General features: G+C 29.7%; 54 protein-coding genes and 4 tRNA genes (1 of these 58 running past the window's edge). 18 read left to right on the forward strand and 40 right to left on the reverse strand.

Features of this window, described 5'->3' with window-relative positions:
- Positions 1 to 252: 252 nt before the first annotated feature.
- The 3 genes from K324_RS0111930 (at position 253) to K324_RS0111940 (ending at position 1,258) form a co-directional block, all read left to right on the forward strand.
- Positions 253 to 576, forward strand: a complete 324-nt coding sequence (locus K324_RS0111930; RefSeq protein WP_026749332.1) for a hypothetical protein — start codon at positions 253 to 255, stop codon at positions 574 to 576.
- Between the two features lie 78 nt (positions 577 to 654).
- On the forward strand, positions 655 to 936 hold the full coding sequence (locus tag K324_RS0111935; RefSeq protein ID WP_169720586.1) for a hypothetical protein: 282 nt from the start codon (positions 655 to 657) through the stop codon (positions 934 to 936).
- Positions 905 to 1,258 (forward strand): hypothetical protein, encoded by a 354-nt coding sequence (locus K324_RS0111940; protein ID WP_026749334.1) that lies wholly within the window; start codon positions 905 to 907, stop codon positions 1,256 to 1,258. The genes K324_RS0111935 and K324_RS0111940 overlap by 32 nt, the downstream gene beginning before the upstream one ends.
- A 185-nt stretch (positions 1,259 to 1,443) precedes the next feature.
- Here the strand turns inward: K324_RS0111940 and K324_RS0111950 are convergent.
- The 4 genes from K324_RS0111950 to K324_RS0111965 form a co-directional block, all read right to left on the reverse strand.
- Positions 1,444 to 1,520: transfer RNA gene (locus K324_RS0111950), tRNA-Arg, on the reverse strand.
- Positions 1,521 to 1,557: 37 nt separating this feature from the next.
- Positions 1,558 to 1,651, reverse strand: a tRNA-Ser gene (locus tag K324_RS0111955).
- Positions 1,652 to 1,669: 18 nt separating this feature from the next.
- Positions 1,670 to 1,756: transfer RNA gene (locus K324_RS0111960), tRNA-Ser, on the reverse strand.
- A 114-nt stretch (positions 1,757 to 1,870) separates the two neighbouring features.
- The gene (locus tag K324_RS0111965) at positions 1,871 to 2,281 is read right to left on the reverse strand and encodes a magnetosome magnetite crystal formation protein family (protein WP_026749335.1); all 411 of its coding nucleotides are present in this window, start codon (positions 2,279 to 2,281) and stop codon (positions 1,871 to 1,873) included.
- A 182-nt stretch (positions 2,282 to 2,463) separates the two neighbouring features.
- On the opposite strand from K324_RS0111965, the gene tpiA reads away from it, so the two are divergent.
- From tpiA to K324_RS0112015, 10 genes are all read left to right on the forward strand, one after another.
- Positions 2,464 to 3,231 carry a triose-phosphate isomerase gene (gene tpiA, locus K324_RS0111970; protein ID WP_026749336.1) on the forward strand — a complete coding sequence of 256 codons (768 nt, stop codon included), beginning with the start codon at positions 2,464 to 2,466 and terminating at the stop codon, positions 3,229 to 3,231.
- Positions 3,232 to 3,286: 55 nt separating this feature from the next.
- Positions 3,287 to 3,493 (forward strand): preprotein translocase subunit SecG, encoded by a 207-nt coding sequence (gene secG / locus K324_RS0111975; RefSeq protein ID WP_026749337.1) that lies wholly within the window; start codon positions 3,287 to 3,289, stop codon positions 3,491 to 3,493.
- Positions 3,494 to 3,614: 121 nt separating this feature from the next.
- Positions 3,615 to 6,725 carry a PD-(D/E)XK nuclease family protein gene (locus tag K324_RS0111980; RefSeq protein ID WP_026749338.1) on the forward strand — a complete coding sequence of 1,037 codons (3,111 nt, stop codon included), beginning with the start codon at positions 3,615 to 3,617 and terminating at the stop codon, positions 6,723 to 6,725.
- On the forward strand, positions 6,712 to 9,990 hold the full coding sequence (locus K324_RS0111985; protein ID WP_026749339.1) for a UvrD-helicase domain-containing protein: 3,279 nt from the start codon (positions 6,712 to 6,714) through the stop codon (positions 9,988 to 9,990). Before K324_RS0111980 ends, K324_RS0111985 begins: the two co-directional genes overlap by 14 nt.
- Before the next feature lie 93 nt (positions 9,991 to 10,083).
- Positions 10,084 to 11,004, forward strand: a complete 921-nt coding sequence (locus K324_RS0111990; protein WP_026749340.1) for a manganese-dependent inorganic pyrophosphatase — start codon at positions 10,084 to 10,086, stop codon at positions 11,002 to 11,004.
- A gap of 28 nt (positions 11,005 to 11,032) precedes the next feature.
- Entirely contained in the window at positions 11,033 to 11,392 is a 360-nt protein-coding gene (locus K324_RS0111995) for a hypothetical protein (RefSeq protein ID WP_026749341.1), read from the forward strand.
- 78 nt (positions 11,393 to 11,470) lie between these two features.
- Positions 11,471 to 12,106: a peptidylprolyl isomerase gene (locus K324_RS0112000; protein ID WP_026749342.1), complete on the forward strand. Its 636-nt coding sequence runs from the start codon at positions 11,471 to 11,473 to the stop codon at positions 12,104 to 12,106.
- Positions 12,107 to 12,246: 140 nt separating this feature from the next.
- A complete protein-coding gene (locus K324_RS0112005) occupies positions 12,247 to 12,987 on the forward strand; it encodes a class I SAM-dependent methyltransferase (protein WP_026749343.1) in 741 nt (246 codons plus the stop codon).
- Positions 12,988 to 13,092: 105 nt separating this feature from the next.
- A complete protein-coding gene (locus K324_RS0112010) occupies positions 13,093 to 13,461 on the forward strand; it encodes an AtpZ/AtpI family protein (RefSeq protein ID WP_026749344.1) in 369 nt (122 codons plus the stop codon).
- A 23-nt stretch (positions 13,462 to 13,484) separates the two neighbouring features.
- Positions 13,485 to 13,883, forward strand: a complete 399-nt coding sequence (locus K324_RS0112015) for a hypothetical protein (protein ID WP_026749345.1) — start codon at positions 13,485 to 13,487, stop codon at positions 13,881 to 13,883.
- 5 nt (positions 13,884 to 13,888) lie between these two features.
- Here the strand turns inward: K324_RS0112015 and cbiB are convergent, their stop codons facing one another.
- From cbiB to K324_RS0112115, 20 genes are all read right to left on the reverse strand, one after another.
- On the reverse strand, positions 13,889 to 14,893 hold the full coding sequence (cbiB, locus tag K324_RS0112020) for an adenosylcobinamide-phosphate synthase CbiB (RefSeq protein WP_026749346.1): 1,005 nt from the start codon (positions 14,891 to 14,893) through the stop codon (positions 13,889 to 13,891).
- A gap of 34 nt (positions 14,894 to 14,927) precedes the next feature.
- Positions 14,928 to 15,488 carry a hypothetical protein gene (locus K324_RS0112025; RefSeq protein ID WP_026749347.1) on the reverse strand — a complete coding sequence of 187 codons (561 nt, stop codon included), beginning with the start codon at positions 15,486 to 15,488 and terminating at the stop codon, positions 14,928 to 14,930.
- A gap of 31 nt (positions 15,489 to 15,519) precedes the next feature.
- Positions 15,520 to 16,299 (reverse strand): purine nucleoside phosphorylase YfiH/LACC1 family protein, encoded by a 780-nt coding sequence (locus K324_RS0112030; protein ID WP_026749348.1) that lies wholly within the window; start codon positions 16,297 to 16,299, stop codon positions 15,520 to 15,522.
- Positions 16,300 to 16,322: 23 nt separating this feature from the next.
- A complete protein-coding gene (locus K324_RS0112035; RefSeq protein WP_026749349.1) occupies positions 16,323 to 17,033 on the reverse strand; it encodes a hypothetical protein in 711 nt (236 codons plus the stop codon).
- A gap of 59 nt (positions 17,034 to 17,092) precedes the next feature.
- On the reverse strand, positions 17,093 to 18,025 hold the full coding sequence (locus K324_RS14920) for a YeiH family protein (protein ID WP_036095760.1): 933 nt from the start codon (positions 18,023 to 18,025) through the stop codon (positions 17,093 to 17,095).
- Positions 18,026 to 18,067: 42 nt separating this feature from the next.
- Entirely contained in the window at positions 18,068 to 18,958 is an 891-nt protein-coding gene (locus K324_RS0112045; protein ID WP_026749350.1) for a polyprenyl synthetase family protein, read from the reverse strand.
- A 109-nt stretch (positions 18,959 to 19,067) separates the two neighbouring features.
- Positions 19,068 to 19,289, reverse strand: coding sequence for an exodeoxyribonuclease VII small subunit (gene xseB / locus K324_RS0112050; protein ID WP_018451160.1), 222 nt, complete (start codon positions 19,287 to 19,289; stop codon positions 19,068 to 19,070).
- A gap of 27 nt (positions 19,290 to 19,316) precedes the next feature.
- Positions 19,317 to 19,871 (reverse strand): 16S rRNA (guanine(966)-N(2))-methyltransferase RsmD, encoded by a 555-nt coding sequence (rsmD, locus tag K324_RS0112055; protein ID WP_026749351.1) that lies wholly within the window; start codon positions 19,869 to 19,871, stop codon positions 19,317 to 19,319.
- A gap of 93 nt (positions 19,872 to 19,964) precedes the next feature.
- The gene (locus K324_RS0112060) at positions 19,965 to 20,735 is read right to left on the reverse strand and encodes a hypothetical protein (protein ID WP_026749352.1); all 771 of its coding nucleotides are present in this window, start codon (positions 20,733 to 20,735) and stop codon (positions 19,965 to 19,967) included.
- A gap of 24 nt (positions 20,736 to 20,759) precedes the next feature.
- Positions 20,760 to 24,317: a DNA polymerase III subunit alpha gene (gene dnaE, locus K324_RS0112065; RefSeq protein WP_026749353.1), complete on the reverse strand. Its 3,558-nt coding sequence runs from the start codon at positions 24,315 to 24,317 to the stop codon at positions 20,760 to 20,762.
- 34 nt (positions 24,318 to 24,351) lie between these two features.
- Positions 24,352 to 25,143 (reverse strand): Cof-type HAD-IIB family hydrolase, encoded by a 792-nt coding sequence (locus K324_RS0112070; protein ID WP_026749354.1) that lies wholly within the window; start codon positions 25,141 to 25,143, stop codon positions 24,352 to 24,354.
- Between the two features lie 27 nt (positions 25,144 to 25,170).
- On the reverse strand, positions 25,171 to 26,952 hold the full coding sequence (locus K324_RS0112075) for a DUF4032 domain-containing protein (RefSeq protein ID WP_026749355.1): 1,782 nt from the start codon (positions 26,950 to 26,952) through the stop codon (positions 25,171 to 25,173).
- 70 nt (positions 26,953 to 27,022) lie between these two features.
- Positions 27,023 to 27,634 carry a metallophosphoesterase family protein gene (locus tag K324_RS0112080; RefSeq protein WP_026749356.1) on the reverse strand — a complete coding sequence of 204 codons (612 nt, stop codon included), beginning with the start codon at positions 27,632 to 27,634 and terminating at the stop codon, positions 27,023 to 27,025.
- Positions 27,635 to 27,723: 89 nt separating this feature from the next.
- Positions 27,724 to 28,863 (reverse strand): cysteine desulfurase family protein, encoded by a 1,140-nt coding sequence (locus K324_RS0112085; protein ID WP_026749357.1) that lies wholly within the window; start codon positions 28,861 to 28,863, stop codon positions 27,724 to 27,726.
- Between the two features lie 104 nt (positions 28,864 to 28,967).
- The gene (locus tag K324_RS0112090) at positions 28,968 to 30,011 is read right to left on the reverse strand and encodes a DUF2207 family protein (RefSeq protein WP_026749358.1); all 1,044 of its coding nucleotides are present in this window, start codon (positions 30,009 to 30,011) and stop codon (positions 28,968 to 28,970) included.
- Positions 30,012 to 30,081: 70 nt separating this feature from the next.
- On the reverse strand, positions 30,082 to 31,143 hold the full coding sequence (locus tag K324_RS0112095; protein WP_026749359.1) for a DUF2207 family protein: 1,062 nt from the start codon (positions 31,141 to 31,143) through the stop codon (positions 30,082 to 30,084).
- 16 nt (positions 31,144 to 31,159) lie between these two features.
- A complete protein-coding gene (locus K324_RS0112100) occupies positions 31,160 to 32,803 on the reverse strand; it encodes an AAA family ATPase (protein WP_026749360.1) in 1,644 nt (547 codons plus the stop codon).
- A gap of 21 nt (positions 32,804 to 32,824) precedes the next feature.
- On the reverse strand, positions 32,825 to 33,565 hold the full coding sequence (locus K324_RS0112105; RefSeq protein WP_026749361.1) for a DUF6339 family protein: 741 nt from the start codon (positions 33,563 to 33,565) through the stop codon (positions 32,825 to 32,827).
- A complete protein-coding gene (locus K324_RS0112110; RefSeq protein ID WP_026749362.1) occupies positions 33,562 to 34,440 on the reverse strand; it encodes a hypothetical protein in 879 nt (292 codons plus the stop codon). Before K324_RS0112110 ends, K324_RS0112105 begins: the two co-directional genes overlap by 4 nt.
- Positions 34,424 to 36,463, reverse strand: coding sequence for a hypothetical protein (locus K324_RS0112115; protein ID WP_026749363.1), 2,040 nt, complete (start codon positions 36,461 to 36,463; stop codon positions 34,424 to 34,426). The genes K324_RS0112110 and K324_RS0112115 overlap by 17 nt, the downstream gene beginning before the upstream one ends.
- A 132-nt stretch (positions 36,464 to 36,595) precedes the next feature.
- Here K324_RS0112115 and K324_RS0112120 point away from each other — a divergent pair.
- Positions 36,596 to 36,671 (forward strand) — tRNA-Thr (locus K324_RS0112120).
- 227 nt (positions 36,672 to 36,898) lie between these two features.
- Here K324_RS0112120 and K324_RS0112125 read toward each other — a convergent pair.
- The 3 genes from K324_RS0112125 to K324_RS0112135 all read right to left on the reverse strand — a co-directional run bounded on the left by K324_RS0112125 (position 36,899) and on the right by K324_RS0112135 (position 38,749).
- On the reverse strand, positions 36,899 to 37,066 hold the full coding sequence (locus K324_RS0112125; protein ID WP_156907001.1) for a hypothetical protein: 168 nt from the start codon (positions 37,064 to 37,066) through the stop codon (positions 36,899 to 36,901).
- A gap of 115 nt (positions 37,067 to 37,181) precedes the next feature.
- Complete coding sequence (locus tag K324_RS0112130) at positions 37,182 to 37,634, reverse strand: OmpA family protein (protein WP_026749365.1); 453 nt, start codon at positions 37,632 to 37,634, stop codon at positions 37,182 to 37,184.
- 104 nt (positions 37,635 to 37,738) lie between these two features.
- Positions 37,739 to 38,749, reverse strand: a complete 1,011-nt coding sequence (locus K324_RS0112135) for a YiiG family protein (RefSeq protein ID WP_026749366.1) — start codon at positions 38,747 to 38,749, stop codon at positions 37,739 to 37,741.
- Between the two features lie 333 nt (positions 38,750 to 39,082).
- On the opposite strand from K324_RS0112135, the gene K324_RS0112140 reads away from it, so the two are divergent.
- On the forward strand, positions 39,083 to 39,583 hold the full coding sequence (locus K324_RS0112140) for a TlpA family protein disulfide reductase (protein WP_026749367.1): 501 nt from the start codon (positions 39,083 to 39,085) through the stop codon (positions 39,581 to 39,583).
- A 172-nt stretch (positions 39,584 to 39,755) separates the two neighbouring features.
- Here the strand turns inward: K324_RS0112140 and K324_RS0112145 are convergent, their stop codons facing one another.
- The 4 genes from K324_RS0112145 to K324_RS0112160 all read right to left on the reverse strand — a co-directional run bounded on the left by K324_RS0112145 (position 39,756) and on the right by K324_RS0112160 (position 43,391).
- Positions 39,756 to 40,220 carry a hypothetical protein gene (locus K324_RS0112145; protein WP_026749368.1) on the reverse strand — a complete coding sequence of 155 codons (465 nt, stop codon included), beginning with the start codon at positions 40,218 to 40,220 and terminating at the stop codon, positions 39,756 to 39,758.
- Positions 40,221 to 40,604: 384 nt separating this feature from the next.
- On the reverse strand, positions 40,605 to 41,600 hold the full coding sequence (locus K324_RS0112150) for an SPFH domain-containing protein (protein WP_026749369.1): 996 nt from the start codon (positions 41,598 to 41,600) through the stop codon (positions 40,605 to 40,607).
- 20 nt (positions 41,601 to 41,620) lie between these two features.
- Complete coding sequence (locus K324_RS0112155; protein WP_026749370.1) at positions 41,621 to 42,307, reverse strand: PspA/IM30 family protein; 687 nt, start codon at positions 42,305 to 42,307, stop codon at positions 41,621 to 41,623.
- A 31-nt stretch (positions 42,308 to 42,338) separates the two neighbouring features.
- A complete protein-coding gene (locus K324_RS0112160) occupies positions 42,339 to 43,391 on the reverse strand; it encodes a TFIIB-type zinc ribbon-containing protein (RefSeq protein WP_026749371.1) in 1,053 nt (350 codons plus the stop codon).
- Between the two features lie 262 nt (positions 43,392 to 43,653).
- On the opposite strand from K324_RS0112160, the gene K324_RS0112165 reads away from it, so the two are divergent.
- Complete coding sequence (locus tag K324_RS0112165) at positions 43,654 to 44,019, forward strand: hypothetical protein (RefSeq protein ID WP_026749372.1); 366 nt, start codon at positions 43,654 to 43,656, stop codon at positions 44,017 to 44,019.
- Between the two features lie 176 nt (positions 44,020 to 44,195).
- On the opposite strand, the gene queA is transcribed toward K324_RS0112165, so the two are convergent.
- The 9 genes from queA to K324_RS0112210 all read right to left on the reverse strand — a co-directional run bounded on the left by queA (position 44,196) and on the right by K324_RS0112210 (position 55,607).
- A complete protein-coding gene (queA, locus tag K324_RS0112170) occupies positions 44,196 to 45,218 on the reverse strand; it encodes a tRNA preQ1(34) S-adenosylmethionine ribosyltransferase-isomerase QueA (protein WP_026749373.1) in 1,023 nt (340 codons plus the stop codon).
- A gap of 99 nt (positions 45,219 to 45,317) precedes the next feature.
- Positions 45,318 to 46,400, reverse strand: a complete 1,083-nt coding sequence (locus K324_RS0112175; protein WP_026749374.1) for a hypothetical protein — start codon at positions 46,398 to 46,400, stop codon at positions 45,318 to 45,320.
- A gap of 42 nt (positions 46,401 to 46,442) precedes the next feature.
- Complete coding sequence (prmC, locus tag K324_RS0112180) at positions 46,443 to 47,609, reverse strand: peptide chain release factor N(5)-glutamine methyltransferase (protein WP_026749375.1); 1,167 nt, start codon at positions 47,607 to 47,609, stop codon at positions 46,443 to 46,445.
- Positions 47,602 to 48,684, reverse strand: a complete 1,083-nt coding sequence (gene prfA, locus K324_RS0112185) for a peptide chain release factor 1 (RefSeq protein ID WP_026749376.1) — start codon at positions 48,682 to 48,684, stop codon at positions 47,602 to 47,604. The genes prmC and prfA overlap by 8 nt, the downstream gene beginning before the upstream one ends.
- A 194-nt stretch (positions 48,685 to 48,878) precedes the next feature.
- Positions 48,879 to 49,715, reverse strand: coding sequence for a diacylglycerol kinase (locus tag K324_RS0112190; protein ID WP_026749377.1), 837 nt, complete (start codon positions 49,713 to 49,715; stop codon positions 48,879 to 48,881).
- Positions 49,716 to 49,754: 39 nt separating this feature from the next.
- A complete protein-coding gene (ybeY, locus tag K324_RS0112195; protein WP_084533652.1) occupies positions 49,755 to 50,216 on the reverse strand; it encodes an rRNA maturation RNase YbeY in 462 nt (153 codons plus the stop codon).
- Positions 50,217 to 50,237: 21 nt separating this feature from the next.
- Positions 50,238 to 52,292: an HD family phosphohydrolase gene (locus tag K324_RS0112200; protein ID WP_026749379.1), complete on the reverse strand. Its 2,055-nt coding sequence runs from the start codon at positions 52,290 to 52,292 to the stop codon at positions 50,238 to 50,240.
- Positions 52,293 to 52,356: 64 nt separating this feature from the next.
- Positions 52,357 to 54,825, reverse strand: coding sequence for a helicase C-terminal domain-containing protein (locus K324_RS0112205; RefSeq protein WP_026749380.1), 2,469 nt, complete (start codon positions 54,823 to 54,825; stop codon positions 52,357 to 52,359).
- A gap of 158 nt (positions 54,826 to 54,983) precedes the next feature.
- Entirely contained in the window at positions 54,984 to 55,607 is a 624-nt protein-coding gene (locus K324_RS0112210; RefSeq protein WP_026749381.1) for an MliC family protein, read from the reverse strand.
- Positions 55,608 to 56,060: 453 nt separating this feature from the next.
- On the opposite strand from K324_RS0112210, the gene K324_RS0112215 reads away from it, so the two are divergent.
- Both K324_RS0112215 and K324_RS0112220 read left to right on the forward strand, forming a co-directional pair.
- The gene (locus K324_RS0112215; RefSeq protein WP_026749382.1) at positions 56,061 to 56,918 is read left to right on the forward strand and encodes a YitT family protein; all 858 of its coding nucleotides are present in this window, start codon (positions 56,061 to 56,063) and stop codon (positions 56,916 to 56,918) included.
- 363 nt (positions 56,919 to 57,281) lie between these two features.
- Positions 57,282 to 57,671: the 5' portion of a transposase family protein gene (locus K324_RS0112220; protein ID WP_036095767.1), read on the forward strand. Its footprint extends 51 nt past the window's final position; 390 of the gene's 441 nt are visible here — the first part of the coding sequence; its start codon is at positions 57,282 to 57,284; its stop codon lies off the right edge, out of view.

Here is a 57,671-nt window from a genome sequence, read left to right on the forward strand (position 1 = left end):
GTTGAAAGTGGATTTATAACAAATAAAAATGATATGGAAGTATTAGAAGCAACAAAAAAGGAACTGGCAAAATATTATGTAGCGGCGGTAAAAAAATACTGGAATAATAACTAAAAATGGCTTCAATAGAAGCTATATTTGAACGCTAAAAATAATTTTGGTATTAAAGGCTAGCAAGGTAAAATTGATTGAACGGCTTGTTAGCCACGTTAGAAACAATATTAATAAAAATAAGGAAAAGGGAGAGATAAAATGAATACAATAACAAAAATTTATATTCTAAATAAGGCAAAAGAATTAATTTTAAAAGGAATTTATAAAATAGAAATTACAGAAAAAGCAAAAAAGGGAATTGAAAAATTAGATGCTGTGGCAGATGGATTTTGGGATAAATTAAGAGAGTATGTGAGAAAAGAAAAAGAAATTGATAGAAAATTTATTCCCAATTTTGCTGAAGAAATTGGAGAGGAAATTTTGGAACAGGGGATTGAGATTCTGGCACGAGAATTTGATATAAAAACATTAATTCAAAAAGCTTTTGATGTTGAGAAAAAGGAAAATCCAAAAATATTTTAAAAAGGAGCAATAATGGGAGAATACATTAAGGATATTATATTTATAGGGTATGGTTTACTTTTAGGAACATTAGGGAATTTGCTATACAGAGCCAATAACCACTTAGATATTAGTCCTGTTGTGGTTAGGATTTTATACGGTGCTATGGCACTGGCACTCTATGTGCTTACATATCTGTCTGTATATAAAAAAGTACCTTCACTACATCTGGTTATTATGGTAATAATTATAGTTGTAGGATATTTTGTTGAACTTCTTATAGAAGTTCTGGAAGATAAATTACCTAAAATAATAGACCGTTTCATAGATAGAATGGTAGGTGGGAGCAATGGCGACGACTCAGACAAGAAAAACAATTAGAGATTTGATATTTAAAGATAAAAGGCACAAAGATTTTCAAGAGAGTCAAAAAATAAATTTTGCCAACAAAGGCATACTAAAACTTACATCATTTTATACAATAAGCTCAATTTTGATGATAGCTTACAGAGATTGGCAATATAGAAGAAATTTAGACAAATTATTATCAGAAAATAATTGGGAAAAAATACCTTTGGTTCAACAATTGAGAGAGAAAACAATGTTTGAAAATCTTACGATAGTTATGTTAAGTATCATAGTATCATTCATTATATTGTATTATTATAATAAAAAGATGAACGATATAAATGAAAATAAATAAGTTTTATTGGGATAGTCAGAAATGGCTATCTTTTTTAATTGAAAATCAAAAAAACTCGTACTTGAAGTACGAGAAATTTAATTATAAATATTTAATAGTAATCTCAAATAAATGTCACCAATTTGTCGCCAAACTTTTTTATAAATAGACGCAAATACTTTAAAATCAATATTTTTACTTAAAAATGGCGCACCTGACAGGAGTTGAACCCATAACCTTCTGATCCGTAGTCAGACGCTCTATCCAATTGAGCTACAGATGCACTTTTTTGATTATTAAATTTAATTATTAAAAAAAAATGGCGGAGAAGGAGGGATTTGAACCCTCGATCCAAGTTTTAGCCCGGATACTCCCTTAGCAGGGGAGCGCATTCGGCCTCTCTGCCACTTCTCCAAAAATATAAATTTTAAATGGCGGGTGAACTGGGATTCGAACCCAGACATCTTGCGATTTCGCCGGTTTTCAAGACCGGTCCCTTAGCCGTTCGGACATCCACCCATACGTTACTCAATTAGTATATCATATATTTTTATAATTTGTCAATAATTTTTTCATAAATTTTATTAAAATTTGTGTACAGGGGCATAAAATAACCTACACCCCTTATTTCTATTAGTCTACAAATAGTAAATCTGTAATTTTTTCTATAAAAGGAATTTTAAATTCTTTTTTCAAAGCTGATGATACCGTTGCAATAATTTGGAATACAGATAGTATTACAAAAATTACAAAAAATAAAATATTTCCAGCAACTATAATAATATTTAAAAATGTTGAAATCAATAACAATACTGTTACTGCCAATGTCTGTTTTGAATATGCCCGTACAAATCCATTTTCCTGCTCCAGAATTAATGCAACTATTGGTATTAGTAGGCTAAATCCCATTGAAAAACTTAGATTTATAGGGAAAATGGCAGCATTTATGCTAAATCCTGCAAAAAAGCTTAAATTTATAAGAAAAGCGACAGCAAAGGCTTTTAATCCTGCGATTGACTTTTGTTCACTTACATTATTGTCCATAAACTCCTCCTAATTCTAATATATTTTTAGATTTTATTTCCTTTAATTACTCAAAAGAATTTTAACATAAAAGATATAAAAAATCAAATTGAAAAATTCGTGTATTAGCATTGATAAAAAAAGCAATATGTGATAGAATAAAAGAAAATGTAAAATATTAAATAAATAATGGAGGAGAAACTATGAGAAAAGTAATAGTAGCTGGAAACTGGAAAATGAACAAGACTGCAAAAGAGGCTGCCCAATTCTTCAATGAATTAAAACCTTTAGTAGCAGACGTAAAAAATGCAGGAATCGTAATTGGAGCACCTTTTACTGCATTAGAAACAGCAACTAGAGAAACTGCAGGAAGCAACATTAAAATTGCTGCTGAAAATATGAACGCTAAAGAAAGCGGAGCATATACTGGAGAAGTTTCACCATTGATGTTAAAAGATTTAGGTGTAGAATATGTAATTTTAGGACATTCTGAAAGAAGAGAATATTACCACGAAACTGATGAAATCATCAATGAAAAAGTAAAATCAGCATTGGCTCACGATTTAAAACCAATCTTATGTTTTGGAGAAACTTTGGAAGAAAGAGAAGCTGGAACTACTAATAATGTTGTTAAAACTCAAATTACTGGTGGATTAAAAGACGTAACAGCCGCTGAAATGGCAAACGTTGTACTTGCTTACGAACCAGTATGGGCAATTGGAACAGGAAAAACTGCCACTCCAGAACAAGCTCAAGAAGTTCACGCATTCATTAGAGGATTATTAACTGACTTGTACGGAAAAGAAGTTGCAGAAAACGTAACAGTTCAATATGGTGGATCAATGAACGATGGAAATGCAGCTGACTTAATCGCTCAGACAGACATTGACGGTGGATTAGTAGGAGGAGCAAGTTTAATTCCTGAAAAATTCGCTGTAATAATAAAAGCCGGAGATGCAGCAGCTAAGTAATTAAAATAAAAATTAATTAGCTATTCTCTTGTTTTGTAAATTATAGGAGGAACACGTGTTAGAAAATTTATTAATTATAGCTCTAGTAATTTTATCAATCATTATGATAAGCGTAATTTTACTACAGCCAGACAGAAGCCAAGGTTTAGCAAAAAGTTCTGCTAATATCTTGGACGAAGAAAAAGAAGGAATTGAAAAATTTACAGAAGTAGTTGCAACATTATTTCTAGTAGTTGCAATCTTATTCCAAATTGTAAGATAATTTTAAAAAGTAAATTTTTTTGATTTTTTATAAAAATATTAAAATCACAGTTAAAACAATGGCTGTGATTTTTTCTAATTTTAATTTTAGTTTTTTTGATATTAAGGAAGGAAAATATATTATGAAAATTAGTTATAAAGGAATTGGATCTGATTTAAAAAATATATTGTTTAAAGAGTTTGAAAAGAATGAAAATACGCTTTTTGTATTTGAAAATTCGGCTTCGTTTTTTGAGATAAAGAGGGAATTTTTACAGAATGAGGAAATGCAGCAGAAATTGGGAATTTTTCAGAATTTTAAGATGATGAATAGTTATGATTTTTATGAGAATGTGTTTGTGACGGATAAGATTGTGGTAAAAGAGGAAAAGCAGGTTGTGCTGTTTTACAATGCTTTGACTGAAAAGTTAAAAAAGGATATGAAGGTAAATAACTATTATGATATTATTGATGTTGCCTACAATTATTATAATTTATTTGCAGAATTGCAGGAATATAAGATTGATTTGGAGAAGGTGGAGCTGGAGAAATGGCAAGTTGAAACTTTTGGAACTTTGATTGAGATTGATAATGAGATGAAAAAAGTTGTGCAGCAAAAAGGGCTTATCTTACCATATATGCTTAGAAATGTGGAAAATATATCAGATAATTTTTTGAAGAAGTTTTCTAAAATTTGCTTTGTGAATAAAGTTAAAATTACTCCATTTGAAAAAGAGTTAATTGAAAATATTGAAAATAGAGGAATTTATGTAGAAAATATTTTGCAGCTTTCGGAAAATAATTTTAATGAGGAAAAGTTGAAAATAAAGGACAGTTTTTCATTGCCTGATAGAAATGAGTTTTGGGAAAATTTTGGGACAAATATTGAGATTTTTGAGTATGAAAATAAATTTTCACAGCTTTTGGGGCTTGTAAAAAAGCTGGATGAAATTGAAGTTTTGAATAATAAAACAAAAAATGAAATTAAAGAAAACTATGATAATAAAAAAGAAATAAAATTAAAAAATGATAAGTATTTTCAGAATGAAAAAATAACTGCGGATACAAAAATTATTCAAAATATGAAAAATATTAATAGAAAAAAAATTGAAGATTTAAAAAAGGATGAAAATCACGTAAATTATAAGATTTATGATTTGCAGGATAATGGAGAAGATGGGAAAAAGGATTATCAGCTTTTAAGGCAGGAAAAAATTTCTTCCAATTTGGAACTTACGATGCAGAAAACGAAGATTTATAAGATATTGGAATTGATTTGTAATATTTTGGAAAATGTTAAAATTATTGGGAAAAAATTGGAAAATGATGATTTTGATTCTGAAATTGAAAAAAATAATAATAATGTTGAACATATTCAAAATGAAGATTTAAAACTTTCTGATAGTAAAATAGAAGAAAATTTTGAAAATGTGAAATTTATGAAAAATTATGGACAATCTTTAAAAATCAGGATGAAAGATTTGTATGCTGCTTTTAAATCTAATGATTTTTTGAAAATTTTTGGCTTAAAAAAGTCGTATGATTTTTTTATGGAAATTGTAGGGCAGGATTATAAGTATATTTCAAGAGATGAAATTTTTAAGATTGCAGAAAAATTGAATAGCAGGATTGCTGGAACGGCGGATTCTGAAATTGCGGAACTGATTAATTTTATTAATGAAATTGAAATGATTTTTGACTATCAGACGCTTGAGGAATATGGGAATTATCTTGAAATGATTTTTGATAGAAGTGGAGAAATTGATAAGGATGTCAGAGATAAATATTTTGAGGCATTGTCGGAAATGGTAGTGCTGGAAGACTTTTCATTTGATAATCTCTGGAAAGATTTTTTTAATGAAAATGGGATTTCAGCAAGTTTACTGAAATTATTTTTGAAATATCTTGATAAAAAGGCGATTAGTCTAAATCTTGAAGAAAGCGATAAACAGGACAGTGAAAATATTTCAAGATATTCAATTAATTCATTTTCAGCAATTTCAGAAACACAAAAGGAAAATCTGATATTTCTTAATGTTCAGGATACTTTCCCAAAAATAAATGTAAATAACTATTTATTCACAAAAATTCAGCGTGCAAAAATGGGGCTTCCTGTAAGCGATGATGAAAAGCAAATTGAGATTTTTAGATTTTATCAAAATATTTTAGGAGCAAAAAATGTATATTTGTCCTATGTAAAAAATCTGGATGAAAACATAGATTCCGCTGGAGTTGTTGAGGAAATTAAGCTGAAATATGGAATAGAGGCACAAAAAAATAAAATAGATGAAAATGATGAACTGGATTTTATTAAGAAATATTTTTTGGAAAAAATGGAAAATTCTTGGGAATCACGAAAAATTGGGAAATTTATTCCAACGAAACTGAAAAAGGATTTGGATAAGATTAAGGCTGAAAAAGTGAGTTTGGGGTATTATTCCTTTGAGGAAATGCAGAATTTTGAGTATGGATATTATTTGAAAAAGATGATTGGAAATACAGAAGTTGAAAAAATTGAGGATAAAGTTGATAATCTGATGTTTGGAAACATTATTCATGGGCTTTATGAAAGAATCGTAATGGAGAACAAAGAACTGCTTGAACAGAAAAAATTTGTTATAAATAAAGAGGAAATTAAGGAAACGTTGAAAAATATCTTAAATTCACTTGAATACAAAATTCCGAAGGAATATCTGGAATTTTATAAAAAAGTTTCGTTTGAGGAAATTGTAAAATCTGTTGAAAAAATATTACAAAAATTGATGAAAACACTGGAAAATGAAGAAGAAATTGAGATTTATTCAGAAGAGAGAATAAAGCTGAAATCTGAAAAGGAAATTTATGAAAATATTTTTATAAATGGAATGATTGACTTGCATATAAAATTGAAAAACAAGGAGATTTTGTATGACTATAAATCTGGTATTTTGAAAAATAAAAAAGGGGAAGAAAAGAAGGAAAAAGTCGTAAATGCCTTTAAACAGCTGGATTATTATTCTGTTATGCTGCCTGAAAAAAGTGGGCAGGAAATAGAGAGATTTGTGGTAGATGTTTGGGATGGCGATATAATTGGCGATACAAGGGAAAAGGACGAAGATTTTCTAAATGAGGAGGATATTCGGGAAGTTGTGAAAAAATATTATGAAACCGATTATTATGATATTGGTGACGTAAGAGATGTACAAAATTACACTTATCAAACTTTTAAGGATGTATGCAGAAGGGAGGATGAATTAAATAGTGAAAATAAATAACATAAATGATAACAACCAAAATAAGATTATTTTGAAGGCAAGTGCAGGAACTGGAAAAACTTATAGGCTATCGTTGGAATACATTGCAAACTTAATAAGAGGCGTAAATTATAAAAATATCGTTGTAATGACTTTTACGAAAAAGGCTACTGCGGAAATTAAGGAGCGGATTTACGACTTTCTATATCAGATTGCGTTTGAAAAATATGACTGGATAGGATTGGAAGAAAGTCTAAAAGAACTTTATGGGTTTTCTGACAGCGAAATCTTGAAGGAAAATTTGCAAAATGTATATTTTGAAATGATAAAAAATAAGGATGAAATCAGGATTTACACAATTGACGGATTTACAAACAGAATTTTTAAAAATACTATTGCTCCATATTTTGGTATTTACAATTATGAAACAATTGATAAGGAAGAAGATGAGTTTTACAATGATATTTTGATAAAAATAATTGGAAACAGCTATTATTTTGAAAAATTTAAGTTTATATTTGATGAAGAAAAAGACAGAAAAAATATTTCAACTTATGTGAAAATTGTAAAGTCGCTGCTGGATATGCAAGAGAAATTTTTGCTGGCTGGCGATAGTTACAAGGAAGCAAATTTAATTTTAAAAAATAATAAATCAAGTAGAAGTTTTGTAGAGAATTTTGAAAATATTTTTGAAAACGTGAAAAAAATTGCTGAGATAAAAGGAAAAAAAGTTACTGAAATATTGAATGGAAAATTTACTGATATTTTTAAAAAGTTTGAAGAATTGAATCAAAATAATTTTGATATTTCTGCTATGCAAGATAAAAAAATAAAATTAATATTGGAAAAATCAGACGATATTTTTGGCACGGGAAATATTTGGGATGGTGGAAAAACTCGTGGGAAAGATGTTAAGGAGCTGCTGGATGAAATGAAGGAAGAGCAGGATATTTTGCGAGAAACAGTTTCAAATTATATTTTTAATGAGGAAGTATTGCCGACTGACAGGAAAATAAAGGAATTGGCAAAAATTATATTTGATATTGCAGAGCAGACGAAATTAAATACAAAAAGATTTACTCACACGGATATTTCCACCTACACATATAAGTTTATTTTTGACAAGGAACTGGGATTTGTAAAGACTGATAATAACAATAGCAACGCAGTTACTGAGGATTTTCTGGAACTTATCGGTGGGCAGATTGATACGATTATGATTGATGAATTTCAGGATACGAGTATTTTGCAGTGGAAAATTTTAGAATTACTGCTTTCAAGTGCCAAAAATATTATTTGTGTTGGCGATGAAAAACAGAGTATCTATAATTGGCGTGGTGGAGAAAAGGAACTTTTTGAAAATTTGGAAAATTTAATCGGCGGAAATGTTCAGAATCTAGAAAAATCCTATCGAAGCTACAAGCAGATTATTGAAAATGTGAATAAAATTTTTACTAACTATAATGAAAACTGGAAATATACAAATTCGTTGTATCGTGATGACGAGGACTATCAGAGAGGATATTTTGGATATTATTTTCAGGAAAGAAAGTCTAGATATGGAGACGAGGAAGAAAAGCCTGAAAAAGCATACGAGGAAATGATACGAAACTTGAGGGAAGGAAAAATTCAGAATTTTGGTAAAAGCTGTATAATTTGTCGTGGAAATAGGGAACTTGCGGAAATAACAGCAAGACTGAATGAGGAAAAAATTCCATTTACATTAGAGAGCAACTCTTCGATTCTGGATTACAGGGCTGTTAAATCACTGTATAAGCTGATAAAATTTTTTGTTTATCATAATTTTATTTATTTATTGGAATTTATGCGAAGTGATTTGATTGGCTGCCTAAATGATCACGTAAAATATTTAGTGGAAAATAAAGATTTAATTGAAAAATATATTACAACAAATATTGATTTTTCTCATAAAAATTTGGAAAATGAGAATAGTTTTGAATATTTTGTGGAAAATTTGGAAAATTTTGAAAAAAAAGAAAATTTGCTGGAATATAAAAATATTGATTTTATGGAAAGAAATGGACTTTCGTTTTCTGAAATTTTGGAAAAAATAAAGGAACTTTACAAACTTTCAATTAATTTGAATGATAAATATGTAAAAGAAAACTTTTCAAAAAAAATTATTCAAGATTTTGATGTAACAAGTTTTTATTCAACAAACAGCGATATAAAAAATATTTTTCAATTTTTCAATATTCTAAAGGAATTTGACAACCTTTACGAATTTGTTGTACATATTGAAGATGAAAAGGATAACTTGAAGCAAATAAGCAGTTCAGATGAAAATGCCATAAATCTGATGACAATTCATAAGTCTAAAGGGCTGGAATTTGACACGATAATCTATTACCGAAAAGGAAAAACTGGAGGAAATAATTTCAAAACCTTTGAAACATATTTTGATTATGATGAAAATTTTACAAATGTAACTAATTTTTTAATAACATTTTCAAAATATGCTAAAAATTTGAAAAATATAAAAGAATATGGAATAATCGCTGAAAAAAACTCTCAAAAAGAAAAAATGGAAGAAATAAATGCTGACTATGTAGCTTTGACACGTGCGAAAAAAAATCTGATGCTGTACTTTGAGGCTTACATAACAAAAAATGGATATTCCGATGATTTAATTAAGAAATTAATTGATGTTTATGATGAAAATACAGAATTTGGAATTGGAGAAATCACTGAAACAGAAAGAAAAATTGTGTCAAATTCTGAAAATTTAAAAGAAAATGCTAAATTGGAAGAAAATAAAATAAATAATAAAATCTTAAAAACTTATTTTTCCGAGGATAAATTTAAAATAAAAAAATCAAGTATAACTTTAGAAAAGGAATTTAAACGTAAAAAAGGGCTTGCAATGCATTACTACTTTGAACACATTTTAAATAACTTGAAAACTGATAAATTAATTGCAAAATCAGCACTTTTAAGTCGATATGGAAATATGCTTGGGAAAAAGATTGTAGAAGAGCTGATTGTTAGAATGGAAAAATTTATCGAAAAAAATAAAAATATTTATGATAAGAAATACAAAGTCTACACGGAATTTGAAATTTATGATTCTGATGGAAAAAAGCGTATTATTGATAGAATTAACATTGATGAAGAAAACAAGAAAATCTATATTTATGATTACAAGACTGGATTTGAGCCTGAAACGAATGAGAAGTATCAGGAGCAAATTAATGAGTATAGGGATATTTTAAGCAAAAAAGTTTCAACAGATTATGAAATTGATGTGAAATTATTGGAAGTTTAAAGTGATTTTTGAAAAAAACGGATTTTTCTATTTCAAAAATAAGATTAATAGGTTATAATAGTATGAAATGATTAAAATTTAGGAGGAAAAAATATGTCAATATTAGTTTTTGGACACAAAAATCCAGATACAGATACAATTTGTTCGGCGATTGCTTATGCAGAACTGAAAAATAAATTGGGAAAAGATGTTAAGGCTGTAAGACTTGGAGAAATTAATGAGGAAACTAAGTATGCTTTGAATTATTTTAAGGCTGAAAAGCCTGAATTGATGGAAAATGTGGCTGGAAAAGAAATAATACTGGTGGATCATAATGAGAGAACTCAAACTGCTGATGGATTTGAAGAGGCAAAAGTTTTGGAACTGATTGATCATCACAGAATTTCAAATTTTAATGTGGATGAGCCTTTGTATGCAAGAGTAGAGCCTGTCGGATGTACTGCGACAATCATTTTGAAATTATTTAAGGAAAACAATCTTGTACCAAGCAAGGAAACTGCTGGACTTATGTTAAGTGCCATTATTTCAGATACATTGCTTTTTAAATCTCCAACTTGTACAGAATGCGATGTGAAGGCTGGTAAGGAACTGGCTGAAATCGCTGGAGTAAATGCGGATGAGTATGGACTTGAAATGTTAAAGGCTGGAACTGCACTTGGAGATAAATCTGAAGCAGAACTGTTAAATATGGATATGAAAATCTTTGAAATTGATGGTGCAAAAATCGGTGTTGCACAAGTTAATACTGTAAATGAAGCAGAAGTTTTGGAAAGAAAAGAAAAATTACTTGCTGAAATTGATAGTATTATTACAAAAGAAGGACTAAAATTCTTTATGTTTGCAATCACAAATATTTTATCAAATGATTCTGTGGCTCTAGTTTCAGGAGATGGAAATGATATTATTGAAAAAGCATTTGGAGAAAAAGTTGACAGCAACTTAGTAACTTTGAAAGGTGTAGTTTCAAGAAAGAAACAGATCATTCCGCCATTAACAAAAGCGATTCAAGGATAAATTACAAAAATAAAAAAGGATTTTAAAAATGGCAATAGTGAAATTTAAGAAAAGGGAAGAATTGAAAATATTATTTGCAATAAAGCTGCCTATGATAATTTCTGAGCTTTATAAGGAAGTGCGAAATAAAAAGACAGCGAATGAGATAATAAGAAATTCTCTTAATATGACAAAAAATCGTGTGATTAACACACTGGAGCTGGTGGATGGTTTTGGAAATCAGTTTTCTGTACTTGTTATTTATGACAATATTCTGGAAGAAAAGGAACTTTTGAAATATAATATGGAAATTGAAAATATTGATTTCAGAATTCTGGAATTTGATTTCAATGGTAAAATGGAAATTGAAGAAATGATAACACACGTAAAAAGATTATACAATAAATAGTTTTGCAATTTTTATTTAAGTGACGAATTTTCATATTTGAATTAAAGATTATAGCTTAAAATAAAGTGAGGAATGTTTATGAAGAAAAAAATGGTAGTATTGGTTAGCATTTTAATGTTGTTAATGGCAACTGTTGTAAATGCTAAAGAAAAAAAATCAAAAGAAGAAAAAAAATTTGAAAAAATTATGCAAAGTTTTCAATTGGAAGCAGTTATAAAAACAACAAAAGGAGATATTTCATTTTATTTATATCCTGAAGCCGCTCCTAAAAATGTTGCAAACTTTGTATTTTTGGCAAAAAACAATTTTTACAATGGATTGACTTTTTTCAGAGTTATTCCAAACGGACTTGTTCAAGGTGGAGATCCTGCTGGAAATGGAACTGGTACAACGGGATATTTTCTCCCAGATGAATTTACAAAATGGCTGACTTTTGACGTTGAAGGAATACTGGCAATGGCAAATTCAGGCCCAAACACTAACAGCAGCCAGTTTTTCATAACTATGCAGCCAATGAAAAATCTGAATGGAAAACATACAGTTATCGGTGGAACAAAAAATCGTGAAGATTTGAGCGTATTAAGAACTTTGCGGCAAGATGACAAAATATTAAACATTGACATTAAAGGTAAAAAAGTTGATAAATTTCTTGATTATTTCCCAGACGAAGTCAGCGAATGGGAATCTAAACTGAAAAAACCTGAAAATAATTAATCCATAAAAACTCTCAATATAATAATTGGGAGTTTTTTCTTTATTTTTTATATTTATCAAAACTTGTAAACTCAGTTCACAAGTTACAGTAAAAATGCTATAATAATATGTAATTCAAATTAAAAGAAACGAGGAAATTAATGCACAAGGAATTTGCTGAAATTTACGATATTTTTATGAAATATGTAAATTATGACGAATGGTATAAATTTTTGAGAATGTTTATAAAAAAAAACGGAACTGTTCTGGATTTGGGATGTGGAACAGGGGAATTTATATGGCGATTTTTGAGGGATGGATTTTCGGTTGTTGGAGTGGATTTATCAGAAAAAATGCTGGAAATGTCTGAAAAAAAACTATTAAAAAAGAATTTTGCAAATAATTATAAATTAGTAAAAGAAAATATTGTAAATTATGAAAACATAAATGAAAATAATGATATTCAACAAGTTGATTATATTATCTGTAATTTTGACACGGTAAATTATTTAAAAAATGAAAAGGAATTTTTGAAATTTATTGAAAAATGTAATCAGAATTTGAAAAAAGATGGATATTTAATTTTTGATGCTGTAACAGAAGATATTTTTGAGGAAATATTTGAAAATGATGTATTTCTGGATGAAGAGTCTGAATATACAAGCATCTGGCGACACGAACAATTAAGTGAAAGAAAGCATCTGGTGGAAATTGACTTATTTATCCGTGAAAATGAAAATGATAACTTATTCAGAAAATACAACGAAGTGCAGCATAAATTTATTTACGAGTCTGAATGGATTGTGGAAACCGTTCAGAATAATGGTTTTGAAGTGTTTGATACTGCTTCTAATCCTGAATTTGGGGAAAGCAGAATATTTTTTGTACTAAAAAAATTGTAATTACTAATTTTGAAAAATTAAATTGATAAAAATTGGAAGAATTTTGGGTTTTAGTTAATTTATGAATTAAAAATTTGAATAAAATTTTAAAAAGGAAGTCATATTATGGAATTGGAAGACAAAAAAGAAATTTTTGAAATAGAAAATGAAATAGCCGATGAAGAGAAAACTGCACAAACAGAAGAAGAAAAAAGAAAACAAAAAATTTTTGAAATAGAAAAAAAACTAGGTAGGCATAATAATGAAAAAGAATTAAAAAATAAAAGAAATAACAAATTAATGAAATATTTTGCACTTGCAACAAATATGGTTTATATTTTAGCATTACCAATATTAATTATGCTGGGGTTTTATTTACTTTTAAAAAGATATCTGTTCAAAACGGATCAACCACTTGTCTTAATTATTTTTCTGATAATAGGAGCCGTTTCTGGCTACTGGTCACTTATAAAGCAAGTAAATAACATAAAATAATACAGATTGGGAAAGGAAGAAAAATGCTGGAAAAAATGCCACAAAACATAAAAAAAGCATATATTATTTCTATTTTTATTATGATATTAATCCTTCTTCTAGGGATAATTTTTAAGTGTGTAGAATTTTATTTTGGATATTTAACTGGGGCAGTAATTTCCACTATAAATATAAATTTGCTTGTGAATGGTGTGCATAATATCTTATACTTTCAGGATAGGGGTAAATTACGTGGAAATATTGAATATTTGAAGAGAATGTTAATATTTTGTGTGGGAATGTTTATAGTTGGGGAAGTAAGCCAGAAATACTTTGAAAGCCACGTACTGACAAATATTCTGGCAACTGGAATCGGAGCATTAAATTTTAAAATTTCATATTTTTTATGTTACTGGACTGAAAAATTATTTAAAAAAAAATGATTTTTTTACAACAACATATTAACAAAAAAATACAATATAAAATATGCAATCGAATTAAATATGCTGTTAAACAGCCCATTTATAATCAAACAAATTATAGAAAAACAAAATATCGCTACAAAACTTGTAACATACATTAATAGTATATTTTTTTTAATATCTTCTAATCTAAATTCCTTTTTCTTATCCCCTATTATCGGTTTTTCCACTTCTTTTCCAAAATATGAAACTTTTCCGCCAAACTGCACTCCTAATGCTCCTGCAACTGCACTTTCTGAATGTCCTGAATTTAGACTTGCGTGATTTTTCCTATCTCTTTTAAATATTTTCCATGCATTTTTGTAATTATATCTTAAAATATAACTTGCTGCTGTTATAAAAATCCCTGAAATTCTTGCTGGAATAAAGTTTACCACATCATCTAATTTTGCCGAAAATGTACCAAATTTTTCATATTTCTCATTTTTATATCCAACCATTGAATCAAGCGTATTTATCGCCTTATAAGCCATCGCAAGTGGAAGTCCACCCACAAACATATAAAACATCGGCGCAATCACACCATCCACCATATTTTCGGAAATAGTTTCCATTGTACTTCTAATAATCATAACTTTATCCATCTTTTCAGTATCTCTTGAAACCAAATAAGACAATTTTTCTCTTGCTACTTTCAGATTTCCTAATTTTAAAATCTTATAAACTCTTTTCCCTTCACGAGCCAATGATTTTACCGAAAATATTGTATACATCAAATAAATTTCAAAAATCTGCAAAACTTTTACAATTTTTGTCAATTTCACAAATCCATACATTACCAAAAATGTACTTGCAACTACTAAAATACCTAAAACTGCTCCACCAATAAAGCTACCCTTTTTCCCGTATAATTTTTTCTCTAAAAATGTAATCATTTTACCAATAATCTGGACTGGATGTGTAATTTTCTCTGGATCTCCAAAAATCAAGTCCAAAATAAATGCAATCCATATTTTTATTAAAAAATTCATTATTTATCTCCTAATTTTATTTAAAATTATTTTTTTAATAAGCTATATCGTCTGTTGCTTTTGTCCCCATTTCTTCCATAACTTCTATCATTCCCGCATCATTTTCATCATTTTTATTCCAAAAATCTTTACTGTAAAAACGTTTCCATTCTCCATTTATTGTATCATAAACAATCAGGTAAGCCATAAATTCTTCTTTATTTTCTGGACTATAAATATACATTCTATATTTATAATATTCTGGAGAATTACTATATTCTAATTCTGTTAAGTTTTTCCAAGGGTATAATTTGTTTATGTCATTTTCAAATTTATCAATATAATTAGCAATTTCAATATATGTAAGATCTGCTTTACTTCCCCCTTTATTATAAACTAACCCGATTTCCAAAGAACTTACGTTTTCTTTGTCTACTGTTTCATATACCATTTTATTTTTTTCTATATCACAATAAATTTTATTTGTTAATTTTGCAGTTTTTACTAATTCTACCATTTTATTTGCATATCCTGTATTGTTTTCATACCAATTACAATTAGAAGAAAAACCTATTGTTCCCACTACTAAAAATATTAAAAATAAAACTTTTCTCATAATTTCATTTCCTTTCTTTTTTGTTGTTTTTTTATTTAAAACTAATCATAGCCGTAGCCCTTCCAGCGTTTTTTCCTTCCCTTCTATAAGAATGAAATTTTTCATCAAATGTACTTTCAGTTGCTACAATCAAATTTTCCTGTTTTATCCCAAGTTTGAGTGCCATAAGTTCATTAAATTTTGTATTGTCAAAATGATATTTTTCTGTTTTCTCATTAAACCAAAATGATTTTTCCACAATTTCTCTGTTACTTTTTCCAAATTTTTCCACAAACTTATCATAAAATTCATTTCCAATTTCATAATCTTTCTGCCCAATCCCAATTCCTAACGCCATTACCACATTCTCAACTTGCGTTCCATATTTTTTTTGCATTTCCAAAAGCCCTGATTTCATCATTTCCTTAAATGTCCCTGGCCATCCTGAATGCCATACTCCTATAACCTGATTTTCCTTATCATAGACAAAAATCGGCAAACAATCCGCATAAAATGTAAAAATTGCAATGTCTTTCCTTTTTGTCAAAAATCCATCAATATCTTCCTCTTTTTCATAATAATATTTCGTTGTATCTTCATCAATGGTTTTTACATTGTTAGAATGTGTCTGAAATGCCATCACTTCTTGTTTATCGGTTAAATTCAAATCTTTTAGCAACTTTTCACGATTTTTTTTCTGTATACCTTCTATTTGATTTTCAATTGGGCAGTAATCAGACATATTTCCAGCGATTTTTTTTGTATAAACTGCTGTAATACCGTATTTTTCAAACTCTTCAATATAAAAATAATTTTCCTTTTCTATAAACATAATTATCTATCCTTCTATATTTTCTACATACTGTTCGCTAAATTTGAAAATATTGTTTCTACTGTTTTAATTTGTTCATCCAAATCTTTCATATGCCAAGTATTATTTACTTTATTCATATTTGAAGTTACAGTTATTTCTATATAATTTTCTTCTTTTTTAAATTCATCTTCTATAATTTCACTTATAGCATTCATAATTTTAGAAAAAACTTCTTTTTTATTCATTTTTTCCATTTGAGCTATCATATCTTCTGCATCTTTATATTTTAATTTTTGTGCAACAAGTTTAAGAAGTTCATATTCATTCTGAAATTTTGCAATATTTCCTTTACTACCGTCAAAAATTTTTACTTTTTGAGTAACCTGTGCTTCTGTGTCATTAAAAAATCTAATCTCTTCTATTTTACTTTGCTGATGCTCAATTCCTTTTTCCATCATACTAACTGCCATTTGCTTTAACATTTCAGCAGCAAAACTTTCATCTGTACCTTGAGTGGCTTTTTCTACCATATTTTCTAAAAAACTTTTAGCTGCTTCTTTTGTTTTACTTTTGTATTTCTCAGTGTCAGCTTCAAAACCCTTTTTTACTTCTAAAGAAATTTTTTTCATTTTTTTCTCAGAAATTTTATAACTTTCACTTTTTGTAACATTGTAGTCCAATTTAGGTTCAGGCCCACACATTTGTACAGATAATAATACTAATACTGTCATTACTAATTTTTTTATTTTCATAATATTTTATTTCCTTCCTGTTTTTTTATTACGCTAAAATAATTTTTTATTACCATTTTTTATAAAAACATCATTATCATATACCCTGAAATTATCGAAAAAATCCAAAGAGTAACACCATACAAAAGATTTTTCCCAGTCATTTTTTTTATAGTCTGTACATTTAATGAAGTTCCGATCATATAAAGTGCAAGGGATAACAGCATTTTCCCTATTTGAGTAAGTAAACTGTAAATTGCTGGTAAATTTATTATTGTTGCAACAATTGAAGCTAAAATGAAAAATAATATAAAAATCGGAAATTTAATCTTCTTATTTTCAGATTTATTTAAAATGCTAAGAACAATAACTATTGGAATAATCCAGAGAGTTCTGGTAAGTTTCATAATTGTGGCTATTCTCAAGGCTTCTGTGCTGTGAAAAGCTGCAGCTGATACTACCGAACTTGTATCATGTATGCTTAGTGCAGTCCATATTCCAGTTTGTTCAGCATTTAACTTAAAATAATTAATAAAAAATGCAAAAAGAAATAATGCGACTGTATTTAAAATAAATACTATCCCAGTAGACAAGGCAATATCCTCATCAGAAGCCTCAATTACTGGAGAAGTTGCCGCAATAGCACTTCCACCGCAAATAGCAGTCCCAAACACAATTAATTGTGACAACTTTTTTTCCATTTTAAAAATTTTTGCCAAAAATAACCCGATACTTATAACTACAATCAAACTAATTGCCGTCTGAAAAATCCCTTTACTTCCAACAGCAACAACCTTACTTATGCTAAGTCCAAATCCAAAAAATACGACAGCTGAATTTAGCGTAAGTTTTCGTATTTTCCCTAAATTTTTTGGAACTAGAATTAAACTGAAACTTGCCAGAATAATTCCCATAAGAAGAGATATTCCCGAAGCAAAAGCGTGAACACTTTTAATTAATGGAAGCATTAACGCAATTGCACATCCCGCATAAAATACTATTTTTTTATTCATTTTATAACTCCTAACTTTCAAAATATTTACAAAAGGTTTTTATTATTTTTTCCTATTACCAAAATAATCCGTCAATTCTAAAAATAACTGATTCCCCTCAAATTCGTCAAAAATAATCTTTTTCGCTTTTTCCAAATACTCCTGTAGCAGCCTTTTACTTTCTTCAAGCCCAAAAATACTCGGATAAGTAGTCTTGTCATTTTCAATATCATTCGATTTTTTACCAATTTCCTCAAAATTCCCTTCAATATCTAGAATATCATCCTTAATCTGAAAGGCAATTCCCAACAACTTTGAATATTCCACCATTTTTTCACGCTTTTCACTTTCAACATCCAAAGCAATCATTGGCAATTCAATCGCAGCAGTCAGTAATTTTCCAGTCTTATGAGCATGAATATATTTTAATGTGTCAATTTCCACTTTCTTATTTTCAGACTCCATATCCACAAACTGCCCTCCAACCATTCCAAAAAATCCTGCATATTTAGATAATTTTGAAATAATCTCAATCTTATTTTTATCTCCTAAACTTTTAGAATTAGCAATTATCCCAAAGGCTTCTGTCAAAAGAACATCTCCCACAAGAACCCCAATTGCTTCATTATATTTTTTGTGAACTGTAAATTTACCACGTCTGTAATCATCATTGTCCATCGCTGGCAAATCATCGTGAACAAGTGAATAGCAATGTATAAATTCAAGTACATTGGCAATTTCCCTAACCTTATCATAACTTTTACAATTATTTTTTTCAAACAAATCACAAATCATATACATCAAAATAGGACGTATTCGCTTTCCTCCGTTCATAACCGCATATTCCATTGCCTCTGCCAATTTTTCAGGATATCTACCCCTATAATTCCCAAGTAATTCCCTCAGGCTATTCTCCACAACCTTCTTTTTCTCTTCCAAATATTCCCGTAACATTTTATCCCCCGTCACTCAAATTTTTATTTTAAATAAAATTTATTTAAAAACTGAACTCAAAAATTTTAAATATTCTGCTTCTATACTTTCAAAAATCTATCTTTAATTTTTATTCAAACTCTTCCATTTCCACTTTCCCATTTTTTTCAAGCACCTTCATAACTTTTCCTTCCCCAGCTTCAAGCAATTTTTCAGAATCTTTAATAAGCTTAATCGCCTTTTCATATTCAGAAATTGAATCATCTAGTGATAATTCCTCACTTTCCAATTTTTCCAAAATTTCATCAATTTGTGCAATATTTTCTTCATAACTTTGTTTTTTTACTGCCATTTTTATTTCTCCTTATTTTTTATTTTTTCAATCTTCAAACCTATAAAAACTAACCACCTTCTTATTATAATCTCTCTCATCGTACTTCACAAAATCACCTATTTTATCCGCCATTTTCTCATACGTGCTGTGTTCTGAAATTATAATTCCATCTCGTTCCAAAAGATTTTCTTCTGATATTTTTTCAATCGTTTTTGTTGAAATATTTCCCTTATAAGGTGGATCCAAAAATATTATATCAAATGTTTCATTTTTTCTTGAAAGGATTTCTATCGCTCGAAAAACATCATTTTTATAAGCACGGCATTTTTCTTCCACGCCAAGATGATTCACATTTTCAATAATTACTCTAAGTGCCTCCTTATCCTCTTCAATCATAATCGCCCTTTTTGCCCCACGGCTAAGTGCTTCAAATGAAACATTCCCAGTTCCTGAATACAAGTCCAGAAATTTTGCATCTACGACTTTTTCTCCAATTATGCTGAAAATTGCCTCCTTTATCCTTTCCAGCGTTGGCCTGGTTTCTCTCCCCTCCCTCGACTTTATTCTCCTATTTTTCAACGTTCCTGCTATAATTCTCATTTTTCCCTCATTTCAATTTTTGTGATTCTCTCTATATTTGAATTAATCTGTGTATATTTTACTACATTTCAGGCAAAATTACCAATATTTACCCTACTTAAATTTTATTGAAATTTTTCCATCCAGATTTACTCCACTCTCTAACAGTTCGTAATGCTCTTTTGTACTATTTTTACTAACATTCTTAAATTCATAATCTTTAAAATTTATACTGGCAATTTTTAAATCTGATTTATTATAAACATTTACATATAATATTTCCGCCTTATTTTTATTAAAAAAATTGTCAACTAGCTCAAAACTGTACACAAAATCCTTATTTCTTGAAAATTTTGTATTTACCAAATCATAATAAACAGCGATTTTCCCTTCTTCCATCGCCGGAATAACCTTTGAAATGGCAAACCATTCACGCTGGATACTATCTGTAACTTGACTTTCATAAATATTTTCATCAAATTTTATAACTGCTCTCAAGTTTTGTGCCTTTTTATAATCTGTCAAAAACTTTATATTTTTTACAAATTTCCCCCGATTATTCGTATTTTTATTACTAAAATCCTCTTTTAAGCTCTTCTCAATATTCGTATCCAGCCAGAACATAAACGTCGATTTCACATTATAATTCCCGACATTTTCAAATGTATAAACACTCTCAACCTTTATTGTCTTATTTTTCTCAATCGTAATATTCAAATCTTCCCTTTTTATAACTAATGGCTCCTGTCTTACAATTTTCAAATTTCCAATTGCCAAAAACTCTGATTTTTCAGAAAATGTTACAATGTTTATTGTAAAAAATATTATCATTATTAATACTATTTCAAAAGATTTTTTTAATTTCTTATTATTCAAAAAAAACATATCTCAACTCCTTTAATTTTTTTCTCATTTTAACTTTATTCTCTCAATTCCCACTAATTTCGCAACTTTCCTAATAAACTTGAGCGACAGATTCACATTATATTTTTCAGACAGTTTTACAACTTCCTTTTTCTCATTCGTTTTAAACGCTAAAAATACTTGATTATCACCTTTATTTTTTAAAACAATCTGCTTCAATTCCTGATTCTTTTCTTTCACTTCTTCGTCAATCAAGATGTATAATTTCAGATTCTTGTTTTCTTCCAGATTTTCAATATTGCAAATGTTGTTTAAAATAACTGTATTTCTATTTTGCTCGGAATTTACAATTCCTTCCAGCACCATAATCTGCCCTTCCGTGATTTTATAGCCAAAAGTTATGTATTCTCTTGGAAAACAGATTATTTCAATACTTTTTTGAAAATCTTCCATTTCAAATTTTACCATTGGCTCTTTTCCAGCCCGTGTTGCAAATTTTTTTACATTTTTTACTATTCCGATAATTCGTACTTTTTTTAACTCTTTTTGAGAAATTTCTGATATTTTATTATGGGAAATTATATTTATCAGATTTTTTTTCTCATTTAAAGGATGGCTTGAAACGTAGATTCCCAAATATTCCTTTTCATTTTGAAGTAACACTTTTTGAGGAAACTCATCGCTTTTTTCCATCTGGAAGTCAACTGATATATCCTTTTTCCCTCCAAATAAAATTAATTGTAAATCTTCTTCAGATTCGTATTTTTTCTGACTGTATTCTAGAACTTTATCAATAGACTTGTATTTTTCAAACCTGTTTCCATCAAGTCCATCCAATGCTCCCGATAAAATTAGCGATTCCAGCTGTTTTTTTGTAATTCCGTTTTGTTTCATCCGATATCCAAAATCTTTGTAGGAAACAAACTTTCCGTTTTTTCGTTCTTTTTTTATTTCATTAATTAAAGCTGCTCCCACGCCCTTTATCGCAAAAAGTCCAAATCTTATTCCAACCTTTCCAAAATTTTCGTTATCCGCCTGATTTTCTTCAATTTCAAAATCATAATCAGATAAATTCACATCTGGCAAAAATATATTAATCCCCTTTTCCTTGGCTTCATTTACAAAAACAACAAATCTGTCCAGATTATGCACTTCGGTTGTCATTATCGCAGCAAAAAATTCCAATGGATAATTTGCCTTAAAATACGCTGTCCAGTAAACAATCAGGGCGTAAGCTGCCGAATGTGACTTGTTAAATCCATATCCACCAAATTTTTCCACTAAATCATAAATTTCGTTTGCCTTTTTCGACAAAACTCCGTTTTTTTCAGCATTTGTTACAAATTTTTCACGATTTTTCTTCATTAGTTCAGGATTTTTCTTTCCAATCGCACGCCGTAGCTCATCAGCTTCTCCAAGTGAATAATTTGCCATTTCACTCACAATTTTCATAACCTGCTCCTGATACAAAATTATCCCGTAAGTTTCCTCAAGTATGTATTTTAGCGAGTTATCAATGTATTTTATCTCAGTCCTGTTATTTTTCACATTGATAAAATCATCCACCATTCCACTTCGCAAAGGCCCTGGACGATAAAGTGCCAAAAGAGCTATTATATCTTCAAATTTTTCAATTTTCATTTTTTTCATAAGGCTTCTAATTCCAGCCGACTCACATTGGAAAACTCCCATTGTATCTGCCTTTGTAAGTAGTTCATAAGTTTTCTCATCATTTAGAGCAATATCATTTAATACAATCTTTGTTTTTCTTCTTTTCTCAATATTTTCTACAGTTTTTCGCAAAATTGTAAGATTTTTCAAGCCAAGAAAATCCATTTTTAAAATTCCCAGCTCTTCCAGTTCCTTCATCTGATACTGCGTCGAAACAATCTTTGTTTTCCCATCAGAATAAGTCGGAATCTCATCACTTAGCACATCTTTGGAAATAACGACTCCAGCCGCATGAACAGAGGCGTGCCGTACTTTTCCTTCTAATTTTAGCGAATAATCAATCACTCTTTTTATTTCCCTGTCAGTTTCATACATTTTTCTAATTTCAGGGATATTGTTCAAAGCATCTGTCAGTTCCGTATTAAACGGTATCATTTTAGCAATTTTATCGACTTTTACAAGCGAAACATTTAACACACGCCCCACATCACGAATCGCAAGCCTAGCCTTTAGCGTTCCAAACGTAATAATATGTGCCACATACTCTGCCCCATATTTATTTACCACATAATTTATAACAATTTCCCGCTGTTCCTGATCAAAATCTATGTCAATATCAGGCATTGAAATACGTTCAGGATTCAAAAAACGTTCAAAAATCAAGTTATATTCAAGTGGATCAATTTCCGTAATATTCAAAGCATACGAAACAATGCTCCCAGCCGCAGAACCCCTTCCAGGCCCAACATAAACCCCATTTTCACGTGAGAATTTTATAAAATCCCATACAATGATAAAATATCCATTGTATCCCATTTTATCAATAATTTCTAGCTCATACTCTGCACGCTCCAAAACATTTTCCAAATTATTCTTTAATAATTCTTCCCGAATTTTAACTTCCTTCAATTTCTGCCCAGCAATTTCATCTTTTGCAATCTCTTTTTCTATTATTTCAAAATTTTTATCCAATTGCAATTTTTCAGAATCTGAAACAGATTTTTTTAAATATTTATGAAAAAGTCCCTCAAATACTAGATTTCGTAAAAATTCCTTTTCACTCACATTTTGTGGCAATGAATATTTTGGAAATTTAAAATGATGAAACTCAAAATCAACATTGCAGTTTTCCACAATTTTTTCCACATTATTAATTCCAGTTTCATAAAATTCACTATATTCCTTATTTTCAAAACTTTTTTCTATTTCATTTTCAGATTTTAGATATAAATCATCATACAAAATTTCACTATTTCCCGATTTTTCTGTATCAATTTTGCTTCCCTCTTTTATTGATTCCACAATTTTTTGCAAAACTGCATCTTCTCTATTCGGATAATAAACATCATTCGTAATAACAAAATTGTCAAATTTATTTTTACGCACAATGTCAAAAAGCATTTTTCTAGCCTTTTCCAGCCTTTCCACAGCAGGAACTTCAATAAAAAAATTATCCCCAAAATCCTTGCCAAGTTTCTCAATAACCCTTCTAACTTGAGTATTTTCCAAGTCCAGAATACCCTTTACAACTTCACTATTTATCCCGCCCGACAAAATATACAAATCATCTGAATATTTTTTCAATTCATCATACTTAATTTTATTCCGATTCCGTGTAAACCTGCTATATGAAATTGACGACAATTTTGATAAATTTTTATACCCATTCTGATTTTTAGCAAGTAAAGTAAGCGAAAACTCACCTACTTTCTCCAGCCCATCAAGAAACACCTCAAGTCCAATAATCGGCTTTATTCCAGCATTTTTACACTTCTTAAAAAACTCAATTGCCCCAAACATCGAAGTATCGGTAATTGCAAGTGCTTTTGCCCCAATTTCCTTAGCTCTTCCAACATATTCATCAATCTTCCCAACACCTTCAAGCAGTGAATACTCCGTATGCAATTTCAAATGTACAAATTTATTTCCCATAATTTCTACCTAATTTCTATTTTTATAAAAATACCTAAAGTTCTTTTATCACTTCATAAATACCATCTTCATCATTTGACAGAGTAATTTTATCTTTTGAAAATTCCTGTTTCAATTCTTCCGTAGCATTCCCCATAAGATACCCATATTTCACAAACTTCAACATTTCCAAATCATTCCACTGATCTCCAAACGCCATTGTTTCTTCTGGGGAAATATCATATTTTTTCAACAGTTCCTTTATTGCCAGCCCTTTATTTACTTCCTTATTCAAACATTCCAAATAATATGGTTTTGAAAATACAAAATTAATATGCGGTAATTTTTCTTCCAGTTCCTTTTTCAATTCTAATAAAATCGCATTTTCCGCAATAAATAACGCCTTTGTGGAAGTTTTTCCAATAAATTCGTCAAAATTTCTTACATAATACGGAATTTCCACACTTTCTGAATACTTTATACCTTCGTCTGTTTCATTTTCAATATATAACTTGTCATTCATATATAAATTCAGATGAATTCTCTTTTCTCTTGAGATTCTAATAAGCTCCTTAACATCCTGTACCTCAACAGGCTTCTCAAAAATAACTTCACTGTTCAAAGGATTTACAACTCTTCCTCCATTATAGTTAATTACTGGATTTTTTATCCCCAACATTTCCACAAAAGGCTTTGACGAAGAAAAGGTTCTCCCAGTTGCAATAAATATTTTCACTCCCTTTTCTTCCAGTTCTCTCAATTTTCTTATCAAATTTTCCGAAACCTTATGCTCACTTGTCAGCACTGTTCCATCCAAATCCATAAATATCGCTTTTATATTATTCATTTTAATTCCCTTCCTTATTAACAAATTTTAAAATAACTTACCAGACAAATTTATTACAAAAAAATCTATAAACCCAATTTCATATTCACTTTCAAAAATATCATCATTCTCAATATTCATCACTTTTTCCGTCTTATACTCAACCACATTATCATCCTGTAAATAAAATTTTTCTAAATTTTTTTCTAAATTATCTAAAAATTCCTCTTCTCCAAAATTATCAAGTGCTATAAAAAATTTTACATAAGTTTCGTATTTTTTTATTTCTCCATATTTTTTCAATATCTCTTCAAAAATTTTAGGATTTTTCAAGTTTTTCAAAAATTCTTTTTTCTTTTCTAAAACAAGAAATTCCTGTACTCCAAAAAGGACTTTTTTATTTTTGGTATTTATACCAATTTCTATATTTTCAGTCATTATATTCTCATATTTAGTAGATTTTCCTTCTGCTTTAAGCAAATTTTTTAATTTTAATAAACTAAAGAAATCATTTTGCAATTTTTCGTATTCATTCACAACAAAGTGATCTTTCTCATTTATTTTCAAAAATATTTCAGCAATTGGCAAAAATACCTCAAGGATATAGTTCAGTGTGTTTACTTCAATATTGTCAAATTGCATTTTGGGTTTAGTTATTTGCTCTTTTTCAAAGTTATTTTCCTCAATAATATTTTTACCATTCATACTGCTAAAATGATTATTTTCATGAGTATTTAAAATTTTTATATAATTCAAAATATATTTAGCAAAATAAGTCCATATTTCATTATTTGCCATTTTTTCAGATTCAAATAAATAGCTGGAATATCTATTAGAAAGTTTTTCTACTGCATTTCTAAAATAACTTACAACTTCATTTTCCAATTCTGCTTCTACTTGTATTTCATGTTTAAAATTAGAATTTATCAGCTCACCATCAATCTTTTCCAATTTTTTACATTTTTCAATTAATTCTTGCGTCTGAATTTCACAAATATTTTCCAAATCTTTATTTTCGTTTGTTTTTACTAAATTTATAAAGTTAATTACACTATACAAATATCCTACATTTTTCCCATGATTTTTACTCAAATAATATTTATGTTCTAAAAAAAACAAAAAAACATCATCTGGATTACCTTCATAATTTTTAATTATTTCATTTTCAGAAAGTATCATTTTTATTGGTAAAAATACATTCATATACCAATTTTTAGCTGTTTCCTTCAAATCCAAATTTTCATTTTTTCTCTTGTCTAAAAGATTTTTATAACTTTCGATTTCTTCCTTCAAATATTTATATTTTATGGGCTCTGAAAGAAAAATATCAGAAAGTCCTGTTTCCTTCTCAAAAATCATGTTCTCCCTGTAAATAACCTTATCCTTCGTATCCTTTGTTGGCAAAAACTCCTCCACTTGTGCTTCAATTGTTGCAAAATTTAGAAATTTCGCCACTGAAACTCTATGATTTCCATCATAAACATAGTAATTATCCTTTATTTTGTAAAGAATAACCGTCGGAAGCATACTATCTGACGTATATCCAATGTAAATATTTATCCATCTCTGTTTTACCACATTATTTTTAGGAACAAAATTTTTATCAAAATCTGCATATTTTTCAACACTTCCTACTATTTTATCAAGCGGAACTTCCTTTATCCCTAAATTCACACTATTATAGGCATTTTCTTCCTTTTGAATTTCCGAAAACGACTTTAAATTCTCCTTTTTCTTAAAATTAAAACCAAATATTCCTCTCGAAGACTTCAGAAATTTTTTATAAGCCTCTTCCGCCTCCATCACATTCATCAAAGTCCTATTTTCCATTTTTCCTCCAAATATCCACTTTTTCTAAAATAAAATATTTCAATAACTGTACAACTTTTTTAACATTTCTTTATTTTTCAATAGTAAATATCCTATATCCAAACGTATTTGACACCATTGTATCTCCAACCATTGTATCCTGATAATTCATAAAATTGGACAAATGTATATGCCCATGAATCCACAATTTCGGCTTAAAATGCTTTATAACCTTATGAAAAACCCTAAAACCATTATGAACACCATCATCTCTGTCGTGAATCCCTTCAGGCGAAGCATGACTCAAAACAATGTCAACACCTTTACGAAGAAAAAAAATATTTTTTAAAATTTTCATTTTCATCTGACTTTCACTATACTGATGTTCCTGAAACGAATAAACCTTGCTCCCATCAAGTCCCAATATCCGCAGTCCCTTATATTTTATAAATTTACCATTAATTACCTTTGCAAATTCTATCGGACAATCCCTATTATACGTATGATTTCCATTAACGCAAATCAAATCTTTATTTAATACCGAAACAAGATAATCCAGATAATTGTTGGAAACATCACCAGCAGACATTATAAAGTCTATATCCTTAAATCTCTGCTTCAATAAATCCTCTTCCATATCGGCCAAAATCTCAATATCACTCACACACAGAAACTTATATTTTTTCTTTTTGCTTTTCTTCATTTATTTTATTCTCCAATTTTAAATATATCATTATTTTTTTATTTAAAAATTTATCCTTATAATTTCAGATAAGTTATTTTTATTTAATTCTATGAAATAACTTCAATTAAATTTTCGACAAAATAATCTATATCTTCAATAGTGGTATCTTTTCCAATGCTAATTCTAAATGAACCTTTCAATTCCTCATCAGTAAGCCCCATAGCCTTCAAAACGTGTGAATTTTCAAGCGAGCCTGACATGCATGCTGAACCGCCGCTTATGCAGATTCCTCTTAAATCTAGTGCTACCAGTAGCATTTGAATATCCACTCCTTCTATGTAGACATTTGTTGTTGTTGTTATTCTATCCGCTTTTTCTCCATTTATTTTTATTTTTTTTCCAAGTTTTACAATTTCAGTTTTCAGTTTATTTTCTAAATAAGTTTGTAATTTTTCTTTTTTTTCTGACATTTCTTCCAAATTTTCATAAACTTCCTCAAGTGCCACACCAAGCCCCAAAACTCCGTGGACATTCTCTGTTCCAGCTCGTCTGTTTCTTTCCTGCGAGCCACCCCAGATTTCCTTTTCAACCGAATATTTTTTATCAATAAATACAAATCCTGCTCCCTTAGGCCCGTAAAATTTATGAGCTGTTGCTGTCAAAGCATTTATTTTCAAATCTTTTGGCAAAATTTCCAATTTCCCTATCGCCTGTACTGCATCCGTATGAAAAAATATATTTCTCTCTGCCAAAATTTCCCCAATTTCCTTAATTGGCTGAATAACTCCAGTTTCATTATTCACAAACATTATCGAAACAAGTGCCGTATCTTCCCTCAATTCCTGTTTTAACTCCTCAATATCTACAACTCCATTTTCATCAACGCCAATGTACGAAACTTCATATCCTTCATTTTCAAGCTGCTCAAAAGTCTTTAAAACCGTAGAATGCTCTATTTTAGACGTTATAATATGTTTCCCTTTATCCTTGTTCGCCTTTAAAAACCCTCTTATCACAAGATTATTCCCTTCAGCCCCACCAGATGTAAACACAATTTCAGTCGTTTCCACCTTCAAATTCTGTGCAGCAATATGTCTTGCCCTTTCCACAGCTGATTTTGCCCGTTGTCCCAATGAATGCACAGAAGACGGATTTCCATAATTTTCACTAAACGATTTTGTCATCTCTTCTATCACTTTGTCGGACATTTTTGTAGTTGCGGCATTATCTAAATATACTATTTTCATTTTTAACTTTCTTCTCCTTTTTTTCATTTCATTATTTTATAATTTATAAAATTCTGTTATTTTAATTCTAAAATACATTTTACTTTTCTAATCATCTGCTTATCTTACCAAAAAATATATTTTTTTCTAAAAATCGGAAATTTCCTATCTACATACTCATTAACATAACATTGAGCTTCAGCATAACTTCCCATTATATTTAAAAAATCCAAAGAATCCTTAAAAATTACTATTTTTTCATCTTCCACTTTAAGTGCGATAATATAAGGAAATATTCTATTAAAATAATTAAGTTTTTCTTCTTCTGTTTCAAATTTATCTATTTTATTTTTTTCAGCAGTTTCAAAATACATTTTTAAACCTTCAATATACTCCATTTTTCGCTGTCCTGAAACTGTATATTTTCCTATTGCCTTTTCATATATCAAAAACATTATCCCTAAAATTAACAAAATTATTCCAGAAAAAATATCCGCATACAATATCACGCCAATAAACCCGCCCACAGTAGTTGTTACATACAAAAATTTCAATAATCCTCTCTGCATGCTATATACATATGCTAGCCATCCAAATATAAAAATTGTAAGAATCATCGAACTTGCAATATCTTTCTGCATTAATTTTGACAATGTAAAAGCCACACAAATTGCTATTCCCAAAATAAATGGAATAAAATATGAGTAATTATTTTTATAAATCATCTTTTTATATTTCTTTTCCAGAAAATGAACAATTCGATTTTTATACCCAATCACTCCCAGTTTATTCCCAAACAAATCATTTTCCGAAAGAACATCCAGCAAATTATTTTCTTCCTCAAACAAGGTTTCTTTTCTCAATCTCAAATTATCCCTATTTTTCTTATTCAAAGTATATTTCCTATTTCCAGTACCAGCTTCATCAACTTCAGAAATGTATCCCTTTAGTATTAACGACAATATTCCAATTTTCAATATTTCCTTTGAATCCCTCTCACCATTAATATAAGCCACAAACATTGCAGAAATGTAATCTGGCTCCACAAATTCAGGAACAACTGCCTTTCTTTTCGGATCTCTTCCAAAAAAATACCATGTCAAAACAGAGTACACTACAACAAGCACAACCACAATAATTTCAATTATAACTATATAAGATTTATTCATTAATCAGCTCCTTTAATACATTTTTATATTTTAACCTTCTCAAGCTCCAAACTTGTCTAATCTTAATAAGTCAAGCTTTAAAAAAATCAAATACATTTTTAAACAATTTATTAGGAAATATTGAAACTGTATATTCATCGACAAAATATTTTGCCTCTTTGTAATTTCCCATCATATTTAAAAAATTTAAAGAATCCATAAATAATTTAAAACTTTCATCTTCTATTTCAAGTGCAACAGCATAAGGAAGCAAATAATTAAAATAATTCAATTTTTCCTCTTGCGTTTCAAATTTATCTATCCTGTATCTTTCTGTTGTATTAAAATACATTTTCATCCCTTCGATATATTCCATTTTTCTTCTTCCTGCAGTCGTGTACTTTCCTATCGCTTTTTCATAAACCAAAAATATTATCCCTAAAGTAAATAAACTTATGCCCGAATAAATATCAACATACATTATAACCCCAATAATTCCACCTATAACAACTGTAATATATAAAAATTTCAAAACTCCCCTTGACATATCATACACAAGTTTTAACCATATAATTCCTGCTATTGTGGTACGAACTGAATTTTCAACACTTCCCTTTGTTAATTTCAATAATATAAGAAATAATAAAATCACAGTTCCTAAAATAAATGGAATAAAACAAAAATAATTATTTTTATATATCGTTTTCTTATATTTTTTCTCTAAAAAATATACAATACGGTTTTTATATTTTAAAATTAACTGTTTGTTGGAAAATAAGTCCCCCTCAGACAAAATATCCAGTAATTCATTTTCTTCTTCAAATAAATTTGTCTTTCTTAATTCTAAATTTTTTTTATTTTTACTATTCAAAATAAATTTTTTAATTTTTCCTTTTTTATCTTTAATAACGGAAATATAATTTTTGGATAATAATGACAGTATTCCAATCTTTAATATTCTTATTGAATCTCTTTCTCCATTAATATATGCCATGAACATTGCAGAAATATTATGTGGCACATTAAATTCAGGAACAACGGCTTTTCTCTTCGGATCCCTTCCAAAAAAATACCAAGTTAAGACAGAATACACTGTAACAACTACAACTATGATAATTTCCAAAATTTTTATAACAAAATCCACATTTCCCACATCTAAACTCCTAAAACTAAAAATTCACTCTTTCATACTTCATTTTCAATTTCTTCCGGTAAAATCCAAGCCCAATGTGGATTATTTCTTTAACTCCACGATTTTTCAGCTCTACATCATATTCCTTCTCTCTAATCTGCTCAAATCCTTCCATCGCATAATTTTCCATTTCCTCTTCATTTCCTGCCACTTTAAATTCAAAAATATATGCTGGATTTTCCTTATTTTTAGGCTCAAGTACCAAATCAGCCCTTCCATACCCACTTTCCCTTTCAGAAAGCCTAATATAGTCATTTCCCAGAACTATGAAAATCCCTATTAAAAATACTTTGTAATATTTCTCATCCTTATCTGTATCAAAATAACTTAGCGAGGATAATATCTCATCTTGAAGCCCTTTTGCAAATTCTTCTATTTTCCCCTTTTTCAAGTCTTTTATAATATTTGTAAATTTTTGAGTTTTTCTAATAAATCTGGCAATAAACCTGTTCTCAAAAAACTCCAGTATTTCGTTATTCGGTATCCTTATAGGATACTCATTATCTACTTTTTCCCCACCAATCGTCAAATAGCCCGCATACAGAAATAATTGCCATATATCATCTGTATCAAAAGTAAATTCAGAATAATCATTTATTTCCTTATAAATTTTTTCCTTATTAAATAATTTCCCCAAATCATCAAATATTTCCTTATTCCCTTTATCAAGCATTTCATCTATCAATTTATTCCCTGAAACTCCTATCCAGTAAGGACGTAATTGCCCAGCTGACAAAAAATTAATAATCGACCAAGGATTATAGATTTCACTATCTCCAAACTGATAACCGTCATACCATTTCTTAACTTCCTCCAGCTCATATTCAAGCTCATAATATTTCACAGCTCTTATGACTTCATTTTCTGTAAGTCCAAAAAACTCAGAATATTTTTCACTAAATATTGTATTTACTTTCAGATTGTTAAGCCCTGAAAAAATTCCCTCTTTTGCAATCCGTAAAATTCCTGTCATAATCCCAAATTGCAAATACTCATTATCCTTCAAGGCTTCTCCGTAAAATCTTTTGAAAAACGAAATTGCCTTTTTATAGTACCCTGCTTGATATGACTGAATTATTGGAGTATCGTATTCATCAATTAAAACGACAACTTTCTTTTTTCCATAATAATCATACAGATATTTTGTTAAATTTTTTAAAGAATTTTTCCAGTCTGCCCCATCACGTTTGAACCAGATATTATCAAATTCATACAACTTTCTTTCATCCAACTTTTCTCTTATAAAGCTGAATTCATCATACATATTACTTATCAAGTTTCTTATTTCAAAATAACAGTCTTCCCACTCATCTTCCTCAATATTCTTGAAACTTACGAATATTACCGGATATTTCCCCTGTTCACTTGCATATTCACTTTCTGAGATATTAAGATTGTCAAATAATTTTTTGTTTTCTTCCCTGTTTTCAAAATCAAAAAAATATCTTATCATTGACATATTAAGTGTTTTTCCAAATCTTCTTGGACGAGTGAATAGATTTACATTTGCTCCATCTTTTAAAATATTACTAATCAATCCTGTTTTATCAACATAATAGTAATTTTCTTCTATTATTCTTTTAAAATCAGACATTCCTATCGGTAATCGCTTTTTTCTCATTTTTTCACCCCATTTTTTATTTTATGTATACAATAAATTTTCTATTTTCCTCGAAATTTTTTCTTTCAGTTCTTCTTTTTCAAAATAATCCAGTATTACTGAACCTCCTAAAATATTTAAATACATAACAATATCTGTAAAATTTTCTCTTTTTATTTTTACTCCATTTTTCTCAAATTCTAAAATTGTTTCTAAAAATACTGATGTAATTTTCTGGCTGTTACTAAAATTGCTGGCAAATAGGCCTGATATTCTTCCAGAAAAATCAGTTTTAAATACATCCAGTAATTCAAAAGGATTATCTCTTTCTTCATCATAAACTAGTTTTCCCGTCCACCATAATTTTGCCAACAAATGCTTGATTAACGAGCCTTTTTTACCATTTGAAAAAAAATATAATTTTTTTATTTTTTGTGTATCTAATTTCTTCTTATCTAATGCTGAACGATATTTCATATAATCCCAGAAATCTGAATGTGCCATTCCAGCCCATAGTCTTTCGTTTGCAGCTTCAACATTCGTCAAGTCCTTCAAGGAAGTATACATAATTTTCACATTTTCAATATCACTTTCACTCGGCTTTTCATAAGACATATTTAATTTAAATTCAGGAATTTCCTTTTTAAACTCTAAAAATGGATTATTATTTTGAAAAAACTCAAAAATCCATTCATTCGAGTTTGATTTGTAACTCTCTAAATTATTTTCAATATTTTCTCTAAGTTCCTCCAGCGTATTTTCATGTAAAAACTTTAATTTCATTCATCTTCCCCCTCTTCCTGCACAACTCCAATCTGTTTCATAGCTTCAAGGCTTCTCCCAATCGGATAATTTATTATTTTCTGTGCCAAGCTATAGGACTGGTAACTTTCAATATTTTCCCAGTTTAACTCAATCTCAAGATTTTCTAATACTTTTTTTATTGTCCTAAACCAGACATAATCATCATAATTATCATAATCATCTGTCTTTAAGTTTTCCAGAACATAAACTAATGCTGGAAATATAAGGGATGAATGCAAAATTTCTTGATTAGGTTTACTTTGAGATAACATTGCTATATTCTCGTATTCTTCTTTTGGAAGTATTATTTTTATTTTATTTCCCATTATATCAAATTTTACTTCCTTTTCTTCTTTTTCAGCAGTATTTCTCACTAAACAAAAAATTGAAGATGGCTCTCCCAAATTATCATTTTCCTTTTCAATATGTATTTTAAACTGCCTTGCAATTGCTAGAATACTGGATTTTTCAATAAAAAAGGAAATATCACTATAATCTTCATTAAAATTTATATTTATATAATTTTCAATATTCTTTTTAGCTACAATAAAAGTCGAAACCGTTATTTTACTGTCAATTTTTTCTTCTGAAATAAAAATTTTTTTCTTTCCATCACCCGACTTCACAATTTCCCTGTATAAAGTCGCCAAGCATTCTATTCTGAACACAAATTCCGCATATCCGTCATTTATCAATCCTAGTAATCCCAAATCATCTGTAACTGCTTCCAGACTAACTCCAATTTTTCCAATCCCCTTTTCCACTTCCACTTTTGCCATAAAAATCGAATTTAAATAATCGTCATTAAAATAAGTTAGTACAGGATACGGATACAACTTATGTTCGATATTCATAAACATCCACCTCCATTGAACATTCATCAGAATAATTTAAAATAAATGTAAGCGAAAATTTCTGATTTATTTTTAAATCTTCAATATAAATTTTATCCTGCTTTATTCTAAGCGGCTTTTCAAAATCATCATTTTCATACGCATCCCTAATTTTTGCCTTCACACTTGCCTGCTCTCCAGAAAGGCTAATTTTTACACTACCCTTTTCAATATCTTTTTTCGGCAATATCACAAGTTTATATTTTCTCATTTTTTTATTTATTAAAATAACTCTATTTTCCACATTTGATACAATATCTATTTTTTTTATATCAATAATTCCATCTTCATCCTCCATTATGGAAAATTCCTTTTGTAAATTTCTTTTACTTATTTCTCCATTTTTATCAAATAACATTTTTTCATTTTCCATTTCAATATTGGCAAAACTTCCCTTTTCATCAGTAATATTTCTATTTGTTTCTTCTATATCTTTATTAACATTTTTTCTATTTGGAACACTTTCTATTTCTTCTACAGCCAAATTTTTCGTTTTATTACTAATCTTTTCCGTTCTTTCCCTTTCACGTTTCCTATCTACAAAAATCGTATTATCTGGCAAATATTCCCCTATTCCATCCATATCCATACGATCTTCCATTTTATTTTTCCCAAGTTCCATTATTTTATCACGAATCATTTTTTTCAATTCCCTCAGCACATTCTTTGCATTCTTATCCGAATGTCTGTCAGGCTCCCAGTTATCATGCTGTGGCGTTTCCATCTCACGAAAATATTTATTTATATCTTCTCCTACAAGCGTAAAAATTGCCGAAAAATGTAAAAATGATTTAAAATTTTTCAAATCAAATATTTTCATCCCATTGCTTCTTGCCATAAGCACCTGCCTATTAAAATCCCCATACAAAATCCTCAATTCATAATCCCCTAAATCCTGAAACGAATCCTGTGAAACAAAATAATTACCCAAATCCATATCATCTATTTCATCATTTATAATTTTTATTTTTTCATTTTCACTATTTGTAAAATTTTCACCATTCTGATTATCCTGATCCAAATTCTCATTATTTTCAGCACTTACCTCATTTGAGTCAGTCGCTTTTAGAACTCTGTAATAGTCCCATATCGACTGATATTTCTTCTTTTTATTAATTCCATAATCAATTATATTTTTTAAAAGTGTTTTTTGTGAAAGCACGTTCTGATTAATTTTTACAATAAGATTCCGTTTATAAATTGATATTAAAAAATTATCTAAAATCGCAACCACAAGCTCCTCTTCCCAATTTTTATTTTCCAAAAATCCAATTATATACAAATCCGTTCCAGTTTGCCCTTTTCTTCTAAAATTTTCATCAAGGACAATTTCTTCAAAAATAGGGGTATTTTTATCAGTATCTCCATAATATCCTATCCCTTGAGTAAATTTATCATTCTCATCATTATCAATCAAAAAAGAAATCAGCCTTGCCACTCCTTGTGTCGCCAACACTCCTTCCGTATCATAAGTTGTATAAAAAATTGTCCTTAATTCCGAACAGGCAAATGGAGCTGATTTTCCAATTCCATAGCTTCCACCCGACATTCCAGTCTTGTTTGAAATTCCCGATGATTTGATAAGACTTAGCCATGGTGTTATCTTCGTACTCGTACTTTTTGAGCCAAGCAATCCTGTTGTATTAAAATCACTTATTCTCAAAACTGTTATTTTCTCTTTTTCTATTTTTTCACACGCATTTTCAAAAAATTTTCTTGCCTTTTCATCTGAGCTGGAAAAAAGGCATCTTTTCAGTGCATTTCTCAATTTCTCATAACCAGGAATTTTTTTTGTTTCAATTTCAAGTTTAAAAAATTCTACTCCCACAGGTATATTTTTTATCCGCTGTGCATCCAATGAATTCTGACATATCTCCTTGGCAAGCGAAGCAAATAGTTTCCCCCGAAAAGTTTCAATTCCGGCCTCACTGATTCCATGCCACTCTGAATAATTATTTTCTGGAAAATTCCAATTTATAGCCATAATTTCCAACCCTCCTAAACAGCCTAATATTTACCATAATTATATCATTAAAAAAATTTTCTTTCAATAAAAACAAAAATTTCCCTTGACATTAAGGGAAAAATTCGATATAATAATTTTGTTAAATTTTTTGCCGCTTTAGCTCATCTGGTAGAGCAACTGACTTGTAATCAGTAGGTGGTTGGTTCGAGTCCGACAAGCGGCACCACTTTATAAAAATCACTCATATTATAATTTAGAACTATTTTATTTCGGTAAAATAGTTTTTTTATTTGTAAAAATATTACTAATCAAGTAAAATATATTTTTTAGTATTTTACGCATAATCTTAAACTTGATTTCAATTTTGAAGTGGTTTTACCATATTAAATATTTATAATTTATATCAAACACAATTCTTAAACTGATAATCATTTATAATCTAGCAACACTTTTTTAATAATAATCATCAAAGTCATCATAATGATTTCTTGGTGGTGCTGGTATTGATATTGCCGGTTCATCTTCTTGTATGTATATAGGTTCGTCATCTTCATCCCATGCGGGTTCCCAGTATGATTTAGCTGAAAACGACACTGTACTTAAGCAAAATAACGATACCAAAATAATAATCTTTTTCATCTCGATACCTCTTTCTTTTTGCAAAAATTATATTCATACAGTAAAACCACTTCAAAATTAAACTCAAATATTAACTATCCCCTTTAAAACTCAAATTTTATTTACTTTCCTGATTTTCAAATTCTACATTATTCAAAAGAATCTCAACTCTTCGATTATTGTATCTGCCATCAACTCTATCGTCTGTATCTACAGGCGTATTTGCTCCTTCGCCTTTTATTTTTCCAAAGGAAAATCTTTTATCCAATCCAAATTCCCTCATTAATCTTGCAAAATTTTTTGCCCTTGTTTCTGATAATTTTAAATTATGTTTTTGTGAACCTGTAGAATCTGTATGTCCTATAACATCAATTGTTCCAGATTTACCATATTTATTTAAATCATTGACAATTTCCCTAATAGTTGATGCTTCAGACTCATTCAGTACATTTCCATCTATGTTAAAACCTCTTATAACACATTTTTTTTCTTCTAACGAACAAGGTCCCCCTAAATATGCCATTGCATTTATTCCAACTGCCATCACTAAAAATAAAACTAATTTCTTCAATTATTATCACTCCTTAATATTTTTTTCACTAAAATTATACCACATTTTTTTCAAAAAAAAAGAAAAATCTGACAAAATCAAATCTTTCTTTTCTATTTTAAATATTATTTCTTAGTTTTCTTAACCAATAATTTATTGTGTTCCTTTATCACTTCATTGAAGTTTGCAAGTACATTTTCTGGTGTTCCTTCCTCTGTCTGTGCAAAGAAGCTGTCACTTACCGATGAATGTGAGGCTTTTTCCTTTTTCTCTATTCTTTGGATGAATACATTTACAGATTGCTTAAATTTATTTGCTTTTTGGATAAATTCACTGTGATCTCCAGGATTATATCCTTCCTTCCCAAGTTGTTTTGTATTTTTTATGGATTTTTCAAATTTATTAAAAAGTTTATCCATTCTTTCCTGAATTTTTCTGAATTTTTTAGGATTCCCCTTTACCGTAAAGTCGCTTGCGTCTAACCCTTGTTTATGAATTTCCTTTATAATTTTGTCGCCTTCTTCAATAAATACAAATTGATTGTATGTAATAAATTGTTTTCTTTTATCATAATCTTTTATCATTAATTTTTTTATTTCATTAGATTTTTTTTCAAATACTTCCTTGTAACTTTTTGTCACCTGATTATATTTATCTAATGAAGCAAGCAGTTCTGAATGTAAAGTTTGAGCTTTTGCATAATTATCCTGTAAATATTGCTTATTTTTATAATAAGTTCTCATTTCTTCTGCAACTGGCAGCATTTTTTCAAGTATTGGAATCATAGCTATCGCCTTTTTATCCAGTTCATCTTTCTTCTCTTTACTTGTTGACAATTCCTTTAATTTATCAATAAAGTTTTTATCTATCGCAATATCCGCTTCAATATCCTCAGTCTGAATATTTTTAAACTTTTTATCCATTCCTGCATCTTCAAAATAATACAAAAGTCCTTTATCAACATTTAATATTCTGTTATAAAATCGTATATGTTTATTATATTTATCTTTGTTTTTCTCTAATACAATCTGTTCCTTGGAAACACCACTTAACGATTTTTTTTCTACCTTTCCTGTCTGCCATGATAAAAAAACGATAACCAGCATTATTATTACTATTGCTCCTATTTTTTTCATATAACTTTTTCAATCCTCCTCTATTTTAACAACATCTAATTTATTTTAAAAATTCTAATTAACCAAGTTTTAACTTCTTTGAGTTTAATTTCAAATTTATTTCACTACCTATACAATTATAATAATTTTTACAGATAATGTCAAATAAAAATAATATATTTATAAAAAAATTTATTTTACATATTTTAAATAATGTTATATAATGTACTTGAATCCTCGAAAATTAACTTAACAAAAGTTAAACAACTATAGAGGTTGAGCAAAATAGTCATAACTTTAAAATGTTATTACTACAATTTAAACATTTCAAAATTATAGAAAGAAGGGATAAAAATGAAAAAATTATTAGTTATTATTTCAATGTTTATGGTATTTTTAGTTGGATACGGAAAAGTAAAACCTCTTGATGTGAATATGGAAGCTGGAACAAAAATTCCTAATTTTGAGCTAAGAGACTTTAATGGAAAATATACAAAAAGTAGAAAAATATTCAATAATGGTAAACCTACACTATTAGTGTTTGCTGCTGAGTGGTGTCCACACTGCCATACTGAATTACCGGAAGTACAAAAATTTTATGAAGAAAATAAGGATAATGTAAATGTAGTAGTTGTATTTACAAGCAGAAGAACAAATTTAACAGCAACAAAACAATTTGTCGCAGAAAATAAATTTACTTTCCCTGTTTACTACGACGCTAATCAATCATTAATGAACGGCTTTAAAGTTAAAAATGTTCCAACTAATTTGATAATACAAAATTCAGTTATAGAAAATGTTTTTGTGCAAATAATGGATTATGATAATTTAAAACAGGCGTTTTATCTTAATTAAATTTTTTTATTGAATTTGTCTGAATAATCAAAAAAATGAAAAATAATAACTTTTTGAATTGAATTTTAAAATAATTTATTATAAATTTACTAAAAAATATAAAACATGATCTAACGACTAAATATAAAAATTAGTTTAAAGATCATGTTTTTTAGAAATAACACAAAACTTTTTATATATATTTGAATCTCTCCAACATTGAGTTCATCATGGTAAATAACCTGTCTGATTGCATTTTATCACCTTCATTACCTGAATAGAATTCTATCGTATCCAGTTCCATTGGCTCTGGCCCGTCTTCTCCTTCTACTAATACATGGTTTAAACTATTGTGTAAATAATAATTTATTTTTTTACCTTTATATTCTATAGTAATTCTTTTATCCGATATTCCATCAGGCAATACTCCTTCAAAGCAGTAAAGTTCATCTTTTACAGGACTTATAGTGAAAAGCGTACGAATAATTTTAAATGTTATTTTATTATCTTTGGCATCTTGAAATTTCACTTCTTCCACTTTTACTTTCATTCCATTTTGATGGACTTTAGATTTAAGCAAGGTTCCCAAAGATGTGTCTCCTTTATAATGAATCTTTTGCCCTTCACAAGTTTTACCAGTAGTTTCATAAAACAACATAAGATGAGTACCTATCCCTGTAGAATGCGATTTATCCAATCTTTTATAAGTTTAGCCAATCCAATAAGAGGAATTATGATTAAAAAATAAGAAGAATACTAAAAATTTCTTAAAAAAACTATTTTTCATAAAAACCACGTCCTTATATGCTTTCTTAATAAGTCTAATTCTTTTTTGTTATTTTAAGTATATTACTGTATAATTCTTAATTTTTAATCGACTGTAAATGACAGTATCATTAACAATGAGACAATTATAACACAGGAACAAAATGGTTTTATCACATGAACACATCAGCAGTATCGAAGCTTATAGAAAAATATGAACTTATCTTAAAAATATTAAGAAATATTAGCCCGTATAATTTTTATCTAATTATAGAAATTAATATAATTTTGTACCACATTCTGGGCAGAACTTGCTACCATTTGTTTTTGTACCACATTCTGGACAAAACTTCGGTGCAGTGCTATTTCCTGTAGATTGAGCATTTTCTGAAGGTTGTTGATTATTTTGTGTTTGATTTGACTGGTTGTTCATCTGGTTCATCTGATTTGCCATTTGTTGTCCCATCATCATTCCCATTTGCATACCTGCCATATTCCCGGCCATATTTCCTGCACCTTCTCCATTTTCCATTGAATCAGCCATAGCCATTTGAGTATATTTGTTTACATCCCCAACCATACTTTGTCCTGCCGCTTTTTCCTGCATTCTCTTAATTTCTTCTGGATAACTGAAGCTGGAAATAGAAAAACTAGGAATAGAAAGTCCTATTTTTCGCATCTCAAAGTCCATATCTTCCTTTATTCCATTTCCTATTTCAAATGAATTCATTTGAAGATTGAACATATCCTTTCCTTCTCTTGCTATCCACTTCATAAGAAGCTGATCCAGCATTGAAATTACCCTTTCCTTTACATCATCAATACTAAACTGCTGCTTAATTCCAGCAATTTTATCAATCAGCACATTATAGTTATCAATTTTACAAGCCATCGTTCCAAAAGCTCTTATCGGTATTCCACCTGGAAGTCCTGGTGCTGGAATATTAATGGCATTTTTTGTCCCCCATTTTACAGTAACTTCCTTTGTATTGATAAAAAGTACTTCCGCTCTCATTCCAGAGTTAAACCCAAACTTAAATCCTTTTAATGTTGACAGAAAAGGTACTATTTGAGAGGCAATATCATAACTTCCCTCGTCTTCAAACACACCTTCCACTTTTCCATTAAAAAGAAAAATTGCATCTTGTCCGAGCCTTATAATTAATTTTGAACCTTTTTTTATTTCCTTATTTGACCATTTCCAAAAAAGCATCTCATCGTTGTATTGCTCCCATTCTATTACGTTCGCAAGTTGATTGCCAAATAATCCCATTTTTTACTGCTCCTTTCAATTTATAATCCCATTTCCTTTTTCAATCTTTCTATTTCAGCATCAACTGCTGATGAACTTTCTGACTCTCCACTATCATATTTTTTCATAAGATCATCCACTTCATCTTTTTTAGGTGAATTAAGTTCCATTGATGCATTTGCTTCATCCAGCATTCTATCAACTTTTTCTTCAATAGAATTAAATGAATCCATTTTTCCACTTATTCCAGTAGAAGAAGTCATTGTATTGATTTTTTGTGCAGATTTCGCCATTTTTATTTTTGCTTTTATTTCGTTTCTTTTTGCATTAAGTTTTTGTATATCTGATGTAAGTTTATCGTGCATTTCTCGCATTTTCAAAGAATTTTCAACCGCAATCATTTTTTCTTTTTCCAAAGATTCCAATTTTATCTTAATAGATTCCTTCTTTTCCAAAAACATTCTTGCATCAGCTTCATTTCCAGCCTGCAAAGCCTTTTTCGCATAGTTTTCCATTTTATTGATTTCATCTTCACATTCTGTAACTTTTCTTTTTGCTGCACTTTCCTGTGCCATTATAGCAACTGTTTCAGCCTTTACACTTCCCAGATCCCTTTCCATATCCCGTAAATACTGATCTATCATTTTTTCAGGATCCTCCATTTTGTCTAATAACGCATTAATATTAGATGCCATTATTGCTTTAAATCTTCCTAAAATACTAGCCATTTTCAATTCCTCCTAATTATTTTATTAAATTTTATTTATATAAATAATAAATTATTGCCGCAGCTACAATTATTGCCACTATAACTGCAAATGCTATCTTAACTGCAGATTTCGGATATTCTCCCACTATTATTCCGCTTTCTCCGTTTACAATAACTTGATAGGATTTTCCGTTAAAAGAATAAGACATTGAGTATACAGGCAGTAATAAAAGTCTATAGTATTCATTGCTCCAATAAACATTAAATCTTATATTTCTTACCCTATCATATCTCCTTAACACATCCGAACTAATAGTATTATAAATTCTATTTTCCATTATTAGCTTAGATTCTTCATATCCTTGCCTCATAGGTATCTTAAAAATTTCAGAATTATATCCCGACAAATATCCAGATGAAAAATCTATCGTATCTTCCACATTAAATCCACCCAGACTTTTTATAAGGCCGTCCTTTAATGTTCTGGAGGCTCGCATTATTACATTCTGAAATTCATTTTGAACATTTCCTCTTACAAAATACCAGTCTGTAACTATTCTTGTTTTTATTTTTCCATCTTCTTCATAAGTTTCTGTTCTGTCAATACCTCCTTCAGCAGTATAATCACTATCTGCATCAGTGTCAAAAGCCCAGTAAGGAAGATACATCCCAGTCACTTTTCCACTTTGATACAAAGTCTTTAAAACATTTGGAGCAAACCATCTTCTTTTTATCCATTCTGAAAAAAGCTGCCCAACCTCTTTTTTATCAACAAGAAAAGGCTTCATTCCATCTGGTTCCAGTACAGATACTGCCTTTTCACTTAACACAATATTTGAACCACAATAAGGACACGTTTGGGAAGTTTCAAAAGCATCCATTTCAATTGTAGCCCCGCAGGAATTACACTCTACAATTGTCTTTCCTTCTATTATCTTATTTTTCAATCTTTTTTCATAATTATCTATACCGTGTCTTTTATTAGTAAAAATCTTTGGTAATTCTTCTTCTGTTCCACAATTTTCACACTTTAAATTCCCAGACTTTGGATCAAATCTCATCATCCCACCACAATTTTCACATCTAAAATCATCACTTTTCATAGTAACCACTTCCTTATTTAAACAGCACCATTTTTTATTTAAATTTTTCCTAAACAATATTAAAAAATTATTTTTTCATTACTTTATATTATACCATAAAAAAATGTAAAAAGTCGAAATAAATCAAAAATTGTATTGTATTTAGCTATTTTGTATGGTACACTTCTATTGAAAGGTAAACAATATAATTTATGTTAATTAAAAATTCATTATATATCTAAAATTAGACTTATTAAATGTTTATTTTAAGGAGGAGTTTATCATGAAAAAATTTAAATTTTTAGCTATATTTTTATTTTCTGCAGTTATTGGGTTAGCAGGTATATCTAAATCATCTGCGAGTTCTTCTGATGTAATTAAGAGCCCTGATTCAAAAAATGCAATGTATGTACCTAATGGTAATGGATTTACTAAATACATGTCAACTTCAGGATTGTCACAAGATATACTTAATGATATCAAATCTATACTAAATAACATAAAAGGTCAAACAATATATGTAAGAGATTACTCAATGTATCAAAGATTAAAAAGCTTAGGAGCAAGTGATATAACTAATTCATCTGATGAAATAGTCAAAACTGCAAAAGCTAAGTACGGTTATAACATATACATGGTTAGATTTTAGTTATAAGTTATAAGTTGTAATTATTATTTTAGTATTTTAACATAACATTTAATAGTTTATAATTTTAGTAATTTAATTCTACTTAACCAATAACTTTAATTAAATTAAATTGTTTCATTAATTTAGATCTGTAAATTTTATGAAACAATTTTTTATTTTTTATCAGAATTAATACTTTAATAAATAAACATCGAATCTCCAAAACTATAAAATCTATATTTTTCTTCAATAGCTTTCTTATAAGCCTCAAAAACAAACTCCTTACCACCAAACGATGAAATTAACATAATTAAAGTAGATTTTGGCAAATGAAAATTTGTAATTATTGCATCAACAATTTTAAAATTATAATCTCCATAAATAAAGATATTTGTATCCCCTTCAGAGGCTATTAATTTACCATTTTCATCAACAGAAGATTCCAATGTTCTCACTGATGTCGTTCCTACCGCAATTACTCGATTTCCTTTTTCTTTTGCTTCATTAATAATTTTAGCTGTTTCTTCAGGGATTCGATATTTTTCGCTGTGCATTTTATGATCCAGCACATTTTCTACCTGCACTGGACGAAATGTCCCAAGTCCCACATCCAGAAATACTTCTGCAATAATAACTCCCTTTTCACGAATTTTTTCCAGAAGTTCATTTGTAAAATGAAGTCCCGCAGTCGGTGCGGCTACAGATTCCCCCTCTTTAGCGTAAACAGTCTGGTATCGGTTTTTATCCTCCAATTTTTCCATAATATATGGAGGAAGAGGCATTTCTCCCAATTTATCCAAAATTTCCTCAAATCTACCTTCAAAACTGAATTTTATAATTCTGTTCCCATCTTCCTTGATTTCCAAAAGTTCTGCCTCCAAAACCTCTTCCAGAAATATAAGTTTCTGTCCAATTTTCAATTTTTTTGCAGGCTTTAACAAAACTTCCCATGTATACATATCGTATCTTTTTAAAAGGAAACATTCTAATACAACCCCATTTTCCTTATGCCCAAACAGTCTTGCAGGAATAACTTTTGTACGATTAATTACAAGAATATCATCTTTTTTTAAATAATCTATAATATTATAAAATTTTTTATGTTCCAGTGTTTTTTCTTTTTTATTTAATACTAACAATTTTGAATGATCTCTCGGATTTACAGCATGCTGTGCTATCAGCTCCTCAGGTAGTTCAAAATCAAAATCTGAAATTTTCATTTAATTTATTTCTCCTATTTTTATATTCTCTTTTTTTATTTTTCTTCATTTTAAAGGAAACAGGGAATTATTAAATTCCCTGCCACATTTATTATTTTATTAATATGCCCTTCCAATTTCAAAAGTTTTATAGGTGTCTACCCTGTTATACCAACCTTGTAGCCATCTTCTCTCGTTTCTTGGAGCATTTCTTACACGTCTTGCCAACACATCCTTGGCAGAGTTGCTAAATTCCACTAATGCACTTTGTCCTACTGCCGTTCCTTTCATATTTTCAAGCACTTGTCTTAATCCCCAAGCTATATTGTTATATGAAGAAACACCCTTTAATCCTTCACCTTTAAAGTTTACATAATCAATCAACGCATAAAGTCCATTAGGAGTATTTACCATTCTGTCAAACTGATTTCTTAAGTTTTCCTTATTTGAAGACGCTTCAAGCATTTTATCAAGTGAACCTTTTAATCTTTCATAAATGAACATTACCTGAACATCTCTTGTATTATCAAAAAATGCGATTAATTCCTGAATATCCTTATCACCATTAGCTTTTTTAGCCATTAATTCTGACTTGCTGCTCCAAGGTGAATATCTAAATTCAGAAAGTAATTTTGGTAACTGAATTCCTTGCTGTCTATAATAAGCAACCATATCAGGTAAGCTATCTCCAAACCCTCTTCTTCCACCACTTGCTTTAAACCAGGTAAAATGTCCTATTCCAAGCGACGGGAAGTTTTCTCCATCATTCCAGTCAACCAAATTATTTCTAACTCCACCTGTTTCATTTTGGAAAATTCTTTCAGCTACAGCCAGCAGCTGCTCTTTTGATAATCTCATATCAGGAGTTCCCTGCTGTGTTTTTCTGTTCGCTGTATAGGTGTTTATGTTCGGACGCTCATAACTTCCGCTATCACGCATATTTTTTAAACTTGTATTTACATTTAAGTCAATGCTTTTATTGTTATATTGATCCTTAATCAATTTTTCCAATTGAGAATTACTGACATTTGTTCTTGTTGAAGCTACTATTTTTGGTTCAGGCTTTGGTGTATTTATAGATTCAATATTTTCTGATGCCGATACTACCTCCCTAATGCTTTCACTTCCAAATGATATTATTGAATATGTTAATCCTAATAATAATGCTCCTGTCTTTTTAAAGATTCTCCTATCACTAATCATTAACTCATCTCCATTCTTTTTCAATTAAATAATTTTGATTATTTAATCTATTTGTTTATCTTCAATTTTATTTATAATTTTCTGTCCCACGACAACTCTATCCAATCCAGCTAAATCCTTTATAACTTCCACATTTTTAAAACCTGAGCTTGTCATAATCTTAGCAATATTTTTCCCCTGCCTATATCCAATCTCAAATAACAAATATCCAAAATCAGCTAAATAATCGGCTGCCTTCTGACAAATCTCATAATAGAAATATAATCCGTCATTTTCTGCAAAAAGTGCTTCACTTGGCTCATGTAATAAAGTGTCATCTGACATAATACCAGCTTCATTAAGGGAAATATATGGTGGATTTGACACTATCATATCAAACTGCTTAAATTCAACATTTTCAAATAAGTTTGATTTTAAAAATTTTATATTTGAAACTTTCAAAAGTTGTTTATTTTTTTCAGCAGTTTCAAGTGCCTTTTCAGAAATATCCACGCCTAATACATAGGAATCTTCTATTTCCAATGCGGCTGTTATTCCTATTATACCACTTCCAACGCCAATATCAAGTATTTTGGGATGAATTTTTGAATTTTTTTCAAAATTTTTATTTTTTAGAATGTTATTTTTTAAAATACCAATCATTTTTTCAACCAAAACTTCTGTATCCTGACGTGGAATTAAAACTCCCTTGTCAACGTAAAATTTTCTTCCATAAAATTCCTGCTCATTCAGCAAATACTGAACTGGAAATTTTTCACGTCCAATTTTTTGAATAAAATATCTGATTCTTTCAATTTTTTCATCTTCAATTTCATCTTTATACCTTGTAAAAAGCATCATTCTATCCACATCTAAAACATGTGAAAATACAATTTCAGCAATTAATTTACTTTCAGCAATACTATTTTTTTCAAGATACAAAATACTTTTATCAAGCAGTAATTTTAACTGCTTTTCAGATTTTTCCATATTTTCAAAATCATTATTGTCAGATATTTTTTTATTATTGTTTATCACATCATTTAGTTTTTCTCTAATTTTTTTCAACTCATCTTCTGATAACATACGCTCAAATTCAGCATAAAGCATTATTCTTTCCATTCCCATTACTTCCGAAATTACACTTTCAGCTTTCAATTTGGCATTTTTTATATTTTTTTTTTCCAAATAATTAACCGATTTATTTAAAATATCCAGCAAATTATTCATTGCTATTTCCAACTTCTTTCAATAATTCCGCCTGTTCATAGGCAATTAGGGCATCTATCATTTCATCTAAATCTCCATCCAAAACGCCATCCAGCCTATGAAGCGTCAATTTAATCCTGTGATCCGTAACCCTTCCTTGTGGAAAGTTATAAGTTCTAATTTTTTCAGATCTATCTCCACTTCCAACTTGCGAACGTCTTTCATTTTCAACTGCACTTCTTTGTTTTTCATATTCCATTTCATACAGTTTAGAAGCCAATACTTTCATTGCAGCTTCCTTATTTTTTATTTGTGAACGTCCATCTTGTGAAGTTACCACAAGTCCAGTTGGCAAGTGAGTAATTCTTACGGCAGAATCAGTAGTATTTACGTGTTGTCCACCCGCACCACTTGATCTATATGTGTCAATCTTTAAGTCACTTGGATTAATTTCAACTTCACTTACATCATCTATTTCGGGAAGTACCGCAACTGTAATTGTAGACGTGTGAACCCTTCCAGAAGACTCAGTAGCCGGCACCCTTTGTACACGGTGAACTCCGCTTTCAAATTTCAATCTTGAATAAGCACCGTGCCCTTTAATTAAAAATGTTACTTCCTTCAATCCCCCAACCCCAATTTCACTTTTGTCAATGACTTCAGTTTTCCAACGGTTTCTTTCTGCATATCTTGTAAACATTCTGAAAATATCAGCTGCAAATAATGCCGCTTCATCTCCACCTGCTCCTGCACGGATTTCCATAATAACATTTTTATCATCGTTAGGATCTTTTGGAAGTAAGAGTATTTTTAATTCTTCTTCAAGCTGTGGGATTTCTTCTTCAATTGAATGAATCTCCTCAAGCATCATTTCCTTCATTTCTGCATCTTTTTCAGCTTTTAAATCTTCCTTCAGGCTTTCCATTTCCTCTTTACGATTTTTGTAATATGTATATTTTTGAACAACTTCATCAATACTGTTTAAAGCCTTATTGTACTCCATAATTTTCTTTGGATCTGAAACAACTTCAGGATCCATAAGCATTTCTGTAAGTTCCTTATGCTTTAAGACAACATCGTCTAATTTTTGAAACATAATTTATTTTTCAACTCCTAAATTTTCTATTTTATTTAAATCATTCATATTTTTACATTTGAATATCATTATTTAACCTTTGAACTTTTTACAGTATTTTTACTGACTTTTTACAATTTTTTCAGTAAAATCAATACAACTAAATAACTTTTACCACTAAACATTGTAACATATTTTTTAACTTTTTTCAATTTTTAATTATACAAAATCCCAAATTGCAACATCACAAATAATATAATAAATGCAACTGAAAATCCAAGCAGTCCACCTGCCAGAACTTCCCTTATGCTATGAATCCCAGATTTAACACGGCTCTGTGCTACAAGTCCCGCCATAAAGAATCCTAAAATCAATATTCTTATATCAGGTGTCATAAAAAGCAGTATTCCAAAAGCCGCAAAAGCTATTGCACTATGTCCACTCGGCATTCCACCTTCAAGTGGTGTCCCCTTTTGAAAAAATGATTTTAGGACAATTACTAAAATTCCAACCAGAATCAATATCAAAATCGAAATATTACCTTTTCGTCCTGCTATAATATGCAATTTATTCGTACCATCAAAAATATCCAGCAATTTATCATAAAAAAGCAAATATCCCACACAAAGTGCATTTATCGCAGCAATCAGAACTGCTCCAGCCGCCACATCCTTAGCCAGTTTTGCAAGCGGATGTCTTTCTGGAGAAATCAAATCCACAAGTGCCTCAACCGCTGTATTTATAAGTTCCGTAATTATTACAAAAGACACAGACAACGAAATTATAAGAATTTCCACTTTGCTCGCATTTATTACAATTGCCAAAATCACAATAATAATTGCCGCAAGTATATGAACCTTCATATGCTTTTCATTCTGCAATGCCGAAATCATCCCCTCAATTGCAAAATTAAAACTGTCTACAAGCCTTTTGTCCCTTGCCCTTTCCTTCTTTATATCCCAATTATATCTATCTTTCCTATGAAATAACCAAAATATTGATTTTTTCTCTTTTTTATTTTTTTCTTTCAAAATTTTTACTCCTTTCTGCATTTCAATGATTTTTAAACAACTTAAGTAAACAACTTTTAATTATCTGTTATAATTAAATTTACTCAAAATTTTTTCTTCTCTTCTTCTCATAACAACTTTATCTTCCTCTTCAATATGATCATATCCCAATAAATGCAACATCCCGTGACACAAAACATAATAAAATTCCCGCTCGTCAGAATGTCCGTATTCACTAGATTGCTCTTTTACACGCTCGATCGAAATTACAATATCGCCTAACATATTTACTGCTCCAAAGTTTTCGGTTTCATTGTAGGCGAAGGAAATTACGTCGGTTGGAGCATTTTTTTGACGGTATTCACGATTTATTTCCTGAATTTGTGCGTTTGTTGTGATTAATAATGATAAATAATATTCATTTTTATCAAATTCTTTTTTGTATTCATCTTTTAAAATGTAACTGACAAATTCCTTTATTTTTTCTTCATCAAAAAAATTGTCAATTTGTTCAATATCATAAGTTATATCAATATCCAGCATAATTTTCTCCAATTTTAAGTTTTAATTTTTTTTCATTTTTTCATCCATTTTCGGATATTTTATTCTTTCGTGATAAACTCCCTGTAATGTATTTATAAAGGATTGCACCACCTTTTCTATTTCTCCCAGAGTCAAGTCAGAATCACTCAACTGTTTATCGTCCATTTTTGATTTTACTAAATAACGAATAAAGTTTTCGATTCCTTCCTTACTTTTATTTTCAAGAGTTCTTGTAGCCGCCTCCACCGTGTCCGCCAGTAGAATTATTCCTGATTCCTTTGTTCTAGGCTTAGGCCCGCTGTATCTGAAATTACTTTCTACAACTTCTTCTCCACTTTCCAACGCTTTATAGTAAAAATATTGTGTCAAGGTTGTTCCGTGATGTTCCAGTATTACATCCAGAATCTCTTTTGGCAATTTGTTTTCTTTTCCCATAATGTAGCCGTCTTTTGTGTGTGAAGTCAGTATTAATGCACTTAACGATGGTCTTATCTTGTTATGCGGATTGTCTCCATTTTGCTGATTTTCCACAAAAAATTCTGGCCGCTTCATTTTCCCTATATCGTGGTAATATGAGGCTATTCTTGCAAATGTGGCATTTGCCCCTATGCTTTCAGCCGCTCCTTCCGCCAACGCTCCAACCATTATGCTGTGATGAAAAGTTCCCGGTGCTTTCATAAGCAGCTGTTTAAGCAGTGTATGTGAAAAATCACTTAATTCAAGCAATTTCATTGTTGTTAAAATTTCAAAGTAATCTTCAAAATATGGTAATACCGCAAGTGACAGCATTCCAGTCAGAATTCCTGAAAATACTGAAAATACTATCATTAACATCATCAATCCAAAACTTGACTGATTAACCAGCCCATAGCTGAATGACAGCAGAGCCTGAAATATTCCCAAAAAGAAACTCAATTTCACAATATCACTTCTGCTCACAAGATTTGCAGCTTTGTAAACTGCAACTAGCGAAACCGCTATTGTAACTAGAAGCCACGATTCTTCCCGTGATAGGACAATCATATTTGAAAATGTCATTATAATTGCATATGCCCTGTTTCCCAAGATTGTTGATATAATTGGAAGCATTGCAAATGGAAGCAAATAAATAAAAAATTCATTGTTCAAAAACAAAATATAAATCGTATTTACAAATATTATTGTAATGAGTGTTGGATAAAATGCCTTTGATTCCATAACTTTTCTTGCATTTTTTCGCAGCAAATAATAAATTAATGTCATAAGTAACGAAAAAGTGGTAGCAAGTCCAACAGTTTTTCTAAACTTATCCCCATTTCTTACGAGATTCAATTTTTCCAGCTTCAAAAATGTATCAGAATCAATGATTTCACCTTTTTTTACAATAATATCCCCTTTGTAAATCTTGATTTCCTTATCTCGCAACGACATCATATTATCTGCGATTTTTTTCTTTGTAGCCGCCTCATTTATAACAAGGTTGGGCTTTATAAAATTTTGCAGGACTTTCATATCAATGGTATCTGCCTTTATATCTTTTTTTCGGATTATTTTGGATAAATTTTCCATTTTATAAATTCCGTTGCTGTAAATTTCTGATATTATGTCCATTAAATTTATAGAATATTCGACATTTTCTGTCCTTCTCGCTATTTCCTTAATGTCATCAATCGTAAATGTATACTCATTTTCCTTTATGTATCTGCTAATTGTCGCATCATCAAACGGTTTCATATTTCGTATATCACGTAAAAATTTATTAAGTGAAATTACAGTTTGCTTGTTTACATCCTTTATTTTATCAAATTCAGGCTGTGTCGTCTTCGTTATTTTTTCTTCAATACTGTCATCCAGAATATCCACAAAATAAGATACATTCTTATACGCCACAATATCCGATTTTGCAATGCTTCCAACAACATAATTCACATTCAGCCTTGACATTTCGATAATTATACCAAATATCATAAATGTTATCATTAAAACAATAAACCTGAACATAAATCTGTTTTTGCCACTATACTGTGTTCCATTGCTTTTAGACTTTTTTTCCTTTACTTCAAAAACAAATTCCCGCCCTCGTATATTTACTCTCATTTTCCCTTTCCTTTCCTGAATTTTATAAAACTCCCTTTTTATTTTTACCATATTCTAAATTTTTTTACTTCATCCTTTTTAAAATATCATTTTTACTTTCCACCACCTTATTTCGTGGCAAAGCCGTCAAAAATTTCTTTCCATACATTTTTTTTATTATTCTGTTATCAAGGATAACAATATTTCCGCTGTCCGTCTTGCTTCTAATAAGCCTGCCAACTCCCTGCTTAAATTTAATCACAGCTTGCGGAACCTGATAATCATTAAACGGGTTTTGCCCATTTTTTCTAATATTTTCAATGATTGCCTCCGTTACAGGATCATTTGGCACTTTAAACGGCAATTTTGTAATAATTACTGATTTCAGCTGTTCTCCCTGCACATCGACACCTTCCCAAAAGCTGTCTGTCCCAAACAATATCGGATTTTTAGAATTTTTAAATATTTCTATCATTTCGTGACGTGGAAAGTCATTTTGCTTTATAAGCGTATATTCCTTTTCTGAAAAATGTGATTTTAACTGATTGTACAAAAAGTTCAAGGCACTATATGAAGTAAATAATAAAAAACAATGTCCTTTTGTACTTTTTATCACGCCTTCAATAAATTCTTCCAAATCCCGCAGAAATTCAACATTTGTCGGATCAAGCGCATCTTCTGGAATATAGACTTTCATCTGTCTTTCATAATCAAATGGCGATTTTACAATTCTTTCGTCTATTTTCCTGCGATTTTCCTTCATAAGCCCAATGCTTTTTTTATAATAGTCAAACCTATTGTCAACAGCAAGTGTCGCCGAAGTAAAAATCATCCTGTCCATTTTCGTAAACAAGTTATCATTCAGTTCATCCGAAATATCAAAAGGCGTCGCATATAATTTCACATTTGGACGGACTGTAGTAACATTAGCCCAGTAAACATAGCCTTCCTCTTTTCCCTCCAGAATAAACTCAAACTTCTTGTAATACTGCTTCAGTCTTTCATAATATCTCGAAAATTCAAATAAAAATCCCTCTTTATCTTCAAGATTATAATTATTCACTTTATTCAAAAATTTATTAATTTTTATAACTAGATTTCCATAACTTTCCTTAAACTGACTATTAATTTCCATAACTTCACGAAAAGCCTTATTACTTCGCATTTTCTGCTTATCAATCTTTATCTTGATTTCCCTGTTGTCATTATTTTCCGAAAAAAGATAAATTAATTTATCAAAAATATCTATTCCCTTGTCATAAAACGTGTTCAATTCTGCAATAACATCTTCCTTTAATTCATCGACTTTCTCATATTCTTCACTTGAAAGACTTTCATTCAGATAAGTCATCACCCTTACAATAGCCCCACCATTGCTGGAATTTACCACACGTTTATTATAAATATGCCCCATAAGCCGTCCAAACGATATTTTTGACGTTTCAAAAGTAAAATAATTTCGAGCTGTATCTTCGATATTGTGAGCCTCATCAAAAACGACAATATCATAATTCGGCAAAATCGAATAATTTGTATAAAATCCTGTTTGATTCCTAATTGCTAAATCGGCAAAAAACATATGATGGTTTACAATAAGAAGTGTAGCATCTGCAACATTTTTTCTTGCGTTAAAAAAGTGGCATTTTGAATAATACGGACATTTCACACCTTTGCACATATCAGCTTCACTGTTTACTTTTTCCCACATACTGTTTGAAATCTCATATTTCAGCTCATTCCTGTCACCTGTTCTCGTAACATTTTTATCCCAGTCAATAAGATTTCTTATAATGTTTTTTTCAGTTTTTTCCTCTTCCGTGTCTGTTTCCTTCTCCGTAACATCGATATTATAAAGTTTTCTCTTGCAAAGATAATTCCCTCGCCCCTTTACAATCTGATAATTAAAATCCTCATCAATAATTTTCCTTAAAAGTGGAATATCCTTATTAATAAGCTGTTCCTGCAAGTTAATTGTATTTGTGGAAACTATCACTTTCAGATTATTTTCAATGGCATAAAGTAACGTAGGCAGTAAATAAGCAATCGTCTTTCCAGTCCCAGTCCCAGCCTCAACTATCAGCTTCTTATTCTCATTCATGCTATTTTCAATGAATTTTGCCATCTCATACTGTTCTTTCCGTACCTCAAACTTGCCAAAATTCCTATGAATAACCCCATTCTCCCCAAAATATTCATCTATATCTATTTTTATAAATTCCTTTAGCGGCACAATCACATAAATATCATCCACAGCATTATTCACAATGTACGAAGCTCCTCCAACTTCCCCATACATGCTGGAAATATTCACATCCTCATCTGATGGAATCAGCACTCCAGACGGATGATTATGTATTATAACCTCATTTTTTCTCATCATATTTAATAATGCGGCAACAGAGCCAGAATTTCCCCGTGCTATCACTTCTACATCTGCAACAATCCCTTCCCCATCAGGAATCCCCCGAAAAAACACTTCATTTCCACCAGATTCACTGATTTCCAGACGCATTTTTTCCATTGTCCCCGCACTAATAAATTCAGCAACTTTCATCTTTCCTCCTATAATAAAGATTTTACTATATAATAGGCTTTTTTTCAACTTTTCTTTTAAAAAAATATAGAAAAAAGCCATTTGATATAATTCATAAAATTATATAAACAGCTTTTTAAATTAGTTTTTTTTAATTGTTAATTTTAATTTTTCAGGTTTTATTCGTTAATTGAACCATGCCCTGAGTTTTGAAGGCTACAACTTTTATCTTTTCCATTTTCTGTATAGATAGCGTCATTACCTTTCATGTGGATTGAAATATTTCCATTTGAATATTTTTCTCCACTACCGGAAGTCGCTGAATTTAAAGTGTAGATTCCACCATAACCGTCAGCCAGTTTTACTTTATCTGTTGAAAGATTTTCAACTGTTACATCTTGATTTCCATCACAGCTGTATTTTCTTAGCAAATGATTACTGGAACTTTGGTTGCTGCTGCTTGAGTTACCATTTCCTGTCATATAGCAGCTTTCATCACTTCCACTCTTTGTGAATACTGCATCATTTCCCTTTATGTGAATTGAAACTCCTCCACCTGTGTACTCTTCTCCACTACCAGATTTTGTTAATTTCAGATTGTAAACTTTTCCATTTTCATCTGTCACTTTTACTCTGTCTGTTGAAAGATTCTGTACTGTTACATTTCTGCTGCTACAGCTGAATTTTCTTGTCAAATTTGATGCTTTTTTTGAAGATTTTGCTCTCGCTGCTGAAAAACCAATAGAACTAAGAGCCAAAACTCCAACTAAAGTTGTTAAAACCATTCTTTTTGTTGATTTCATAACATCCACTCTCTTTTCTTCAATTTATTTTATTATATGCTCAAACTCCTAAAAATGAAACACATAAATCCTGTTTGAGTAATAGCCCAAACTTTATTCATTTTTTAAAACAATTTGGCTATAACAATTACACTTTTGAAATTTTATAAATCTCTTCTAAAATTTCGGTATTAGTATATCACACTTTAATTTTAATTTCAATTATTTAATAAAAAATTTTTCTCATATTTTTTAGTAAAATTTAATCTTTAAATTCTATGATTTTATTTTTTCAGAACCTCCAAATCCAGTATTTAATAACCAAAAATAACACATCGTATTCCAAAGCCAAAAATATTTTCAAAATCCATCCAATAATTAAAGGAAAAAAAAAGTAATATCATGTATAATTCTATACAAAAGGGATCATACGTTATCCTAAATTAACGTAAATTTTTTATAAAGGACATTTTTATGAGAAAAAAAACAATTTTCACATTGATTAAGGACTATTTTTTAATTGGACTGGGAACTTTTATTCTGGCATTTGGATTACATTTTTTCTTTTTCCAGAATAAAATAGCAAGTGGAGGAGTAACAGGGCTGGCACTTGTTGTAAACAGCATTTTTCACATTTCAACAGGGTTATTTGTCGCAGTTAGCAATTTTATCCTGTTTGCACTTGCATTTATCGTAATCAGCGGGCAATTTGGCTTAAAAAGCATTTATGCTACGGTGCTTTTATCAATCTTTCTTTCATTTTTTGAAAAATTTTATCCCAATTATGCCCTTACTCACGACTTAATTTTAGCCACAATTTTTGGAAGTGCATTGTGTGCTTTGGGAGTAACGATTATTTATTTGTACGAAGCCTCGACTGGCGGCACTTCAATCATTGCGAGAATCCTTACAAAATATTGCCACATCAGCTACGGAATGTCAAGTTTCATTGTAGATGCAATTGTTACTCTTCTGGCAATTTTCGCCTTTGGAGTCGAACTGGGGCTTGTGGGACTTTTAAGTGTCTATGTAACTGGATTTATCATTGACAAGTTTATTGAAGGATTTAATTCACGTAAGCAGATTATGATTATCACATCAAACAAGGACATCGTGCTAAACTACATTTTAAAGGATTTTGACAGAGGATGCACCGTACTTAAAGGAGTTGGAGGTTATTCTGGTGCTGAAAAGGACATTTTACTCACGATTATCGAAAGAAGGCAGTTTATTCAGTTAAGAAAATTCCTAAAAACCCATGATCCAACTTCCTTTGTAACAGTAACTGACACGACAAAAGTTTTTGGAGAAGGTTTCGATCAATTACATTAATTTTTAAATTTTACAAAAAAAGAGAAAGCCAATTACAATTTTTTTATTTTATATTTCTAGACCTTTTTGGTTAATAAATGTTTTTTCTTATTTTATTTAATAGCAGTTTTTTTAACGCAAGGGCATCAAACGCCATGCCCTTGCATCCCCGCTCTCGAATTTCAATTTTACAGCAAAAGACAAAACTCGCTTTTAACAAAAGTTATTTTAATCTCATAAAGTTATTATTAATTTAAATGAAATAGAAAAGCTCAAACAAATTGTCTTTTACTGAAAAATTAAAATCTCGGAAATTTATAATAGACCTGTTCGACAACCTTGTATAAAGACCAATATCAGGGTATAATAATACTGGTGATGAAAATGATAAATAATGTTGAAAAAATAAAAAAACTTAAAGAAGAAAACTATCAGAAAATTTTTGGCATTAAAAAAAATACCTTTGACAAAATGCTGAAACTTTTGAATGAAGCATACAGAATTGAACATTTAAGAGGCGGACATCCGCCAAAACTGTCTGTTCTTGACAGGCTTGTAATTATACTTTCATACTATCGTGACTATAGAACTATGGAAAATATTGCCTTTGAATATGGTGTTGCAAAAAGTACCATCTGTGAGTGCGTTAAATGGGTTGAAAACATCTTGATAAAAAGCGAGGAGTTTTCTTTGCCCAAAAAAAGGGAACTTGTCAGGGACACTGAGATAGAAGTCGTGCTGGTTGATGCTACGGAATGTGAAATTGAGCGTCCT

The organism is Leptotrichia trevisanii DSM 22070 (assembly GCF_000482505.1).
In the GTDB taxonomy this organism is placed as follows: domain Bacteria; phylum Fusobacteriota; class Fusobacteriia; order Fusobacteriales; family Leptotrichiaceae; genus Leptotrichia; species Leptotrichia trevisanii.

Excerpts from the sequence above, each read along its gene's own strand:
- K324_RS0112155 (WP_026749370.1), bottom strand. The coding sequence starts at position 42,307 with ATGGCTAGTATTTTAGGAAGATTTAAAGCAATAATGGCATCTAATATT.
- K324_RS0112175 (WP_026749374.1), bottom strand. The coding sequence starts at position 46,400 with ATGATTAGTGATAGGAGAATCTTTAAAAAGACAGGAGCATTATTATTA.
- K324_RS0112100 (WP_026749360.1), bottom strand. The coding sequence starts at position 32,803 with ATGAGAAAAAAGCGATTACCGATAGGAATGTCTGATTTTAAAAGAATA.
- xseB (WP_018451160.1), bottom strand. The coding sequence starts at position 19,289 with ATGGCAGTAAAAAAACAAAGTTATGAAGAAAATATTGCACAAATTGAT.
- K324_RS0112215 (WP_026749382.1), top strand. The coding sequence starts at position 56,061 with ATGAGAAAAAAAACAATTTTCACATTGATTAAGGACTATTTTTTAATT.
- K324_RS0112210 (WP_026749381.1), bottom strand. The coding sequence starts at position 55,607 with ATGAAATCAACAAAAAGAATGGTTTTAACAACTTTAGTTGGAGTTTTG.
- K324_RS0112000 (WP_026749342.1), top strand. The coding sequence starts at position 11,471 with ATGAAGAAAAAAATGGTAGTATTGGTTAGCATTTTAATGTTGTTAATG.
- K324_RS0112090 (WP_026749358.1), bottom strand. The coding sequence starts at position 30,011 with ATGAATAAATCTTATATAGTTATAATTGAAATTATTGTGGTTGTGCTT.
- queA (WP_026749373.1), bottom strand. The coding sequence starts at position 45,218 with ATGAAAATTTCAGATTTTGATTTTGAACTACCTGAGGAGCTGATAGCA.
- K324_RS0112070 (WP_026749354.1), bottom strand. The coding sequence starts at position 25,143 with ATGAATAATATAAAAGCGATATTTATGGATTTGGATGGAACAGTGCTG.
- K324_RS0112010 (WP_026749344.1), top strand. The coding sequence starts at position 13,093 with ATGGAATTGGAAGACAAAAAAGAAATTTTTGAAATAGAAAATGAAATA.
- K324_RS0112160 (WP_026749371.1), bottom strand. The coding sequence starts at position 43,391 with ATGAAAAGTGATGATTTTAGATGTGAAAATTGTGGTGGGATGATGAGA.
- cbiB (WP_026749346.1), bottom strand. The coding sequence starts at position 14,893 with ATGAATTTTTTAATAAAAATATGGATTGCATTTATTTTGGACTTGATT.
- K324_RS0112025 (WP_026749347.1), bottom strand. The coding sequence starts at position 15,488 with ATGAGAAAAGTTTTATTTTTAATATTTTTAGTAGTGGGAACAATAGGT.
- K324_RS0112035 (WP_026749349.1), bottom strand. The coding sequence starts at position 17,033 with ATGAAAATAAAAAAATTAGTAATGACAGTATTAGTATTATTATCTGTA.
- ybeY (WP_084533652.1), bottom strand. The coding sequence starts at position 50,216 with ATGCTGGATATTGATATAACTTATGATATTGAACAAATTGACAATTTT.
- K324_RS0111995 (WP_026749341.1), top strand. The coding sequence starts at position 11,033 with ATGGCAATAGTGAAATTTAAGAAAAGGGAAGAATTGAAAATATTATTT.
- K324_RS0112145 (WP_026749368.1), bottom strand. The coding sequence starts at position 40,220 with ATGTTGTTTTATGAAACTACTGGTAAAACTTGTGAAGGGCAAAAGATT.
- K324_RS0112200 (WP_026749379.1), bottom strand. The coding sequence starts at position 52,292 with ATGAGAGTAAATATACGAGGGCGGGAATTTGTTTTTGAAGTAAAGGAA.
- K324_RS0112150 (WP_026749369.1), bottom strand. The coding sequence starts at position 41,600 with ATGGGATTATTTGGCAATCAACTTGCGAACGTAATAGAATGGGAGCAA.
- K324_RS0112135 (WP_026749366.1), bottom strand. The coding sequence starts at position 38,749 with ATGAAAAAAATAGGAGCAATAGTAATAATAATGCTGGTTATCGTTTTT.
- K324_RS0112190 (WP_026749377.1), bottom strand. The coding sequence starts at position 49,715 with ATGCAGAAAGGAGTAAAAATTTTGAAAGAAAAAAATAAAAAAGAGAAA.
- K324_RS0112140 (WP_026749367.1), top strand. The coding sequence starts at position 39,083 with ATGAAAAAATTATTAGTTATTATTTCAATGTTTATGGTATTTTTAGTT.
- K324_RS0112165 (WP_026749372.1), top strand. The coding sequence starts at position 43,654 with ATGAAAAAATTTAAATTTTTAGCTATATTTTTATTTTCTGCAGTTATT.
- K324_RS0112085 (WP_026749357.1), bottom strand. The coding sequence starts at position 28,863 with ATGAAAATAGTATATTTAGATAATGCCGCAACTACAAAAATGTCCGAC.
- rsmD (WP_026749351.1), bottom strand. The coding sequence starts at position 19,871 with ATGAGAATTATAGCAGGAACGTTGAAAAATAGGAGAATAAAGTCGAGG.
- K324_RS0111980 (WP_026749338.1), top strand. The coding sequence starts at position 3,615 with ATGAAAATTAGTTATAAAGGAATTGGATCTGATTTAAAAAATATATTG.
- prmC (WP_026749375.1), bottom strand. The coding sequence starts at position 47,609 with ATGAATAATTTGCTGGATATTTTAAATAAATCGGTTAATTATTTGGAA.
- K324_RS0112075 (WP_026749355.1), bottom strand. The coding sequence starts at position 26,952 with ATGGAAAATAGGACTTTGATGAATGTGATGGAGGCGGAAGAGGCTTAT.
- K324_RS0112045 (WP_026749350.1), bottom strand. The coding sequence starts at position 18,958 with ATGTTACGGGAATATTTGGAAGAGAAAAAGAAGGTTGTGGAGAATAGC.
- K324_RS0112115 (WP_026749363.1), bottom strand. The coding sequence starts at position 36,463 with ATGGCTATAAATTGGAATTTTCCAGAAAATAATTATTCAGAGTGGCAT.
- K324_RS0112080 (WP_026749356.1), bottom strand. The coding sequence starts at position 27,634 with ATGAAGAAAAGCAAAAAGAAAAAATATAAGTTTCTGTGTGTGAGTGAT.
- K324_RS0112005 (WP_026749343.1), top strand. The coding sequence starts at position 12,247 with ATGCACAAGGAATTTGCTGAAATTTACGATATTTTTATGAAATATGTA.
- dnaE (WP_026749353.1), bottom strand. The coding sequence starts at position 24,317 with ATGGGAAATAAATTTGTACATTTGAAATTGCATACGGAGTATTCACTG.
- K324_RS0111990 (WP_026749340.1), top strand. The coding sequence starts at position 10,084 with ATGTCAATATTAGTTTTTGGACACAAAAATCCAGATACAGATACAATT.
- tpiA (WP_026749336.1), top strand. The coding sequence starts at position 2,464 with ATGAGAAAAGTAATAGTAGCTGGAAACTGGAAAATGAACAAGACTGCA.
- K324_RS0111940 (WP_026749334.1), top strand. The coding sequence starts at position 905 with ATGGCGACGACTCAGACAAGAAAAACAATTAGAGATTTGATATTTAAA.
- K324_RS14920 (WP_036095760.1), bottom strand. The coding sequence starts at position 18,025 with ATGAATAAAAAAATAGTATTTTATGCGGGATGTGCAATTGCGTTAATG.
- K324_RS0112015 (WP_026749345.1), top strand. The coding sequence starts at position 13,485 with ATGCTGGAAAAAATGCCACAAAACATAAAAAAAGCATATATTATTTCT.
- K324_RS0112205 (WP_026749380.1), bottom strand. The coding sequence starts at position 54,825 with ATGAAAGTTGCTGAATTTATTAGTGCGGGGACAATGGAAAAAATGCGT.
- K324_RS0111965 (WP_026749335.1), bottom strand. The coding sequence starts at position 2,281 with ATGGACAATAATGTAAGTGAACAAAAGTCAATCGCAGGATTAAAAGCC.
- K324_RS0112105 (WP_026749361.1), bottom strand. The coding sequence starts at position 33,565 with ATGAAATTAAAGTTTTTACATGAAAATACGCTGGAGGAACTTAGAGAA.
- K324_RS0112110 (WP_026749362.1), bottom strand. The coding sequence starts at position 34,440 with ATGAATATCGAACATAAGTTGTATCCGTATCCTGTACTAACTTATTTT.
- K324_RS0111930 (WP_026749332.1), top strand. The coding sequence starts at position 253 with ATGAATACAATAACAAAAATTTATATTCTAAATAAGGCAAAAGAATTA.
- K324_RS0112060 (WP_026749352.1), bottom strand. The coding sequence starts at position 20,735 with ATGTTTTTTTTGAATAATAAGAAATTAAAAAAATCTTTTGAAATAGTA.
- prfA (WP_026749376.1), bottom strand. The coding sequence starts at position 48,684 with ATGTTTCAAAAATTAGACGATGTTGTCTTAAAGCATAAGGAACTTACA.
- K324_RS0112030 (WP_026749348.1), bottom strand. The coding sequence starts at position 16,299 with ATGTTTATAGAAAAGGAAAATTATTTTTATATTGAAGAGTTTGAAAAA.